Here is a 57,671-nt window from a genome sequence, read left to right on the forward strand (position 1 = left end):
GCCGATCCGATCCGACGCGCACGAAGATCCAGTTCTGCTCCGCTTAGCTCACTACCCTCGTAAACCACCGAACCCGTCGACGAAACCAAAACCTCGTGAAGATCCAGGGGTAATGCGGAACCCACGGCAACGTCGGGGCCGACGGTCGAGTTTGCGGATTCCGGTGGCGCCCACTGGTCCAGCGGCAACTCAGGCTGCTCGGATATCAGTATCAGCGATCGCTTCAGACCGTCGATCCAACCGCGAACCGTCGCCTCGTCGAAAAGGTCCGTGTTGAAAGTTGCCTCAAGGAGCACACCGTCTGGACCCGGCAGAAAGTTGAAAAAGACCTCAAAATTCTCTGCTACACGGGGCAGTGTCCTAAGCCGACAGGTCAAACCATCCAGCTCTATGCCCGCAAACTCTTGATCGATGTTGAAGACTACAGGAATAAGTGGAATCCGCGCAGCATCACGTGGGACGTTCAACTGTCTGACAAGTTCTGCAAACGTGAAGGACTGATGCTCGTAAGCATCCATCACTGCTTCCTTGACGCTCGGAACGAGCTCAGCAAACGATGCGTTCGCAGGGACCTGCTGTCGGACTGGCAGCATTTTTACGCAGTGCCCCACCAGCGACTGAAAGTCCCCATCCAGCTGACCGGCGACAGCCATGCCAAGAATCAGGTCATCCTGACCCGTTAGCTGCCGCAGCTGCAGGAACAGTGCACTGAGAAAAGAGGCGACCAGCGTCGCACCCTGCCGACCGCCGGCCCGGGTGAAAGGATCGATCAAATCCCGCGAAAACAGGACGTCGAGGCGGCGCGCACCGAAGGTCCGAAATTCCGGTCGACCGCGATCCAGAGGCAAATCAAGCGGCGCCGGTAGCGTTGCAAATTTTTCCAGCCAGTGAGACGCATCCGCATTTCCGTGACCTCGAGACTCATGAAGCGCATAGTCAACGAACGATTTGGGTGGCTCCAGCTGCGCTTCAACCTCGTTGAGGGACGCGTTGTAAAGCGCTTCGAGCTCTTCAAGCAGCACCGCCATCGACCAACCGTCGACCACGATATGGTGAAACAGAAGAAAAACCGTATGTTGGTCGTCCGACTGCTGCACCAGCACGACACGCCAAAGTACGTCTTGCTGCAAATCAAACACGTGTCGAACCAGCGCGGCGCGCTGCTCTTCCACCGAATACTGATCTGCGTCTGTGACTACGTCAAAATCAAGCCGGGGACTCCCGGCGATACAGGCAAACATGCCGCGACGGTCGAAATTGGCCCGCAGGGACTCGTGACGTTTCGCCAATTCGATGAGTGCGCGCTCCAGCGCAACTCTCTGCAGCGGGCCGCTGAACTCCAGTTCAATTCCCTCGTTGAACGCCAGCGCTGCCTGCGGATCCGCAAGACAAGAGGAGAAGATCTCCTTTTGCGAAGCGGTTGTGGGAACCGCGGCGTCCAGCTCTCCATCGCGAAAGGGATTGAAACTCGTCTTCACTTCAGGGAAACCGCCACATAGTTGCCGTCGTCGCCTTTGACATACCAGACAGGATTACCCTGCTCGTCGCGGCCAAGTTTTGCGTCTGTTGCCGGTCGATTCTCTGGCAGGAACTGCTCCTCGGGGGGCATAACCCTGGCGTCCAGGAGATCATTAGCGACCATTTCGGCGGCAGCCGTTTCAAAAGCCGCCAGCAACTGCTCGAGCATCTCTGGCGTATGAGCCTGCGTCAAAAAGCAGGGCCGATGGCTCCAGATATGCACCCCATGTTCGCGAAGCAGACTGAAGAACACTTCAGCGAAGGGAACCTCCAGGTCGAAATAGAATACGGAACTGAATACCTGCGCCCTGATTTCTACCCCCAGTCTTCGCATCCGCAGGTTCAGTTCTGCACAGAAGTCCGCCGTCGTCTGGTTTAGATTTTGTTGCAGTTCGCCGCCTTGTTCCTTCAGGTGGCGCAGGACGGCCCTGCTCGCCGCCATAGCAAGAGGGTGCCGAACAAAAGTCCCTGCAAAGAAGGTCACGCCGACCTCAGGCGAGGATTCGTCACCAAAACGCCATTGACCACCGTCCATGGCGTCCATGTATTTGGCTTTGCCCGCCACAACACCGATCGGATACCCGCCACCGAGAATTTTGCCGTAGGTCGCCAGGTCGGCTCGAATACCAAAATACTCCTGCGCTCCACCCGGCGCACAGCGGAACCCGGTAACCACTTCGTCAAAGATGAGCGCAATACCGTTTTCTTCGGTTACGGCGCGAAGCTGTTTTAGGAATTCAGCCGGCTGGATATCCGGCGCGCGGCTCTGGACCGGCTCCACCATTACCGCCGCAATCTCGCTGGCCTGAGATCTGATCACGTCGATCATATCCATATCGGCCCAGGGCAAAACCATCACGTTATCGGAAACAGAACGAGGAATTCCAGGCGCGCCGGGGAGCGCCTGACCGGTCTTTCCGCCTCGCACGATCACCTCATCGAAGATTCCATGATAGGCCTGCTCGAAGGAAACGACACGCGTGCGGTTGGTCACGGTCCGAGCCAGCCTGATTGCCGCCAGCACCGCCTCGGATCCGGTGTTGGCGAATGTCATTCGTTCATTGCCGGTCATTTCGCACAGAAGCTGAGCGACCTCTCCAGCCAGCTCGGTTTGCGGACCAATTTCAACGCCGAGGTCTATCTGCGCTTTGACTGCTTCCGTTATGAATGCCGGCGAGTGACCAAAGAGAATCTGACCGAAGCCATTGGTCAAATCGATGTACTCGTTACCGTCAATATCCCAAAGCTTTGCCCCACTTGAGCGACGGGTCACAATCGGATACACCATCTCTTTCCACAGGGGACTGAACCCCGATACGGTCCGAGGATCGGCAAAGTGTGTCCGGTGCTCCTGGGCAAAGGCCTTCGACGCCGGAGTGCGGGCCACGTAACGGTCCTGGATTGCCATCAGGGCACTTTGCTGTCGTTCCGTCAGTTCACCCGCTTTACTGGAGATACGCGTGCCCGGGCCCCGGCGCCTCGCCTGATCCAGCTTTTGCTGCACCTCAGGGGGTAAGTCGATTGCCTTGCTCGCGGTGTTTGACTGCAACGCTAACTTTTTCTCGCCCACGGCAGTAGGAAGCTCGCCAGTGCCTCCCAGCGCCTGCAGCTGCAGCCTCATGATTTCCAGCTGGTTTTGGATAAGCGCATTCAGTGCCGCGCCGGGCTCACCGCTCGTTTGCAGGCCAGTCATCTGCCCCATCACCTGCATGTTCTGATCGGACTGAATAGGCGTAGCCGGCGCTGACACCGCAAGCGCCGGGTTCTTCTCGGCCAGGTATGCGGCCAGCGAACTGACCGAGTTGTACTCCTCAGATAAGTCTCGGAAGCTGATCGATACCTCAAACTCAGAGCTTACGGTCCGGCTCACCTGAGTCAGCAAGAGTGAATCCAGGCCGAGTTCCAGAAACGACAGGTCGTCCTGATCCGGCGCTACGCTGATGCCCGAATACTCTTCAAGCATCTCCCGAAGCTGCTCCCGCAATGGGCTGGTGACATTCTGCGGTGGTTCGCCAGCCTCAGGCTCTGAGATCTTCGCTTCGGAGGTTTCTTTGATCTGGTTGATTGTCATACCGGTTCCTTCCGGTTCATCGACACAATAGGTCGTCGGTTCAAACTCGTAGCCAGGCAGCGGGATTCGTCGGCGTTTCTCGTCTGCGTAAATTCTGTCGGCGTCCAAAGGCAACCCGCTGGTCCACAGTGCCCCCCAAGCACCCGCGAGGGAATCGACCGCAGCCAACTTCAACATAAGGCTAGCAGTGACAGCATGACGCTGTTCGAGGGGCAGCCCCCTTGCGAGCGATGCGAGGGTTGATCCCGGGCCGGCTTCCAGAAAGACCAGACCGCGGGCGTCATCGTTAAGCGTTGTAAGCGCGGCCAGGAAGTCTACCGGCTGCGCCAGCTGCCGCGCCCAGTAGGACGGACTGACCGCATCAGTATCGCTTAGACGCTCACCAGTTACCGTCGAAATGATCGGCACCACCGGGGGCGCTGTTCGCACGCCGCAGAGGTATTCCTCCAGCTCATCAGAAGCCGCTTTCATCATCGTAGAATGAAAGGCATGAGAGGTATTGAGTATCTGGCATGCCGTCCCGCGCTGCTTCAAAGACGTGGCAAACCCCTCAACGTCAGGCGTCTTGCCGGCCACCACAATGCTGCGAGGTCCGTTTACGGCCGCCAGCGAGAGTTCGGGCGGCAGTTGCTCGGAAAGGTCCGAGAAACTGGATCGAACAGCCAACATCGACCCAGGTTCCTGCGCTTGCATGAGCTCCCCGCGACGGCAGACGATCTCCATTGCGACTTCGGGAGACCACATGCCGCTGACACATCCGGCGGCAAACTCCCCGATGCTGTGCCCGATCAGTGCTGCCGGCTCCAGTCCGTGATTGACCCAGTAGTTTCCCAGGGCCCAGGAGACAGCAAATAGCGCGGGCTGGGCGAGTTCGGTCTGACGAAGCTTATCCTGAGCCAGATGATCTTCAGGGTCGGCATGAAACAACAGCTCTGTCAGGATTGCTTCTCGTTCACCAGCTGCAGCGAGCACCCGTCTGACGTCCTCTCCCACCGATTCCAGCTGGCCGACGAACCCTGCTGCCATGCCGGGTTGCTGGGCACCCTGTCCCGGAAACATGAACACACAATCCGTCGCGGCTCCCCCCTCGGCGGCAATCCACGCTGATCCGGGATTGCTCTTGAGAGCTCTTTCAGCGGCAACATCCGGCCAGCCTTCGGGAGAGCCGAGCAGCGCGCCACGAAAAGCGTGAGGCTCGCGTGTCTTCAGCACCGTGTAGGCGGCGTCGGCCGTTTCTGCAGCATCCGCTTTGGTCAGGCGGCCTATCATCGCTTTTGCCAGGCGATCGAGGGCTCCCTCGGTTCGTGCGCTGAGGAGCAGCGCAGGAATGCGGGAAAGCCTGTCCGACTCCCGGTATTCGGGCCACTCCTGGAGCAGAACATGGGCGTTGGTACCACCTACGCCAAACGAACTGACGGCACCTCTCCTGGCCATCCCGTTAGGTAAATCCCACGCCTGAGACTGACTGTTCACGGCGAATCGCGTTCCTTCGAGACCAAGGTTTGGATTCGGTTTAACGTAGTTTTGGACACCCGGGATTGTCGCGTGCCGAAGCGAGAGCGCCATTTTGATCAGGCTGGCTGTACCCGCGGCATGAATCAGGTGGCCGATATTTCCCTTGATCGAACCCAAAAAGCACGGCACCTCGCCGCGGCCATAAACCTCTTTCAGGGCAGCCACCTCGACCGGATCACCCAGGGGGGTTGCGGTGCCGTGAGCTTCGATATGGGTGACGGATTCCGGCTCAACATCCGCTACGCCCAGCGCGAGACGCAGCGCATCAGCCTGCCCACCGACGCTCGGTGCGGTGAAGCTGACTTTGCTGTTTCCGTCGTTGTTGATTCCCGCGCCCAGGATGACCCCATGAATCGTGTCGCCGCTGTTCTGTGCGTCTTCCAACCGCTTGAGCAAGACCACGGCGGCACCTTCGTTGAAGGTTGTTCCGCTCGCCTCGGCATCAAATGGCCTGGTTCGTCCATCCCTGGAAAGCATCCCACCTTCGTTGTAAAGGTAGCCGCGATTCGAGGGCGGATTTAGCGATACGCCTCCTGCAACCACACAGTCGCTTTCGAAGTTCAGTAGGCTGCTGACTCCCTGGCACACCCCGACGAGCCCCGTGGAGCAGGCGGTCAACAGATTGATACAGGGGCCTCGAAAATTGAAAAGATACGCCAACCGAGTCGCTGGGAAGTCATGTTCATTGGCTATCGAAGAATTCAGCTCACCGAATCGCTTAACGAGCTGCTGGCCTGAAGGAGAGCTGAGATAATCAGACTGGTAGCGATTCCAGTTCGAGCCCACAAACACACCGACGCGATCATCAACGCGTCGTATGTTGATACCCGCGTTTTCAAAGAGATGCCAGGTCAGTTGAATCAAAACCCGATGCTGCGGATCCATGATGCGGGCTTCCATCGGGGAAATTCCAAAGAACTCTGCATCGAATTCCATTGCGCCATCGACGATGCCACGGGCAGGAACGTAGTTACCGTCAGACGTTATCGCGCGATCTATCGGATGAATCTCGGACTCTGTAAATAGCCGCACCCCGTCGACTCCCTCGAGCAAATCTTGCCAGAGTTCTTCCACGCTGCTGGCACCCGGGAATCGTCCGGCCATACCGACAATTGCCACCGCATCTTCTACGGCGAACTGAGAGTCATTCATGAGGTAGTTGTCCTTCCGCGCCGCCGGCGTCGCGATGCTCGAGCTGCCGCCGCTCGCTGACCTGCATCCTCGGGTTGGGCCTGCCGCGTCTCACCAATGAACGCCGCCATCTGGCGGATCGTGGGAAACTCAAATACGCGAGTCACCGATACCTCCCTGCCCGCGAGCTTTGTAAGTTGCTGAGCGAGTTCAAGCGTCTGAAGGGATGTGCCACCAGCGTCAAAAAAGTTTCGATCTGGGTCCCCAAGCTCGCCGGCAGGCAGAAAGCGTGCCCAGGCGCTGCCCACCAATTTCTGAGCCTCATCGCCAAACGCAGGCCCGTTGTTCGTCTCGTTAATTTCGGATTCGTAGGGGTTTGGCAACCGATCCTCGTCCAGTTTTCCCGTCGCCCCCAGCGGAAAGCTGTTCATATGAATGAACTGAGCCGGCACGATAGGCTCGGGAAGTCGCTCCGCGAGAAAGCTCCTGAGGCCCTTTTGGGGGACTTCGGCAAGATAGTAGGCGACGAGCTGCTTTTCGTGCTGCCGATCAAGCTTGATTCGGACACGGGCATCCGAGACACCGGGATGCGCCAGCAGGTGACTCTCCAGGTCTCCCGGCTCCACGCGATGCCCCCGAACCTTCAATTGACCGTCATTGCGGCCCTCGAAGAAAAAACAGCCGTGGGCATCTTGCCTGGCGAGATCCCCGGTGCGGTAGTAAAGCCGGCCATCCATCTCAACAAATCGTTCTCCCGTCTCTTCGGGCCGATTCCAGTAACCAGCCGCAACACCCGACCCGCTGGCAAACAGCTCGCCGATTTCACCGTCCAAGACGTCGTTCCCGTCTCGCAGCAGCCTTACGCCTGTTTTCGGCAATGCCTGCCCGATAGCCATCGGCCCGGCGGGGTCGAGGTCCCGGGGCACCACATAAGCAGTAGTAAATACGGTGTTTTCGGTCGGCCCGTAACCGTTAATGATTCTGATACCGGCGTTTTGTGCATATACGTTGAGGCAATGCTGGGCGGCGAGTGCCTCTCCGCCGACGAAGAGCCGATCTAGACCCGCAAAGCACTCGGGCGCCAGCGCGGCAAACTGATGAAACAGCGATGTCGTCAGGAATACCGTTTCTACGCCATGAGTCATAATGATTCGGCCGAGTTCACCGGGTTGCGGGATATTTTCAGGCGGATACAGGACACAGGTTCCACCGCACGCGAGGGCGCCATACAGCTCGAACAATGAAGCATCGAAGGTCGGTGCTGAAATCTGGAGGGTTTTGGTGGAACCGTCGAAATCGCCGTAGTGTGATGGATCAAATAGCCGGCTGATTCCGGCGTGGGTTATCCGGACACCTTTCGGTCTGCCAGTGCTGCCCGAGGTAAACATCAGGCATGCGGTCGACTCGTCTGCCAAGCCGTGGTCAGGAGGAAAACCCTGGTTGTCGATAGTTGACTGTAAGGCCTCGGATAGCCTCACCAGCTTCTGATCCTGTGCAGGCAGGTCCAAGCCCTCGTCAACGAGGCAAACGGCATCCTTGCAATCATCGAGCATGACTCGAATCTTCGCCTCGGGATAGCGAGGGTCAATCGGCAGGTACGCTGCGCCGGTCGCGAGCACCCCCAACCACCCGGCAACGGCCCTAGGCGACCGGTGTGCGAGAACCGGAACGACGTTCCCGCCGGAAACCCCAAGATTTTGAAGTGCGGAACCGACGGCGCTTGCATCGCGGGCGAGTTCCGCGTACGACAGCTGCAGGCCTGTCGAGGCGTCCACCAACGCGATCCGATCCCCCTGTCGGGCGACAAGGTCGGAAAAGCGTCTCCAGAGATGGTTTGCGCCGGACTCCCCTGCAGCCACTGGCATTTCCTTGGACTTCATGGCCAATTACCCAAACTTAAATTTTAGCAACGGGCTCAGCAGCGGTCGCATAAACTTTTGTAACTTGGCCAAAAGAAAGGGACATCGCCTCTAGCTCCAGAAACGGCGACCGCCGTTACAAAAACGCAATACCGTTCGTTTTCCCTCGGTGGCAAATGCAAAAAAGTGTCGGAAAGCAGGGTGAGCGCCGCCCATAACGACTTGTTGTGTCATTATAGCGGGCTAGGGAGACTTCTGATTCCAGGAGTCAGGCTTACCATAAGAACTCATTTGCCGCATGGACCACGCATTCTTTGGCCAACGCCAACATTTGTTCGGCACATTCCATCCAGCAGCTGGCCAAACCCGAGATCGAGCCGTGCTGATTGTCGCGCCGCCCTTCGGAGACAATCTGCGGAGTCATTGGACCCTCAATAAAACGGCAAGCAAACTGGCAGAAGCGGGAATCGACGTACTTCGTGTCGACTTGTCGGCATGCGGGAACGCGCCTGGCGACCTGAGTGAAGTTACCTGCGAAACGTGGATCGCGGACTGCCAGGAAGCGCTCCGAGAACTAAACGACTTGTCTGGATCCACCAGAACACTCACCTTTGGGGTGCGATTTTCTGCCGCTTTGATGCTTGCCGCGCTGGACAGGGCTGGTAGCCGTTCCGAAAGCATTGCCTGGGACCCAGTCTGGGGCGGACAACAGTATTTGGAAGAGCTTCGGGCGACCGAATTCGGGCCACCGTCGGAAGGCGTACTCGCGGGTCACGCTGTTTCTGCAGAGTTGGTATCCAGCTTCGCCGACTTCACGATTGAACCTGCTGATGCCGAGAACACGTTCGTTATTGCTACAACCAACTCTTTCCTGGGCGCGAGCGTTGCTAAGGTCGACGTCGACTGTGAATGGGCCCTAGCGGATCTGAAGATGATCTACGGTCACGACGTTATTAGCACCGTCGTAGATTGGTGTGGGCGATCATGAAACCCGAAGTTCATCGGTTTGGCAAACACAGGGAATTACTAGGTTTTTCTCAAATCCCGGACAATCACAACGGCACAGCGCTGATTTTTCTCAATTCCGGGCTGCTCCCATCGATGGGCCCCTTTCGGCTTTTCCTCGAGTATGCGAATGAAATGGCCGAGAAAGGTTTTGTCACCGTGCGCTTCGATCAGTCTGGCAAAGGCGACAGCTACCGAAGAGACATGGACCGACCCGAGGCGAATTCGCTGGACTTTCAGGCCGTCCAAGAGCTGCTGAATTCTGCGAAAATCGAGCGTTTCGTATTGATCGGGTTGTGTTCGGGCGCCGACGACGCAACCCAGATCGCCGAGCAATTTCCCTGTATCGATGCTGTTGTACTGCTGGACGGGTTCGCCAAAAAGACCAGGGCATACCAATTGCGGTACTACCTACCCAGAGTTCTCCGAGTAGCCCCGCTAGTAAGAGGCCTATTGCGAAAATTCAGGCCCTCCGGATCAGGTGACGGGATGCTGACGCCCGTGTCGTTGCGCAATTGGGAGAGCGACGACCAAATGGTCACGCGGTACCAAAACCTTCTGGACCGAGGGGTTAAGATGCTAGCAATCTTCACGGGTGGCATCGAACGATACTACAACCATGAAGGGCAGTTGGGGGCGGTCCTTGGGACGCCTGATCATCTGACCGAGATTTTTCAGCCGGCTGTTGAACATATTTATCCGACACCCGACCAACGCAGCTGGCTGAAAAGGACCGTCACAGATTGGCTAGAGAAACTCACCCTCTAAAGCCGGGATGATTCAATCCCTTTCGGCGGCGAAAAAAGCGGCATAGCTTATACGCCGTCGCTATCGCCGAGACTGACAAACCAGCCATCTGGCTGCTCAAGAGTCTGGTAGTCAGGATTGCCGACCTTGACAAAGAATCGACTGTCCTCACCCCGGCGCAAAAAGCCGAGACTGCGCAAAACGTGAGCTGAGCGTGGATCGTTGACAGTGGTTTGCACCATGTGGACTGGCGTCCGCACCATCTCTTGGATAACCACACGCAAGATTGCAGCAAAAGTGGACTGTCCCTGGTCGTCATTGCTGTAGTCCCAATCCATGATCAGCCCTCGTTTTGAAGCGTTTCCGGTACCAGCAACCTTTGCAACGACGTAGGCGTCCAACACCCCTCTCGTCTCGACACCAAAAAACCTGTAGCTGCGGCCTGATGACGGACTATAACGCCATTCCAAATATGGACCCGATCGGACAAGGGCTTTTTTGCCCAGGCGGTTGCGTGCTGCCGGCGGCATTTTTGACACCAACTCATCAATTTGACCGTAGCGCGACACCCTTGGGTCATCGCTTGCTGATCGCAGGCGAAACGCCTGCCAGGATCGAAACAGCCAATCAGCGAACGGGGCGAGCGGCCAAAGAGGCGCCGCAACGGAGTGTTTTTTCAACAGCAGGTGCATTGGACCAAGCGGCAACTTGTAGTCCTGGCGGATAGGTAAACCCGTAAACAGCTTTTTCAGCATTGACAGGGAGTTGGTGTTCCCGCCGATGCATATGACGACATCATGTCGATCCATTTGCACCATATTCATCCAGGCGCCGATACCGCCACCATCAAATCGGGGTTTGACAATCGCGTCCGCGCATTTCACACCCTCGGCAATGTGTTCACCGACTCTGACGCTGCAGGGTTCGGTACCCAGCGCCGCAATGATCTCCCCTTCGTGACGAAGGCACAGCAGGGTGGACTTGTCTGCGTCTTTCGAGAAATACCGCCAGTACAGGTAATCCTCGTCACCAGGAGAAATGTCTGCTCCAAATACCTCGGTGCGCAGAGCGGAAACTTCCGCGATCTCCTTTTTCTGGCATGGGCCAAACGCAGCATCCAGATCATCGATCGAAACCCCAAGGCTTCGCGCCAGGACACGCGTAAATGCAGGTAAGCGATTGCTCAAGCGGAGGGTTCGGAGATCAGGTTGTTGGATTTCAGCAGGTCGATGAAATCTGCGCCCGTCTTCATGGCGCTTAAGTCTTCTTCGGTCACGGTCAATCCGAACCTTTCATCCATTTCCGCCATGATCATGAGTGCCCCCATGGAGTCCCAACCTTCGAGCGACTCCAGAGGAGTATCAGGCTGCAACGACGACGGCTCTTCCGCCAGCAAATCTGCAATTAAATCAAGTGTTTGACGAACCGATAGCTGCTCATTTTCCGTCAAGGCTTGTCCCTCGTAGCCATATTCTCTAACTCGGTTTTCCCGTTTCTAGTTCGCAATGGTGGAACTGGGTGTTTTTTTCAATCGTCAGACAGGCCGATCCCCACGATAACCCGACACCATACCCCAGCATCATAATCCGCTGCCCCACGACCCCATCTTGAGCCCCTGCTGCATGATGGGTGAGCGCCAACGGCACCGAAGGCCCACCGCTGTTGCCGTACTTATCCAGCACTACGGGAATTCGATCGGCCGGTAGCCCGCACTTTTTCGCGATGTGGCGCATGATAAACCGATTGGACTGGTGGAATACGTAGGCATCCACATCGTCGACTTCCAGTGACAGCAACGCCAGGGTTGCCTCGATCAGCGCGGGCACTTCCTTCACGGTAAAGTTGAAGAGATTTCCCCCATTCATGTGCACGTAGTTGTCTCGATCATCCGCCGCCTTGCGTTCCCTGAAGCCACCGGCCGGAATGATGAGGTCATCGTAGCCGGAGCCATCAGAGAAAAGACAAAATCCCCACGGTGTGTCAGCTTCACTGCGCTCGAGGGCTGTTGCTGAGCCAGCGTCCCCAAACAGGAGAAACGTTGATCGGTCTTCCGGGTGTGTAAAGCGACTCGGCGTTTCGCCGTGCAGCACCAGCACACGTTTCGCACTACCGCTGGATATCATCATTGAACCCAACCACAGTCCGTAAGGGTAACCAGAGCACCCGAGACCTACGTCAAAAGCCGCGCAGCCTGGCCGCAGTTTGAGGTCGCGGTGGAGCAAAGAACTGGTACTGGGTAGAAAGTAGTCTGGCGTTTGCGTGACAAAAATTAGACCGTCAATCGAGTCGGATGACCAGCCCAAGCCCCCAAGGAGCTCGTTTGCAGCCGCTAGGCATAGGTCGGACGAACAGACGTCGTCGGTGGCAACTCGACGCTGTTCGACTCCGGCCATGGCCACCACTTTCTTGACTTCCTTGGGGTCGATACTTTGTGTGTCCTCACGGTTGTCAAAGACACTTGCTGGAACACATGAAGAAACACCTGCCAGATTAATTCCCTGTAATACTGCTTCAGCCAATGCCTTCTCCCTGACAAGACTTCAACGGGTCCAATCGCCAACGCGAAGTCTTTCCGTTAACCAGTTTCCACATCTTCAATGAGCCTTGCACCTAGATGAAGATATCGCGTGGTGCGACGCTTGTTTCTGATATCAGCATAGACCAAGTCAGTCTGCTGCGAGGTCAAACCGATTGCCGCACCCAGTTCCGCAGCCGGAACGCCGTGATTTATGCCCCAAAGTGCGAGGTCCATCTTTTGGTAGGGCAGCGCAAAGTAAAACTCATCCTGACCCTGAGACAAGCTGTAGGTGTCGGTGGTTGGGACAGCACCACAGATATCTTGTGGCAAGCCAAGATGTTTCGCCAGACCATACACCTGAGTCTTATAGAGATGAGCAATCGGCTTAAGGTCAGCAAGGCCATCGCCGCCTTTAACGAAAAACCCCTGATCGTACTCAAGCCGATTAGGCGTCCCAACAACCGCGTAGTTCAAGCGGTCTGCATGAAAGTACTCGAGCGTCTTGCGAATACGCTGTTTGAAGTTTGTCGCCGCGACGATGGTCAGGTACTGCTTCAGAGGCAGCCTAACCTCGTGTCGCTGTTGCTGCACGTCCTCAACGACGAGCACAAAGTGGTTCACCTTTCCTTCAATGCCGCCGGCAATCACAATCTTGGACTTCCAGCCCTCATTGTAGTTCGGAAAAAGTTCCTTGATGGCCTGATCGCGGCTCTCGTAGCAGCCGATAGACTCCAGCGTTGGCGCAATGTCCTTTACGGTAAATTCGATGCCGAGATGATCGGCCAGCATTCGACCCCGACGCGTACTCTCAGAGGAAGAGTCGCGTTCAGGCATCAGCAGTCCAAAGACACGCTTCGCTCCGATGGCGTGAACCGCCAGCGCGGCGCTCACGGAACTGTCAATGCCTCCCGAAATTGCCACAACCAGCCCCCGCCGATGGAGGTCGGACCGCAACGTCTGACGAATTCGTTCGCGGCACCTTTGGAGCTCAGCGTCAAAATCCAGATCCATGGCATCGGCGAGCGTTAAGGTCTCAGAGGTCACGGGCAAGATCCTGCGTTAACTGGTGATAACGGATTTTTCCGGACTCGGTTTTCGGCAGCGCTTCCATCCAGCTAACGCTCCGTGGAACCTTGAACGGGCTGAGTTTGTCGGCACAGTGGCGCATGAGCCGTCGGGTCAGGGCCGGCTCTGACTCATCTGCGCAGGTAGACTTGACGCAGCACGCGAGGAGTCGGCTGCCAAGAAGGTCATCCGGGGTCCCCACTATCGCCGCCTCAGCGACGAACGGCAAATCCGACAACACTTCTTCAATTTCTTCTGGATGGATTCGATAGGAGCCTGACTTGAGCTGGCGCCCCAGGCGCCCAACAATATAGACGAAGCCCCCAGCGTCAATCCGCGCAAGATCTCCGGTGTGAAGCCAGCCATCACGAAGCGCGTGCGCCGTCGCGGCCGGATTGCGCCAGTAGCCCTGCATGATGTTGGGGCCTCGGGCCAGCAGCTCTCCGACGCCGTCTTCCTCGGTCGGGGACGAAATGCTCAGTTCGACTCCGGGCAAAGCGCGACCGACAGAGTCTGGGCGCTGCGAGACGAGCCTGGGGTCCAGATATGTTAACCGGGCAGCAGCTTCAGTCTGACCGTACATCAAAAACAGTTGACTTTGCGGACAGGATTTCGCGACGGCCTGGGTGAGAGCAACGGGCATCGGGCCACCCGCCTGAGTCAGATACCGAAGATGCCCCGCCGCCTCCGCGAAGGGTGTCTTCTCAAGCAGCGTCTGAAACAGCGAAGGGACGCCGGAGAGCCCGGTGATTGACGGATCAGAGAACTCCTCCGCCATGAGCGCAGGAAACGCGACCGAATGCGCAATATGAACGCTGGCGCCAGCGACAATGTGAGACTGAAGCACCGAGTTACCATAGCTGTATTGAAACGGCAGAGCACAGTATGCGCGATCCGCTGGGCTCAATTCGAGGTATTCGGCAATCGCCCTCGCGTTAAAATATAGAGCGCGATGAGAAAGCATAACGCCCTTGGGATCAGCGGTGGTCCCCGAAGTAAACAGCATCATTGCCGTCGCTTCGGCAGCCGGAGCGGGTGTCTGCCGCGTCAATGCCGGTAAATCCCCTCCGAACTCTCTCGGTGCGGCGACGACCGAGTGAACATTGCCGCCTGCGGACGCTGCCGAGCCATCCTCAACAACCACGAGGCGAGCGTCCGTATGCGCAACCACGTGGCTCGTTTCGCTCGCGGTAGACCGAGGATTCAGCGGCACGGCAATAGCGCTCGCGGCCCAGATGCCGTAAAGCGAGGCGATATAGTCAACCGAGTTTGACAGGAGCAGAACAACCCGGTCCCCCGGAACGACCCCGCGCTGCACCAAACCCTGCGCGAAACTCAGTGCCCGGTCCGCGAGCTGTCGGTAGCTGATGACATCCTCACCGTCCCTGGCAGCGGTCGCCGCAGGCCTTTGATTCGCGTGTTCCAGCAGTTGAATTACGAGCGTGCCCATCAGGCGTCAGAGGACTTTTGCTCCAGGTATTTCAGCAGGTTTCCGATGGAGTCCAAATTGTCCGGTGTCATCTCGTCATCCTCGACCTTGACGCCAAACTGATCCTTTAGAAATTCTGTCAGCTCCAGTATTCCCATACTGTCGAGGATGCCGCGATCAAGAAAGGAATCGTCGTCCGCAAGTTCGGCGTCATCGTCGGTAAACAGATAGTTTTCCAGAATAAAGGTTCGCAACGCTGTGCGAGTGTCAGCGGTCGTAAGGCTATCTTGAACGGACATTGACGTCTTGCTCTCTTCCGATTTCCACAAAATTCTGGTGTGCTGCATGGGTCGACATTATGCCCATCAACGACTGAGAGTCGTTAACGGTCAGTTTTCTGCCAGATTGAGCCTTTGCGCGTAAAAAGCCAACCTTTCTGGGGTCGAACACGCCACATCGGCTGACGGCCTCGGGCCCGAGAAGCTCCTCCACGACCTCACCCAAACCCGTTTCCGCAGACACATCGATGTCAGGCGCTCGATAGGGCTGCTTCGGTCTCGAGAGAATCTCCCCTGGCAGATGTTCGGCCATACACTTTTTGAGCAGGTATTTCTCATTCATGACCTTCATTTTCAGGTTCGGGTGGACGCGGTTGCTGAATTCAATCAGGCGATGATCCAGGAACGGGAAACGGCCCTCGACGGAATTCATCATCAGCATGCGGTCGCCCTGTGAACTCAAAAGGTAGCCTGACATCAGCATTTTTGCTTCGACGTACTGCGCCTGGTTGAACGGGTGCAAGCGGTTCAAGGCATTGTGATATTTGTCCAACAGTCGGTTTGATGCTGGCGCTGCTGCTTGTGTCGCTGCCGCAAACTCGTCGCTGTAGAACTGTTTGATTCTCGACGTTGTAGCCCAGCGCGGCAAATGCGAGTAGCGTGGATCGTCGACGGCGGTGAGCCCCCCACCAAAGAACCGTTTCAGGTAGTCGGCAGCGCCTGACTTGGGCAGGTCGAGATATGGGTAAAGTCGCTTGAGGATCAAAGGACGAAATGACGATTCGGGAAATTTGGCCCAAAACCGACGAGCCTTGCCCTCCTTGAAAATGTCGTACCCACCCAGGGTCTCATCGGCCCCCTCACCCGTCAGCACAACCTTAAACCCCTGCTCCCGAACAAATTTCGACAGCAGACCCATGGCTATTGGCGCGGTGCGTAGTACCGGCATTTCGATATGCCGCATTGATGCCATGAATGCACTTGCAATATCTCGTTGCGTCACTCGAATCTCATGGTGCGTGACTTTCAACGCACGAACGAGCCGCTGTTGATAAACCGATTCGTCGAAGGTTTGGTCTGAAAAACTGAGGGAAAAGGTACTCAGCCGCTCCCCGGCGTGGCGCCCCGCAAGCTGTACCAGGGCCGACGAGTCCAGCCCGCCGGATAGATACGCGCCCACGGGAACATCGGATCGCAGTCTTAAGGCTGTTGCATCACTGAGCAGGGCCTCCAGTTCCTGGAGGAGCATGGGTTCATCGCGTTCAAAGTCTTCGTTGTGTTCAGGAAACGTCCAGTCCCAGTACTTTCGCACCGACAGCCCTTTCTCATCGGCGACAGCAATGTGACCCGGCTCCAACTCCACCACACCCTCCAGCAGTGTGCGGGGGGCAATGGCGGTCCAGAAGGTAAAAACTTCGTCCAAGGCTTCGGGGCAAATCGATGGCGAGGACTCCATCGCGGGCAACAATGCCTTCAGTTCGCTGGCAAAGATCAGCCGGTCGGATTCCTCCCGATAGTACAGTGGACAGATTCCAACCCGGTCGCGCGCCATAACAAGGCGCTTTTCCCTGTGATCCCACAGGACAATCGAAAATTGACCGTTCAGATGCTCTACGAAACTCGTGCCGTGACGAGCGTACATTTGCGCCACAACCTCTGTGTCCGATTGCGTCCTGAATTCGTAGCCTCGTTTCAGGAGATCAGCCCGCAGCTCAAGGTAGTTGAAGATTTCGCCGTTAAAAACCAATGAAACCGTGTGTTCCGCGTTGGTCATCGGCTGTGATCCCCCCGCAATATCCAGAATACTCAGGCGCCGGTGACCGAGCCCCACCTGATGATTACGATATGATCCGCCGGCGTCCGGGCCGCGATGGACCAGAGAATCCATCATTACCTCGATGAGCTTGGAGTCAGGACCCAGACGCCTGGAACGATCTGCGTAAAAAACGCCTGCAAAGCCGCACATTGCGTGTCCGATTCCTCATAACATTTCGCTGCTACGAACTCCGCAGCACCGGCCAGGCGACAGGTCACGCGGACGCAGCAGGCCTTTCGCTTCCCGGCCAACTTCGCCCGGTACCGCGAGATTATCCCCACAATCTCCATCTTTGGACATAGAGCCTAACCGGATGGGCGCGGACTTCTTTCCAGCCTCATGGATTTTACGTCTCCCGCAGACCAAAGATGAAGACCGGGAATCAAAGGTTCACAAAGCGATTTGAGACGCTATGCTTCCCCTTTTGCCGGCGCGGCGGTCGAGCCGTGCAAGAGACCCGAGAGGCAAACGAACCGTTATGTACAAGCGCCCAGGAGGCCATGGCTCGAATCGCTTCAAAACTCAGGCTTCGGGGCACCTTGCTGCCGGGGCCGGTTGCCAGGCCGAAATGCACGTCAAGCCGTATCTGGCCTGGCAGCGATGATGGCCCGGCCTCGCGACATCATCTACGTAGGCAATCCATTCCAGGCCGACAACCGGACCAGCAGCCATCACATTGCAAGACACCTTTCTAAAAGCCATCGACTGATTTATCTGGAGGCCGGAGGGCTCCGGGCCCCCAGGGCAAGCAGGTCGGACCTCGCAAAAATCGTCCGACGGGTTCAGCTTTTATTCACGCCCATTCAGGAGGTCGAACCCAACATTTTTGTCAAATCGATTTTTGCACTTCCCTTCGGGAGCCATCCGCTCATCGGCGCGGTCAACCGGAAAATTCAGCGTTTGACAATACGCCGCTTGTTTCGAAGTTTCGCACTCCATAACCCGATAATCTGGTGTGTATCACCGGCGCTGATCAATGTCGTCAAAGACGTCGACCGAAGCCTGCTTGTTTACTATTGCGTCGATGATTTCAGCAGTTTCCCCGATGTGGACGTATCGCTGATCCTCGACCTCGACCAACAGCTCACGACACTCTCTGACATCGTGTTTACGCCTTCGAAGCCCCTCTTTGACGTGAAGAAAGGACAGGCAAAGAGGTGTCGGCTCAGCCCGCATGGGGTGGATCTCAAGCATTTTGGTCGCGCGCGGAGCGCCCCGGCTGTGTGTCCGGAGCCTATATCGGGTCTTCCTCAGCAACCCATTGTAGGATTCTGGGGATTGATCGAAGACTGGATTGACCTCGAACTGGTGTTCTTTCTGGCGCGAGAGCTAGCGGACGTCATATTTCTCATGATCGGTCGTGTAGCTGTAGAAATTCCCGAGGGCCAGATACCTGACAATGTGCGGTTTATCGGCCAGATACCGTACGAACAGTTGCCGGAATATGCGTATTACTTCACGGTCGCAATCATTCCCTACAAGCTCAACAAACAGGTTTACAACGCGAATCCGCTAAAGCTGCGTGAATACCTGGCAACCGGAAAGCCGCTGGTCTCCGTATCGACTCCGGAGACTGAACGATACCGGGATGTTGTAGCGCTCGCCGATGGGTATGAGGAGTTCCTGGAAATGCTCAACCGAGAACTGGACGGGGAATCGCACGCCACTCCTGAAGCACGACTCAGGTCTGTCGAGAATGAAAGCTGGTCAGCACGGTATGAAGTAATCTGGGAAACCGTGGAAACCCTGCTTGCAGACAAGGAAGTATCATGACTTCGTTTGGTTGGCCGTCGAAACGAGACGGCGTCTCACGCCACGCATTTGAAAGATTTCCAAGGAGAGCGACGTGTCGATAGCGCAATCCCAAGTCAACCAGCTTGTCGGGTTCCTGGAAAAGTATGGCCTGCTGCTCGTCCTTACCCTTTACCTGATTTTTCAGTTTTTCCATCTTGGCCATCGCTGGGTGGACGACGAGTCCTGGTATCTGATGCCGCTGCCAATGATCTTCGAGGAGGGCAGCTTCCGGATTCCGACGGTTCCGGGAGACGACGTGTTTTGGCCGCAGCCGCCGCTGCTTACCTACCTTGAAGCGGGATTCAGCAAGGTTGTTCCGCTTACTTCTTACTCTGCTCGACTGATTCCGTTGACATTCGGGGTGCTGCTGTTGATCGGCACGTACACACTATGTCGCCGGGAGTTTGGCTGGCTGGTCGCGGTAATCGGAACCTTTTTTGTTGCCGCCGACAATATTCTGTTTCTAACGGCGCGCACCGTGAGACCCGATATTATGGTCGCAGCCTTCCAGGTCTTCGCGATCATGGGATTTCTGCGCTACCGGGAAGGACAAGAAGGAAGGCTGGGCTGGCTCAGCTTTTCAGCGCTGATGGCGGGCCTCGCTGTTTGCAGCCACCCGAATGGCCTGCTGGTTCCGCTGTCCCTCCTGATTTGTACCTTTTTGTTGGTGACCCACTGGCCGGAGCGAATTCGTTGCGCGCTCATCTGGGGCACCGCTCTTGCGTTGTCCTTGCTTCCTTTTGCCATCTGGATGCTGGTGCTCGACTACGAAAACGAGTTTCAAAACGTGATCAGTCATTGGACCGGCAGGCACGGACGATTTGCCGATACGCCGGAGAGCGGAGGTCTCATCGCACAAGCCGGAGCGTTGATCAGCGCTGAGTTCCGAGGCCGCTATTCCGACTTCATCCAATGGCCCTACCGCATCCACATCGGCGTGGCGGCGCTGTTGGGCATCCTGGCCAGTCTGTTCAGCAAAAACCGTGTTGTGATGACAATTTCGGTCATCGCGATAGCTCACCTGCTGTTCTACATCTTCGTCAACAATTCGAACAACAGTATTCGCTACCTGGCATCGATGACGCCGCTGCTGGCGATCCTCTACGCGTACTGGATAGCAGGACTGTTCGGCACTGGCGCACCATTAAAAGCCATCGCAGGGCTGCTTCTGATCGTTGTGATCGGCGGCAGCCAATTCGGTGGAAATATGCTCTACCACTGGAAATACCGTCAGGCCGACTACACGGCGGTTGTCGACGAACTCCGTCGCCAGATTCCTCCAGGTTCCACGGTTTACGGCGGGATGTCGTTCTGGCTGGGCCTTCAGGAGTATGGTTTTGTGCCATACATGCGGACCGACTGGGACCAGGCAATGCAGCGGTATAGACCGACCCACGTCATCATGGACGACTGGGTGATGATGGGCGGTTGGGAAGACGGTGAGTGGAGGCCACTACGCACTCGATTGACTCAGTACCTCGAGCAACATGGTGAGCTGGTGACGAAGGTGGCAAACCCTTTCTACGGCGACCTCAAGCTCTATCGTGTTTCCTACCCTGAATAATCAGATTCCTGCTGGAGAGCGAAAAACGAAACGTTTGCTGAGGACAAATCCCCAGGCAAAAGCGACGACCGTAGCAAATAGTTTGCTGATCATAGGATTCAGGTATTGGCTGAGCAGCACAATGGTTACGTTGGAGAGCGCCAGCGCACCCATCTGAACCAGCAGGAATGCGCCAAGCTGTCTGTGGTGGCTCACTTTCCGCGGAACTGCTCCGAAGGTCCAGTAATTGTTGAGGATGTAGCTCTGTATGACCGCGACGCAGAACGCCAGGGTGTTGGCCAGGAGAAGGTGGATTTCGACGAGATAAAGCAAAACGATGAACACCAGAAAGTCGGTCAGCGTATTGACCACGCCAACAGCACCATAGGCGGCGCCTTGTCGCACCGTTTCGGACTTCATAAGCTCAGGAAACTGGCTCATCAAATCCCTGCACAAAATAGAGTGGGCGCTGTTTGGTCTCGTTGAACACGCGACCAAGGTACTCGCCGATTACGCCAATCGACAGGAGCTGCACGCCGCCCAGGAACAGTACAACGGTCATAAGAGACGGATAGCCGGCCACCGGGTCACCGAAAACGAGCGTCTTATAGATGATGAAAGCTGCGTAGGTGAACGCGCAGATTGCGATTACAAACCCGGCGTAAGTGGCGAGCCTCAGCGGCGCGGTGGTGAAAGACGTAATACCTTCGATCGACAAGTTGATCAGTTTTGGATAGTTCCACTTTGTGAGCCCCGCGAATCTGGGGTCGCGATTGTAGTAAACCGCCGTCTGTGGGAAACCGACAAGCGCAAAGAGACCCTTTAAGAAACGATGCTGTTCGCGCATGGAGCAAAATGCGGTGACGGCCCTTCGGCTCATAAGGCGAAAATCACCGGTGTTGCGGGGGATAGACACCTTATCACCGATGTTTTGCATCAGCTTGTAAAAGGTCGAGGCGGTTGCCTTCTTGATCCACGTTTCCCCTTCGCGCTCGAGGCGGGTTGCGTAAACCACGTCATTACCGGCTTCCCACTGCGCAAGCAGCTCGGGTATCAGCTCAGGCGGATCCTGGAGATCAGCGTCAATCGGAATGACCGCTTCTCCCTTCGCATGGTCGATCCCGGCGGTCAACGCAATCTCCTTGCCAAAATTCCGACTGAGCTCGACGATGCCAACTCGCCCGTCCTGCTTCTTCAACGCTCGAAGTTTTTTGATGGTGTCGTCGGTGCTCCCGTCGTTGACGAAAACAAGCTCGGAACGGTACGACAAACCGTCAAGAACCTTCGCAATTCGCCGATAAAACTCGTCGATAACCTCCTGTTCGTTGTAGGCGGGGATGACGATACTGATCAGATTGGTGTCCAACATCGGGTTTTGTGATTGAGTCATCGAAATAGTTGTGTGAAGGATGTTAAGTATGGAACGTTAAAAGTTAACTTTTTGCTCATGCTGGCGGTCTATCGTTTGAAAACTGTAGATCCTTATCGCCAAATAAGCCACAGGACTGTCTGTTAACCATGTTTTCCGATTTGAAAGGTGTTTCAGCGGCGATCTTTGCCGTCGCGTTAGCCATTACTGGTAGCGTAAGCGGGGCAACGCAGGTTCAGCTGGTGCCCAATCCGAATTTTTCCATGGGCAGCGACGAGCTGGTAACGCTCGGACTGCCTGTGGCACCGTGCGAGGCTCCCAACGCCAGCCAAATCAGGCTCCTTCGTCCGAACGGCAGCGAGGTCCCGGTCTTCGCCAATGCGCTGCTCAGCTGGCACTTCAAAACAGATGAGTGCGCCGGCAGCGTAAGGGCAGCTAAGATTCAGTTCCGAGCGGATATGACCTCGGGACCTCTGACCTATCGGTTCGAGTTCTCGGGTCGGAATACGGCTCAGGACCTGTCTGAAACGCCCATCTCCATCGGCACCGATCCGTCCACCGTAGCGGGAAAGGCCGGGGTCGATGAACCTCGCGTCATTGCGGTCATCGACCGCGACTATCTGTCCGCGAGCGGTCTAATCCCGCCGTACGTTGCGGCCAAAGGCGATCAGTACGACGGCTACACCAATGCGCAATTCGATAACTACTGGCGGGACTTCAGTTTCGACTCCGGGTCAGCGGCCAACTGGCTTTTTGATCGCACCACGACACTCTACAAGTACGCGATGCGAACCGGCCGTGCGGACGCTTACCTGGAAGCCTATCGGAGCTTCCGGTGGTGGTACGCACGTCTCAACCCCAATGGATCGACCAGCAATCCCGATTGCCGGGGGGGCTTCGATTTTGGCGGGAAAAAGTGCGACCAGAAATACACGTACGCGGAACCCATCAAAATGCACCTCGCTTTGACCGGTGACGACAGCCAGTTAGATCTCGACTTCGTCAACGATATCGCCGAAACCGCATGGAATACGTCGGGATTTGGTGCGCAAGGACTTAAATCGCCCTACGTTACGCTGAATCGGAATCTGTCGGAACGGGGAGTGGGGCTCACTTTGCTGACTCAGGTCACAGCCTTTGAGATCACGGGCAACGCTGAAATCCTCGGGCGGATCGGTACCGGAATCGACAACATCTTCGACCATCAGAACACCTTTAACCCCGACGGCTTACCCGTTGACGGGTCGCTTCGGCACTCATGGAGGGGACACGAGGGCGACGACCCGTATCTGGGCCTGCTGAGCAGTCCTGCTGGTTCAGGAAGCACCAGCATCGTGTTGGAAGACGTCGCCGATATTGGTCTTGTCGACACGGGCGCGCCACTGCGATTTTTCCGGGGAGGAGTGATCAATCAAAACATAAACGCAGTTGGACCGGCTACAGACAATGGAAACGGCACCTGGACAATCAACCTGTCGGAGTCGCTGAGCGCTTCCCTGTCGGAAGGATTCAAGGTCCGGTGGTTCCGCGCCGACTTTGACGTGATACCCAGTGATCGGGCATTTTCCCCGTGGATGATCGAAAACGTCACAGACGCCATGTGGCATTCCTATGCGGTCATTCAGGACCCGGCACGCCTCAACAAGATCGAGACCTTTTTTCGCGGTGCCGGCCAGGCCATTGCTTTGTGGGGCATAACGCCACAGTCGCTGAACAGCGGTACCCGGTCGGATCTCGAAATGGCCTATGACCATACCTTCGTGAACACCAGCAGCAACCCCAGAGCCTGGCAGGACGGGTGTAGCTCGACATCGCCGGTGCTTATGTACTTTGGTTCTTCGGTCGCGCCTCCGGTAGCGATTGCCGACATTGCCGGGAGCCATTCCGGCACCGACCAGCACCTTCCAGAGACTATTCTCAGCCTCGCGCTCGCCCGCCACTTCGAAACCGACCCGGAGAAATCCGAGGCGCTGCTGTCACTGATAGAAGATGTCGACAACTGGTTCAGCAGCGGTTGTGTCAACAAGATCGCTGGGAGAAACATTCCCTGGCGAGCCTTTGCCTGGCAGCACCGTTCCAACGCCTGGGGTACGTTCCTGTGGACCCAGGAGGAATCGACCATTGTTTTTAGATCGGGCTTTGAGAATTAGCTGACCCTCGAAGCCCCTGCCCAGCGCAGACTCCTACAGCCATCCAGTTGATCGTCGGCCAGCTACGCTACCTGGCCTATGCCCAGCATGCATGTCCTATCGATTCGGGGAGCCCGCTTGCGATAAAATTTTGCGATCTAAAGCAACCACCGATGCACGTCTGCCGAGATCAGGTCGAGCCAGGTGATTGCGGATTTACGGTCAGGAGCAGGGACAACCGGTGTTTAGCATTATCCGAGCCGACTTTCGTCGTAAACAGAAGATTTTCCAGGGCGACGGCGCACCTTCAGGCCTGCTGCGCATGCTCGTGTCGGATGGCGCCAGCGCAATCATCCTGTTTCGTGCCACTCATGCATGCGGACGCCATGCCGTGACCAAGCCACTGGCGCTTGTCCTGCGCTGGTTCAACAAATTCTTGAATGGCTGTTTCATTGGGGTCGGTGCAGACTTCGGTCCGGGTTTCGTCATCATGCATCCCGAAGGCGTGATCATTAATTCCAAGGTTCGGGCGGGTCGAAACATCACGCTGGAGAGCGGTGTTGTCATCGGCGATGACAAAGGTAGATCGCCGGTGCTTGGCAGCGATATCTACGTTGGCGCCGGCGCAAAAATCATCGGTGAACTTGAGGTTGGGGACAATGTCAAGATTGGCGCGAATGCGGTGGTCACAAAATCTGCTCCCGACGGTTCTACGATGTTGGGAATACCGGCCCGACCCTACGGCGACACCTCAGCATGATGACGGTGGTGTTCTGGCTATCCGCCGGACTGATCATTTACACGTATTTCGGCTATCCGGTCCTCCTGACAATTGCCAGCGCTTTCGTTCAGATGGCGCGCGATCTACGGTTTTTGCTGACCCGTCGAGAGCGTCGGGTCAGCAGAGCCGGCGAACTGCCCTCAGTAACCGTTTTGGTCGCGGCCTACAACGAAGAATCGTGTATCAGCGAACGCGTTGAGAACCTTCTGGCACTGGACTATCCAGAAGACAGGCTCGAAGTGCTGGTCGGGTCAGACGGCAGCACCGATCGCACCGCCGAAATCCTGTCTTCGATTGAAGATCCGCGGTTCAAAAGCCACTGTTTTGATGAAAACCGGGGAAAAATCAGTGTCTTGAATGACCTGATGCTCAAAGCGAGCGGTGACGTTGTCGTCATGACTGACGCTAATACCGTCTATCAACCGGACACGGTAAGAATGCTGGTACGGCATTTTTCCGATGAAGCGATTGGCGCCGTTTGTGGGGAACTGCAGTTGATCGACAAAGCGTCGGGCCAGAACAGAGACGGCGCCTACTGGCGCTACGAACAGGTGCTCAAATTCCATGAATCGCGACTGGGCGCTCTGCTCGGTGCCAATGGCGCGATCTACGCGATTCGACGCATGCTGTACGAGCCGTTGCCCGCCGATACCATAGTGGATGACTTTCAAATCGCGATGAACATCGCCAGGAAAGGACTGACCGTGGTTTACGACCCAGAGTCGGTTGCCAGCGAGCCCGTCGCGCCAGACTTACGCGCGGAGCACGGTCGCCGTGTGCGGATCGGTGCCGGCAACTATCAGTCAATCTCGAGGGTCAGGTGGGCCCTGAACCCGAGAGCGGGCTGGCGTTGGTTTACTTTCGTCAGCCACAAGCTCCTTCGCTGGTTTGTACCGCACCTGATGGTGCTGGCATTGGTGACGAATCTACTGCTCATCGAACTGCCGCGTTACCGTGTCCTTCTCGCTGGCCAGCTTCTTTTTTACGCTCTCGCAATTTATGGGCTCCTGCGTCTTCGCGCAGAAAGGCCGAATGGCTTCCTGGTGTCGCTGGCGTCTTTCTTTCTCGCTATGAATGCGGCCTTACTACAGGGGTTCGTGCGCTTCCTTCGTGCCGACCTCGGTGGCGCGTGGAGCCGAACGCGCCGGTAGTCGGCTCCAGCAACCGAGGTTGAACCCATTTAACACCAGCGGGCAGAGCGGCTTTTGCGCGCGCTAGCCGCCGCAGCCAAGACCTTCGACGCCAGCTAGGCGGGTCAGAGCAAGTTGCTCAGTGCCCTCGGACCCCAGTAGTGACCCGGAGGCTGATTCGCAGTCGAAAAACGTCAGTTCCAGCGTACCCCAGGAATCCAAGGTGACCGCGTCGGGATCGAAATTGTTGAAAACACCACCGGTGGCCTCCAACATGTTTACCGTGACCGCGGTTCCGGGTGCAACTTCGCCCTGGTAGTCGCCTACCAGCCACAGCCGCTCTCCCGAATCACTAAAGCCATAGAAATAGATCAGAAATCGGTCTCTGGCGATAAACTGGATATTGAACCCGCGACCTGAACTGGCCGGGTCGAACCAGGAACCGGTTGCGCCGACCAGGCCCTCGGGGCCGGCTGTGGCTTCGAAAGCGCCCAGATCTATTGGCCCCTCCGCCAGCCTGAACTCAGCGTTTGCGTTGGGGAGACCCGAAGGCTTGGCAGGTGGGTGAAATACGGGCTGCGATTTTGGCGCCTGGATAGCAAATTCCGGTTCGCTTGTGTTGGTCGCAACACCGCTGTTGATCAATGGGCTGTCGGCGGCGGGCCTTAAGTCAAGTCGGGAAAAATTAGAGAATTTCGGATCTGCGGCAATAATTGAGTCGGTGAAGCCATCGGGAATGGAGACGGAACCAGACTCCATCCAATTGTTTTTACCGGCGATTGTTGTGCTCCCGGTGAACCAGTTGGCCTCGGTCTCTCTCACTATTCGAAGCGCACTGGATCCCGCGTTAAAGAACACGTTGTTGCTGGCCTCAAGAGACTCAAGGCCATCAAACAAACGAAAAACGGTAGCCTGCCCACCGCCGGTCCGGATCACCGTGTTGTTCACAAAGCGATAGCGCCCGAAACTCTGACCGGTGGCATCGCCCCCGAGCCGCAGGATCGATCCAAAGTCGCTGGTATGCAGGATCACGTTGCCTACGATGTCCGAGTCCTCACGAGCAAGCGACTCGGTCCATCCATCGGCGACGCCTGCCGGATCCGGGCCGATCAACTCCAGTTCGTGGTAGAAGCCGCTCTCGAGCCAGTTGTAGTAGATTTCGTTTCGCTCCGCCCGACTCTTGATCAGGTTGCCGCCCTCACCGGTCCCAAACTGGCTGTCTGAGACGTAACTGAATTGCAGTCGGAAGACGCTATCGGGGTATCTCACCTGATCGGTAGACATATAGATCGCGTGGCGGCCCCCATTTGCGCCAGCGTTGACTACGGCCGAGTATTCGATTGTTAGCGATCCGGAATCCTGATCCGCGCCGAGAATCCCGTTGCCGGGGCAGTCGTGGACAAAGACACGCCGCAATACAACACCGGTTCCCTGGTGAAAAAAACATCGAAAGCTGCCGCCGGTGATATCGAGGTTTTCAAATTCGATATAGCTTGCCTGGTTGTGAACCGTGTTGACGCCGCCCTCGAATCGCGGGGGTAGCCCGTTGACGTTCACGCCAATAATGCGGGTGGGATGGCCCGGCTCACCACCATGTTGCGACCTGATGCGGGCGCTGCCATAGGTAGTGTTGCCGCGAAGCAACACCGTATCGTCAGGTCCCAGCGTCTCGGCAGCAAGTAACTCGTTCAGGTCTCGAAATGTCGCCCCCGGACCGACCTCATACGTGGCTGCATGACCGATCTCAAGGATTGACGCGCCAAGTAGCAAAACGCAGGCGAACCCTCTTACCATTCCTTGGCCTCTAACTGTCCACAACCCAATGAACCGTTTCATATCCTTTGTGAATTCGTAGTGAACTCAGCCGCCACAATGCCGGCTGAATCAGGTGCGCGAACCCTTTGCGGGTCCCGCGCGAGCACATAACGCAGGTGTCACCTATACCGGCAAATCTGCTGTCGGTAAGAATGCAAACTTTGATGTTTAAGGTTGATCAACTGTGCCACCAATTGGCGAATCCGATATTATTGGTTCGTACAGCCGTCCCAGATGCCCTGAAAGTATGACCGCCACCCGTCGCTCCCCCAGTCGGCGCCACTCCCAGACCGAGACCCAATGAGGAAATCACGACTACTAAGCCGGATTTTCTACTATTCTGGCATGGCAGCGCTAAGTCAGGGCTTTTCACGCCTGGGGCCAAGGCCGCTGAACGTTCTGGCTTATCACAGGATCCTTCCGACCTGGGACGAGCAGTATCCGGGAGATCTGGAGCTGGTGAGCGCTTCGCTGGAAGACTTTCGCTGGCAAATGAAATTCGTAAAAAAGCACTTTGACCCAATTACCCTGGACGAATTGCTGAAAGCGGTTGGCGACGAGTCCAGGCTGCCTGAACGACCTGTAATGATCACCTTTGATGATGGCTTTCAGGACAACTTTCGCTACGCACTTCCTGTGCTGAAGGAGTTTGATCTCTCGGCAGTTTTTTTTGTCTCCACCGGCTTAATTGGAGGAAGCACGCCATTTTGGTTCAACTGGATCTGTTCTGCGCTGCTTGCAACATCTGCGACGGACATCTCGTCCAGAATCCTGGGTGAACCGGTGCCGATCCCGCAGGATCAGGACGGTCGCCGATCATTGGCCGGAGAAATATTAAAGACGCTCAAGCGGATACCCAATGACGGTCGACTCAAAGCTATCGAGCAGCTTACTGAAGAGCTCAACGTCCCGATTCAGGTCGAGGACTCGGACGATATGCCAATGACCTGGGCTCAGCTGACCGAGATCGTAAAAGCGGGAAGCTACGTGGAGAGTCACGCCCACGATCATGCAATTCTTTCAATGATGAGTCCCGAGGAGATTCGTTCCGAAATTGAGACGTCCAAGGCCGAAATTGAGCGTAATCTGAATCGACCATGCAGGGCTATTTCGTATCCGGTAGGCGGACCCGGTGCGATCAACGAGCATGTGCTTCACTCGGTCCGGGAGGCCGGATTGAAGGTAGGATTCACCTATGTTTCGGGAACCAACAAACGCAACATCAGCGAGCCGTTAATGCTACGCCGGACCCATGTTGAGCGCTACATCGATCGCGCCGAATTTGCAACCCGCATGTTGATGCAGCACCGAATTTTCGTACAGCAATGATTCGTCTAATTAAACGACCTGTTCAGTATGCGCTGTCACTTGGCTGCGTGCGCTGGGGATTGACGGACAGTAACGCTCGTTTTGGCCTGACCTTTGACGACGGGCCGAGCCCGGCATATACGCCCGCGCTACTTGATACGCTTGATCGCCACGGGGCAAAAGCGACTTTTTACGCGATCGGTCGAAATCTTGAGCTGTTTCCTGAGGTCGCTCGCGAAATCATTTCCCGTGGCCACCAGCTGGGTAATCATTCGCACATGCATCGGGGCTTCGCCAAGCTGACGGTAGCCCAGCAGCTCGAAGAGCTTGAACGAACTAACGAGTTACTCTGCGCTTTAACAGGCAACACCCATTTTAAGTTTCGCCCCCCGAGGGGACAGCTACCGCCCCAGCTTTTGCTGGCTCTCGGCAAGCGGCGCCAGCCTATTCAGATGTGGACATTCGACAGCCGGGACTACCTGAAAGATGCGAACCTGGTTTTTGACCGGTTCCGGCAGCGGCATCCACGCGCTGGAGACGTACTTCTGTTCCACGATGATGGCCCGGTAGCGGCCCAGGTGCTGGATGAACTTCTCCCGGTTTGGAATCTATCAGGGCTATCGCCCGTACCAGCCTAGTCAAACCATTCGAGTGAACATCCTCCACACGACGCTTTCATTCGAGCCAGGCGGGCGCAGACAAGCAATTGAAAACCTGGCTGATGGCGGAAACGGAACAGGTTTCAATTCCTACCTGTGTTGCCTCAACCAGACAGGCTGTCCACGCGAGAAAATAGCCGCGCGATTCGAGGATCACTTGGAGCTAAACAGAAGATCGCTGTTTGGCAGACGCGAGCGAGGAGTCTTTCGCTCCTTCGTCCGTGACAACAACATCGATCTCATTCATTCACACGACGGTGCCGCGCTGTTTTTTTCCAGCCTTTTCTTGCTTGGCGATCACAGGGTCAAACAAATCACGACCTTTCATCGATCGCTTGGAATCGAGACCGCGACCTTCAAGGGAAAAGTCAGAAATGCGCTGGCCCTGCTGCGCTGCAACCTTGTATTGACCGCTAGCGAAGAGCGCCGAAATCACTACATTCAGGAAAACTGGGTTTCCCCACGGAAGGTTAGGACCATTCCTCTGGGAATCGATTTGTCCCAGTTTGCCTACTCCGCTGCCGGCAGGAACACAATCCGGATAGAGCTGGGGATTCCCGATTCGGCTTTAGTCTTTGGCGCTATCGGGCACTTCGGTGGAGAAAAAGGCATCGACATCGTCATTCGAGCGTTTCTGCGCTACAGTCGCCAAGAACCTGGTGCTCATCTATTGGTGGTCGGCACGGGATCGGATTCGCAAATCGACCTGATCCGCAGCCTTGTGCCTGCGGAGGGCGAAGACCACAGCAAGACGAAAGTCCACTTTCTTGGATTCAGGTCCGACATTGGGGATGTGCTCTCTGCCTGCGATGTGTTTGTACATGGCGCAAGGCAGGAAGCGTTTGGCCTGGTTTTAGCAGAAGCGCTTTCAAACGGGAAACCTGTCGTGGCAACCGCAACAGGCGGCGCCGCACAAATTCTTAATCCGGACGTTGGCGTTATCGTCCCGGTTGACGACGTAGAGTCAATGGCTGACACCCTGTCCGATATTGCCTCCCAGCCAGAGATTCGCGCACAGATGGGCGCATCAGCGGTAGAGCGAGCGCAAAAGGAATTTAGTGTCCAGAGCTACGCCAAGGTGATGACCGCGGTCTATAGCGAGGTACTCGAGAATTAGTCGAATCTGCTTGGACCGGGTACTTTCGACGCTCCTCTGCGACTACTCAACCGAGGTTCGGAGCGGTATCGGACTTCGATGACATTCCCGGGTCTTGATCTGCGCCGCCGCTACTAAAAGCCAGCACCGCGTCCGACTCGATGAGGTGGCTATAAAGATGGTGCGATTTGCCAATTGGGTCTGGAAGCGGGTCCCAATCGCGGCGGAAGATCTTTTTCGCAACGCCGCCAATCCTGTTAGAAAGATTGACTGGAAGAAAAAAGAAACGACAGATGAGAAATGCTTTTCTTCTGAAAGCCCAGTTATACATGCCCTGCTCGGAGTAGAACCCATAGCCCCAGCGCCGCTCAAACTCGCGGTGTGACTCTCTCGAAAGTCGCTCGCTCCAGCGGAAAAAGAAATACCGCATATCGGCAAGCTCCATACGCGTTCCCAGGTTGTCGAACAGCACGACTGACTGCGGCACAATTACCACAGCCTCTCCTTTGTGTTCGAGCTGCATACAGATATCAATGTGTTCTCGAACGACCATCTGAGGAATATCCAAAGCCCTCAGCTTATCCGTGTCGAACACAACGCCATGAAGTTCAAAAGTCTCCGATCGGGAAACACTCTCCGGCAAATTTTCGGGCAACTCCCGCCGAAACAGTTTGTGCTCAATCAGCAGTTCACGCCCCTGGTATTCAACGACTCTGATTTCGCTCTGGTGCAGGTGATTTCGGATTTTTGCGCCGATGTCTACTCCGTCTTTTTCCAAAATCAATGGCGAGGCAATTGCTGCGCCTTCGTCGACAGCTCGCTTCAGCGGTTCATACCATTCAGCAGTGACTCTAGAATCGTTGTCTATCCAAGCGGTCTTCTTACCTTTTACTTTGGGCAGTATCCGTTGAAGGGCAGCCATCGGGGTGATCAGGCCGTACTCCACAACGCGTGCAAGTTTTTTCGTCGCGATAGATTCATCAATCTGCTGTCGCAGGCGCTTCGGGTATCCGAGGTCCAGTACCAGGAGCTCAAAAGGCTCGGAAGTGTGCCTGTAGATTTCTTCAATGCATTCAACGACACCAGAGTATCGGTCTCGGGGACCAACAATAACCGTCAAATCGAGATTTTCATGCATGAAACAAATTCCTTTGGCTGGTGGCCCGTTCTACAGGTAGTGCGACTACAATTATATTTGATTTTGTGCTGCGGCCGAGATTATGCAAGCCCATCCCGACAAATACCGTACCGTGACAATACCTTCGACACTTGGCCGCCTGAGTGGCTATGGCATACGAGTCGCAACTCGATTGCGACGCCTTCTTGCGGTGTCTTTGATACTCATGGCCAGCGGCCCGACGTTTGCGGAATCCGCCGAACGGGAATTTGAACTCCTGCCGTTTCCGGACGGTGACTACAGCGACCGAATAACAATCGGCATCCCCTTCCCCCCCGGAGACCTGTCAAGCGTAGCTGACTTTCAGCTGTTCGTGGACGGCAAGTCCGTAGAGATTGCCGCGCGCCCGATTCTCCGATGGCACTGGCTCGACAACAGCATAAGAGCTCTGAGAGTTCAGTTCGATCTGTCAGTCGGCACTGACAAGAAGTTTCACTTTTTGACAGGTTCAGCAGCAGGCCCACCCATGAATACCCTCGCGGAGGACACTCAAGCCGGGATGAGTTTTCTCGCCGTTATGAGCCCGCATTGGCTCACGCGGTCGAGAGTCGCCGGTCCGCAGGTGCCGTGGTCGAGACACGAACCCTATGATCGGTTCGTGGACACCGGCTACCAGTGGGCGAGGGACCTGCCGCTCGATGGCAAGGGGGCAGCGTGGCTGTTTGACCGGACTACCACGATTCTGCGGCACTATGTCCGCACCGGGGACCCCATGGTACTGCGCCACGGGGTACGCGCGGCGCGGTTTTATGTTTCGCACATCAAAAAGGATGGCGCTCCCGGAAGGCCAGACTGTCGCGGGGGCTGGCAATATGCGGGCATAAGTCCTTGTGACCCGAAATACGTCTACCTTGAGCCCCTGTTGATCTACTCGGCGTTGACCGGTGATGACTCGTTTCTAGAAGCAGCGCTGATTGAAAAAATGGTATCTGCCTGGGGAACCATACCCGGCCCCTACCGGACCACTAGCAAGATGTTTACGGAGCGATTTGCGGGGCTCGGGTTACTCGCAATCACCGCCGCCTGGGAGATCACCGGCAACAAAAAATATCTCGACGCCGTAGGCTCCCGAATCGGATGGCTGCACAGCCACCAGAACGGGAATCCCGATGCCCAACCGCCAGATGGATCTTGGCGTCACAGCTGGCAAAAGCACGAGTTTGAGCGCTACGACCCGGTCACGGACACTCGCGGCGCATCACCCTGGATGAGCGAAAACATCATTTCGGGGCTTTGGAGCGCCTGGTGGGCAACCCAGGATCCTCGCATTCCTCAGATGATCGCGTCTTTTGGCGAATACCTAGAAAACCACGGCTGGATTCGTGATGATGTTTTTGTTGTGTCGGGCAACACCTGGAAAAGTGACTGCGGCGGAAAAGATGCACCCATTTCATGGTACTGGTCCTCATCGGTCGAACCGTTGAATAAACTGATCGCCATCCAAAACGATCACGGCTGGAACTCCGACGCACATTCGCCTGAACTGGCATTTGTCTCAGCGGCCGCTGCCTACTTCACGGATGACGCGGAACTCAGGTATCGCCTGCTATCAAGAATAGCACTCTTGGAGCAGACGACATTTAATCCAAGGTGCGCTAGGAACAGTCGTCCGCCCCGGCGGTTTAACTGGAGCAACCGTTCGACCCCAGGTTATCGGTGGATCATCAATGAGCTCCGAGACCCTTGATCTTTTTGAAGTCTCGGCCTCAATCAAATCTGTCGCCTAGGGCCCATGCGTGAGCCTCTTCGGAGAACGGCTGCAATTGCGCCGCTAGCCAAAGCGCGCATCGGCAATCGTCATGCCTACTGCATCGAAGCGGCTTTTTCGATCAATCGATCAATCGATGGGCTATTGCAGATCTCCTTCAGGCTGTTTAACAACGGCGTCGCGGACCAATTTGGGGTATAAATTTCCGCTTTTTCTACCAACGCACGCAAGTCACCTTCACCAGCGTTATGGAGTGTGTGGATTCTAAAACGTTCCATGCCTACTCCCAAGCAAAAGTCGTCAAACTTAATGTTGTCGCCACCAATATTCTGAGACTCAAGTTTGAAAACAGCGACAGGTACACCGTAAGCAACGGAGAAAATAAAGGCATGGAGAGAGCTTGTGAGTACACAACGAGCCGAGGCGATATGGTCGATTACGCTTTCGATTTTTTGTTTGCTGCGAACATGCAGATCTATGAATTCAAAATCGGGGATTCTGTCGAGCAGATTAGTATGTTTAAAATGCGGGACAACCAGACCAATGGAATTAGTAACATGCAACGTCGGTCGGTAGATTAGTGGGAAGAGCATGGCAGGATCGCCAAACACTTTTGGGCACGGAATTCCGTGCTTTTTCAGGTTGTTTCTGGTCAGGGGGCCTCGTACAGCCAGGCATTTAGGAGATGCTACGATCGCCTCATTGTCTCTGATAATTCCGCTGCCCCATACATAAGAATGGTCTTGGGCCAAGCGCACCGTACTGCCGATTCCCAACAGATGTTTCTTCCGGTCGAACAAACAGTCTGCGCCGGCAATGCGGGCCAGGAGATACGGCATTAGCTCATCACCAAAATTTCCTAAGTGTCTTGACCACCAAACCTTCAACCGTTCCGGGTTTTTGATTCCCGACTCCCGCAACATGTCGAGGATCTCGAGACGCTGTACTTTTTGATTAAGCACGTGGTGGCAGGGAACCCAGGTAGGTACACTGAAATGCTTCAGCCTTGTCCTAGACAGCAGTGAATGGGGCATAGCCCAATCGATGAGTATGTCTAACGCGGTTTCAATCGCCGATTTGACAATTCCCTTTAGCCAGAGGAAGCGCTGCATAAACGAAACTCATATTGAAACCCACGACGATTGTAGTGTTTTTCGGTGGCTTTATGGACAGGTGGGTTCGTTCGCGGTTGGTCGACGCACTTTCAAGGCGTTCGCTGCCCGTTTGACTCGTGCTAACGCTCTTAGCCTGAAAGCCACAACAGCGGCGTTTTCGCTCCGTTGACGGTTCTACGAATCGGGAGACGTGCAGGATACTTCTTGCGAGGAAACAGGGATCGGAGAACCTGCCACGTATCCTTCGGCCATACACCCATCATGGAAAAGGATAATGTGCTGATTTGAAGAGACTCCGTTATACCTGTACGTGGGGCCGTCATGCGGGTAACTCACAACTATGTCAACCGAGTTGTTTCGATCAAGCCCAATGTGATGACCATTGGTCGAGTAGTCGGTAACATTTGCTAGTTTTCGGTAGTTCGCAACGATCTCATCTGTACCTTCTTTGAATACCGTCACCGTCGTGTGAATACCGTCAGTGTTCCCCCCAAGCCCACGAACAGACAGATTGAACCAGCGATTTCCGTTCGTTGAGCGGTTTTCCCAGACCGAGATCGTGCCCCCGGAACTTGGCTTGACTATGTCCAAATCGCCATCATTGTCATAATCGGCGACTCCGGGAACAACGCCCAACCCCCCTTGGCCACCGCCAAAATCTGGCGTCGTATCGTTGAGGAAGAACTGGCCTCCAAAATTCATGAAGAAATAGTAGTTCTGAATTGAAGCGGAAACACCGGTGCTGGCTCGGTTGTACATAATGTCTACATAGCCGTTATTGTCGAAATCCGCTGCAACAGACTTTCCATAGGGTACTGTCTGATTTTTGGCGACCGACATCAGGCAGCCAAGGGCCTGTTCATCTTTCGTGTAGGTTCCGTCGCCGTTGTTGATTTGAATCGTGATGCAAAACATATCGGGGGACGCATCTCGCGCCGCTTCACCGATGAAAATGTCAAAATCTCCGTCCAGATCATAGTCGAACACGAAGGTCAACCCTCCCGACGTGCCTTCGGACTGACCGGGGGTGAAGGACTGAATCCCGTCCCAAGCAGTAAAGGAACCAGTTGCCCACGAAAAAGTACCATCCTTGTCATTGCGCCAGTAGCCAGGCGAACCGACTATCGTAGTTCGGTTGGAGATTGGGTAGAGATCCGGCCAGGAATCGTCGTCCAGATCGAACACAATGTAGGGATGGGAATATTCGGTGTTGGATTGCCACATTACGTCTCCGGTTTGGGCCGTGGAAACTCGAACGTCACCCGTATTGCGACGCCAGCTAAGCACGTCCATGGCACCGTCGCCGTTTGCATCGAAAACCATTGTGATAGGCTTTCCGTCCAGCGATCCAGGCAAGGAGATTTTGTCAGACCACCTTGGGTTGCCGCCTACGCTGCGGTCAAATGGGTACAGGGCGGGCGCGTTCCCATCGGAGTCGTCTCCACCAAGATCTGGCTGTCCTCCGGGGTTTCCCAATACGTTGAAATACCAGTTGTTGGAGGTAATCCGAGGGATCTGCGGCGACGACTGAACGTAGCCTGCTACCGAGTTATCCAGCAGTGAAAACCGACCTAGACACCCGAATACTGCCGTATCCTGAAGGTATGCGGGCCGGAATTGTGCGTCAGAGTGGGAGCCGTACGCAATGTCGAAGCAGCCGTCTTGGTTGAGATCTACGAAGGACGCGCGCCAGGTGACAAGTGCGTCAGCAAAATTGCCGGCAGTACCCGTCACGTTAGCAAAATCCAATTCGACCTCTGGATCGAAGCCGTTCTTGAATATCGTTTGCGCCCCAGTTGGCCCCATTCCGCAGAGGAGATTCACCGCCACTGCTATGAAAATTGTTCTTATAATCATCGATACTAGGTGCGTTACGTGTTGGCGTATGGTACTGAAAACTTTTGAAACGAAAGTGAACGAGATCACAATCCGCCTTTAGAGTTTGTTAACCTGTGAAGTTGGTAACACTCTTTCCCCTTTTGCTGTAGCTCAGCGCCCCTGGGTTGTTCTGTTTCAAGTCCCCTGTCGCGAGCGCTTCGTCCTGAGGTGGTGGTGCAAGAAGGGACCTCGGTACTTTTGGTTGAGCAGTGTAATGCGCTCCGCCGCCCGCTGGGTATTGCGGCGAAAGCGGTCAGACCGTCACGGCGCGCAGGTTGACAGAAATCAGCCGACTGTGCCCTAGCCAAGGAGGGGTAAACTGCTGTGTCCCAAACACGCACGCAGCTGTTATCACGAATAACAGCGTTTGCATCGGGCGTTTATACCGAATACGCCCTCGGTTTGATCGCAGGAATCATGGTCGCTCGTACTCTCGGGCCCGAGATGTTTGGCGTCTTCTCGCTCGTCATTTGGTATGCCAGGTTTGCTCGCGGCCTGATTAACAGCGGCGTTGCAATTGGGGCGACAAGGTTTGTTGCGCAATGCCGGGCCAGGAACGAAATCGGTCAGGCGCGCGCAGTCGTAGCAAAGCTGGCAAAAGTGCAGTGGCTTAAGATACTTGCCGTGGTCTTGATTTTTGGGGCTGTATTGGCGTTTCGGCCAGAGACGTTACCAGACCCAGTCTTAACTCATGTCTCGAGCGTTGTTTTGTGGGCAATGCTGGTAGCGATCGCTGCTCGCACAAACTATATGTTCAAAGTCGCCGTCGCAAAAGGCGACAATGATTTCCGCTCAGTATCGATTATCGCCATCATAGGGGCACCGTTAAATCTAATTCTGGTGGCCTTCGGTGCGCTGACCCAGCAGGGAGTTAACTATTTCATCGCAACGTTTGTTGCTTCCGGCCTGGTGTTTTTCATTGCAAGTACCTGGCGAACGTGGAACCTGACCTACGGACCGAGGGACGCACAAATTGCGCCCGAGACTTCTTCCGCGCTCAGTAAACATCTGCGCTATCTGACATGGTCCGGCATGATTGGGTTCTTGGTTTCCGCGGGCGTAGAAGTGGCCTTTCTGGCCTACTACGCAACGCCACAAGAGGTCGGCTTTTTCCGTCTGGCTATGCAGACCGCCGCCGCCGTTACACTGCTGATCCCTGGAATATTCGGCGGCATCCTGTTGCCTCTGGTGGCGCAGGCCGCCGCCAATTCAACAAAAGACGCCGCAGAGCAGTTTGCCAAATCCACCTGTTATTCGTGGATCCTGGTAGCACCACTGCTGGTTTATGTTGCCGTCTATGCCGTACCAGTCATCGAGTTGGTTTACGGATCTGAGTTTGGGACCGCCGGTTGGGTTTTGGGATTTACCATATTGGGTGCAGGCCTGAGGAATGTGGGTCCGGCTGCTCAAGCGTTTTTGCTTTCGATTAACGTTCAGCGGCTATTGCTGGTGGCGACCGTCGTCGGCGTCGTTTTAAAACTTACGCTGGCCTGGCTGCTGGTCAAACGCTGGGGACTAAGCGGCGCCATCGCCAGTTACCTGACACTGGAAATCGGATTCGTAGTCTTCAAGATTTCTTTAGCCATCCATTTTGGAGGCGTCAGTCCACCCTGGTCGCGAATGTTTCGAACCTTGGTGGCAACCGTGCCAGGGTTGCTCCTGGGGCTCATCTGGTTCGCTACTGGCTTGCCGAACTGGACAGCAATCATCTTTGGTTGCTTGTCAATGACCGCTTACGTGCTTACGACCCTGTGGTGCGGAACTTGGACCCGTGAAGACATTTCCTACATGAATCAGCTATCGGAACGAATTCCGCTCGCCGGATCGTGGATGCAGCGTCTCTTCCACACAGCTAGAACGGCGTGACGGTACAAGCCGCGATCCCGGTTATGCCTTCGCAACCGGCAAAATTGAGAATATTGCGTTAATCCCGAGTTTTTCCGTGTCTACCTGCCAGTTCACGACGCCGGAACCTACATCAATGCTAACCACTCTGGTCGGAAAACTGCCGTACCACGACGCAGCGTCGGTGAGTCTTCTCTTCATCCATTCCAATGATTCCTCGTATTTTGTGGGTCGAATTCGGGTAAAGCCGACTAGCAAGGTCGCCATATCCGAGGTCCAAAGACCTCTACACCACCCGAGACTCTCTTTGCCCGTATGGGACTGGTTCGCGTCATGCAAAACGCTGGACTCCCTGGTGGGCATATGCACCCTGGACATGAGTCCATTTACATGGGTGAACAAAACATCCTCGCCGAGCACAAACCCGTCGTGAGGCCGCTCATAAGGAATCGAGATAGACTCGCCAGTATTAAGATTCGTGAAATCTCTCTGCTCGAGTCGCGTCACCCAAAGCTCTCCATCGATCTCCACACAATGGTTAGGATGAGACATGTGGGGTTTTGTTGTGAGCACTTTGCGCCAGTCAGTATCCTTGTCGAAATGATCCCAGGTGCTTCCACCAAGAACATGCCATTCGTTGACGAGGTGACCATCGAAATCGACTTCCATCACGGAATCTAACCCGGTGGAGGTTACGACGAAGTTTTCGGCGCTGTTGACAAACGCATGATGCACATCGTTAAAGCCAGGTAAGGACACCCGGCAACTAATGGATTGGTTCGAGATGGAAATCAGCATAACCTCAGTTTGGGTTGCCGCTACCACTTGATCGTTCCAAAGCGAGCAGGATTTGAAGGTGATCGAGCTTCTGTTTCCTTCCGGCACACAATCGGGCGGGGACTCATATTCCAGCACTGGCTTGAGCGAGAGGTTTGAAGAATCCAACTCAAGCAGGACGCCTCGATCGTACCCCTCCCATTCTTTTATTTTGCTGCCACGCAGACGCTGCCGCCCCCCCGTCAGGAGATATTTCATAGTATAACTTTAAGCCTGTGATCCTGGTTTCGAGAGTCTATGACTGCCTGAAGGCAGCTCAGTTGCGCAGATCATTATAAGTAATCCGCCGCCATATTGGACCGTTCGTCGGGATTAGGAGTGAAGAACATGGAGCCCCGCCTCGTCGGCCGGAAAGACTCAACAATGCGCTGATTTGAGAGCGACCGTCGGATACAATCAACTTACGGTTAAACGCGCCTGGCGCAGGAGATCCAGCGACAATCATCTCCTATTTGAGGTATCACAGTTTCTATGGACTCTTCCATTTCAGTGGTCATCCCCTTCTTCCGCCGACAACATACGTTTGCCGAGACGCTGGAAACGGCGCTCGCGCAAACCCACAAGGCGGACGAAATAATCGTAGTTGATGATGCATCTGGTGGTGATGCGCTTGAATTCCTCAAAGGATTCGAGCCTGACATTCGAGTTGTTGCTCTCGAAGAAAACGTGGGCGTATCCGGAGCTCGAAACATCGGTGTTAGAGAAGCAACAGGCCATTGGATCGCTTTTCTGGACAGCGATGATCTCTGGCACCAAAAAAAACTTGAAAATCAACTTGCCTACCTTCGAGCTAAACCGGACTGTGATGTAATTCACACTGGCACGGTCAACTTTTATCCAGACGGTCGGGAAATTGAGTATGTCGGCAAGCCTTCAAGGCTCTCTAAAGCTGACCTTGCGCAATCAAGCCACGTCATGTTTCAAAGCGTGATGATGAGAAGAAAGGACTTTCTATCACTAGACGGATTCGATCAAAGCTTTCGACAAACCGAGGACTACGAGTTTTCAATGCGAATGGTACGTCGAGGACTGAAGATCGATTTTCTTCCGGAGCCGCTAGTGAGAATCAGACACGGCCACGCCGACAAACTGTCGACTAACTGGAAAGGATTTATCTCGGGACACATTCGAGTTGTTTTGCGGCACAAACAGCTTTTTCGCGAAGTTGATGGATGGCTAGGACCGGCAAAGCACTGCGCAAAATATCTGATTAAAGGGGGGTACAAAAAGGGGGGCCTGGCCGGTCGCCTGATCACCCTTACCGGTAGATTGCTCTATCCCGCTTACAAAGGCTAAGCGTTTCCGCCGGTGGGCGACGAATTCAGGGGTACGCCCTGCCCGACGTGCTTACTCATCAGGCGTGGTACAGGAAACCTGAGATGATTGTACGGGCAGCTTGCCGCCGGGCGCGTAGCCTTCACCCATGCAGCCATCGCGAAAAAGTATGACGTGTTGATTGGCATTCACATTGCGATACCAGTAGTTCGGGCCGCCATGAGGATACGTGACCCTGAGGTCGACCATGTCGTTTTCGCCAAGCCCTAGGTGATGACCCGAAGTTGAATACGCGGTGGCGATAGTCAGCTTCTGATAGCTAGCCACAATCTGTGTCGTGCTTGGACGATAGGCTGTGACGATCGTATGGATGCCATCGGTGTTACCACCAAAACCACGGATTGTCATATTTAACCAACGGTTGCCGGTGGAGGTCCGATTCTCCCACACGGATATCGTGCCACGCGAACTCGGCTTGGTGATGTCCAGATCCCCATCGTTATCGAAGTCCGCCACCCCCGGGGCGACTCCAAGTCCTCCCTCTCCGCCACCGAAGTTGGGGGTGGTCTCGCTGAGATAAAACTGACCCCCAAAGTTCATGTAGAAAAAATAATTCTGGACCGACAACGAGATCGCCGTACTCGCCTGATTGAACATGATATCCACATAGCCGTTGTTATCGAAATCAGCGGCCACCGACTTGCCGTAGGGAACCGTCTGATTTCGCCTGACCTCCTGTAGACAGCCCAGGATCTGCTCGTCGCTGGTGTAAGTGCCGTCGCCGTTGTTGATCTGAACCGTCACGCAAAACTGGCTTGGCGTCGTGTCTCGGGCGCCTTCCCCAATGAAAATGTCAAAATCCCCATCCAGATCATAGTCGAAGACAAAGCTGAGACCGCCCGCCGCCCCCTCTGACTGTCCCGGGGTAAATGACTGCACGCCGTCCCATGCCGAAAACGCCCCTGTCGTCCAGGTAAAGGTGCCGTCAGTATCACTTTTCCAGTAGCCAGGCGACCCTGCTTTGCTCTTCCCATTCATCACTGGGTACATATCCGGCCACCCGTCTCCGTCGATATCAAAAACCAGGTATGGGTGCGCATAGGTCGATTTGCCTGTCCAGAGGATCTGACCGGTTGACGCGTTAGAGACCCTTAAGTCTCCCGTATTGCGGCGCCAGCTCAGCACATCCATTACCCCATTTCCGTCGGCATCAAAGACTAGGGTCAAGGGCTTGCCATCCAGCGAGCCAGGAAGGGAGATCTTGTCACCCCACCGGGGCAAGCCATTGACGATGGCATCAAACGGGTAAAGTGCCGGCGCGCTGCCGTCGGAGTCGTCACCGCCGAGATCCGGCTCTCCGCCCGGGTTGTTTCGCACGTTGTAGTACCAATTGTTGGACGTGATCCGCGGAATCTGGGGAGAGGACTGAACGTAACGAGCAATCGAATTGTCTAGCAGCACAAATGTTGCAAGACAGCCGGAAGCCGCACGGTTTTGCAGGTAGACGGGTCTATACTGACTGTCCGAATGTGATCCGTAGACGATGTCGAAACAGCCGTCCTGATTCAGGTCAACGAATGAGGAGCGCCAGGTCACCAATGACTGCTGGAAGTCCCCCGATTGCTCTGTAACCTCTGAAAAGTGCAGGCGAGCCCCGGGATACGTAATGCTTTCACGGTCAACGCGCTCTTGACCATGAAGATACTGAATGACCAGGGTTCCGGCGAGAGTTAGTGCGATCAGCCGGCGTGCGGCCCCCCTGTGCTTCTCGGACTTCTTCACCTACTTCAATCCCGGTAGTGACTGGACCTACTCGCCGCCAGTGGAGCACCACTAACGCACGCAAACAAAGTGCCAACTGCGGACGCTCGAGTTTTGTTGCAACGCAGCAGGTGTAGGGGCAAGTAGGTGTATGCTTTCGACGGCACTGGACTGATGACACGACTCCGGAGCGGTAAGTGATTCGATGAAAGAGACAGCAAGGAATTCATGCTAGCTCACGTGGGTTGGAAAGACTATTTACGAGATTGGTTCGTAAAAAAAGGCAGTGGGGTCCACCCCAGCGCGGCTCTGAGCTTCTTGCCACTGATATGCACCGGCAGTTGGGAAGCCAGCAATCGATATCTTGTCAACGGCGGCGTCCGCCCGAGCAGCGGGAAAAGCGTTTCGCAAATGAAAGCAGCCACCATGATGACGATAATCGGCACATAGACCACAATCGCGCTCGGATGCGCCGGCCGAATGATCCGATCCATAAACATCCGCTTGGTGATACGTTGCGGATCTACGACATTGAATACTCCGCTCACCTGCGGCGCTGCGATCAGTCTCGTTGCAGCATCTGCGACATCATCAACGTGGACCAGAGGCAACTCCGTCGAGCCAGGACCAATAATCAGGAAGAGCCTGGCGCCGACTCTAAAACCCAGCGAGGGTGAAAAAACCTTTGCTGCGCGGCCAAAGATGATTCCTGGCCTTAGTACTACAACCCGTTTCTCGCTTCCCGCCAGCTCCCGGCGCAACAGCACCTCCGCGGAGTGTTTCGCATGAGAGTAAGCACCTCTCAGTTCGGGTCTTTTCTCCAGCGCGGATTCTTCATCAATCACATCTCCGGCAGCCAGATCCGAAATTCCATACACGGAGCAACTGCTGATATATACAAGTCTTAGCTTCGGCCGCCTGGTGCAAAGCTGCGCCACGTTCAGCGTACCGTTGATCGTCACTGATTTACCTCCGGAGACTGTTCCGCTGGTATCGGCGGCAGCGTGAACGATAACGTCGACATCTCGGCTCGCCTGCTCCATGCTCTCTACGCACGTGACGTCACCGGTCACTGTTTCAGCACCAATTTCAACCAGCTCTTTTGCGTCAGACGATGTCCTCACGAGCCCAACAGCATCGTAGCCCGCACCTGTCAGGTGACGAATCAAGTGAGTGCCCAGGTATCCAGTTGCTCCAGTGACCAACACCTTCATAATCGTGGACCTTTCATCGGGCTACCCGTGTTGGAGATGGCCGCTAAGGCGCAGCGCCAGCTGCGCAATTGTCAGACCAGTGTTTGTGTATGAGTGTTCGGGCAGTACCGAAGCGTCACAGACAAATACGTTGTTCAGCGCTTTGAGTCTCAAGTTCCGATCAAGCAGGTCATGCTCTCCGTCTCCGAATGCAACGGTCCCGGAATGATGGGCCGCCGACCAGAGCCAATCCCCAGACAATTCAGTTTTGAGCGCAATCCGCTGCACATTCGGCGCGAGTATCTCTTTTAGCTTTTCGAGCATCTCCCGGTACTTGCCGAATTCGAGAGAATTGATTTGCCAGTCAATCGCTACCTCATTTTCATCCGCCTGCACTTCGTTAGCTGAAGCACGCTGTTCAGTGATGAACAGGATTGCGAAGGTCCGCGATTTGGACTGCCTGCCCGTAAGATGCTGGTGGATTTCTGTTACGACGTCAGGATGAAAGATCCGCGGCGAGAACGCGTTTCTGATCCGCCTGATCCCTTTCGAAGCTCCGAGCGCAGACTTGAAGCGGTACAGCTTCGGATCATTGGTCATGGTAGACGATGGCCGTAGAAACGCGGCACCACTGTAAGCGCCACAAGCACTCTTTACCCTGATCATGTGTCGCGCATAGAACGAGCCATAGTCAGCCCTAGCGAAGTGGTGAAGCTTTGTGGCGAAATCAGCAGATACCCGGATTTTGCCGACAAAACCCATCGGGTGATCAATCAAACCTCTCCCGGCTAACGGCACAGAAGCGCCGACGGTTCGCAGGCATGTGTTGACAACCTGCGGGCTGCCCATTGTGCCAGCGCTGATCACCAGCTGATCGCAGGGCAGACGCCTCGATTCTCCGTCCACAACAAAGCCAACTTCGGTGACGGCGTTTCCTGAACACTTGACCGTAAGATTCTGTACAGCGAAATAGCGGTCCACATCCTCTGACAATGACTGAGGCTTATGTCCTTTCGGGTAAAGCAGACAGTCAATGTCGTTCGCAAGACCCCCTACTCCTCTCATCAGTTGGTTCACTTTTTTCTGCACCGCAAGAAACTGGTCTCGGAAAGAGCCCGCTTTGAAATGAAGTTGGAACGCAGCTTCATCAGTGTAGGCTTCGGCATCCGCCAGGACTGCCCTTGCTGCTGGCTCGGTGATATCTGATGCGCGCATCGGAATTAGGCCGTTATCCCAAAGGTTCGTGGTTCCACCCGCCCCGTAGCAAAAGGTGTTGGTCGTGCCGATTCGCGACCTGATGAATCGAAGCGTCGGATACCGGATTCCAGTCCGTGGACCCTTTTCCAACACCGTCACTTCACCATGTGCCTTGGCAGAGTTGGCAAAAACCGACCCACCAAGTCCGGATCCAACGACAACGATTTTCTTGGCCATCTCCGATCTCGCTCCTGCTGAATGCTCAGGACGTAGTGTTCACGGGTCAAGATCCCCCCGACAATATCCAGAAATTGCTGAATCGAGCACCGATACCGTCTCCGCGGCATTCCGATCCCACGTCAGGCCGCGTACCGAGTCTCGTACTTTTGCCGCGTCCCAACGCCGCCGCAGGATGTCGTTGATTGCGGCAGCAACGTGGTCAGGAGACGATGCGTCAACCAGCAACCCGTTCTTCCCTTCCTGCACAACCTCCGGAATTCCTCCAACCTGGGAAGCGAGGACCGGTGTGCCCGTCGCCATGGCTTCAAGCAGCACATTGGGGACGCCTTCATTGCGACTCAGCAAACACACCAGATCAGCTGCGGACATCAGCATCGGAATCTCGTGGTGAGGCCGGCGGCCGGCAAACCAAACACGATCGGCGACGCCAGCAGACCGCGCCTGTTCTTTCAGCGTTGCTAGTTCGCTCCCGTCACCTACGATGAAAAGTCGGCAGTCACGCACAGCCGCCTGAGTGAACCCCGCAATCAGACGGTCCACACCCTTCACCTGCTTTAGATTCCCAACATAAAGCAGCATCTTTTCGGTCTTGGCTATACCCAGTTTCTCGCGGCATTGCGCTTGGCCCAGACGCTGAAATCGCTCCAGATCGACGCCGTTGTAGATCGTCACCGTACGTATTGCTTCGGCGCCTAGACCTATCATGCTTTTGCGAAGATCCTGGCTTACGGCAATACTGAAATCGGCCAACCTCAAAGCAGCCCTGGCGCCTTCCATCCTAGCCCCTGGATCCAGGCTGTGGATGTCGGAGCCGTGTGCTTTGATCACCACAGGCAGCCCTGCCTGCCGGGCGAGCTGCGCCGCCGCCAGCGCATCCGGATAAATCCAGGTGGCGTAAACAACATCAGGGGCAAACTCGGCGAGCTGACGACGAAAATCCGCGGCGATTGAGCGCCTGAAGCAATAGGGGTAGGAAGCGCGGGCAATTCTCGGAGGATAGAAAAATGTCGGGTGCACCAATCCCGCGAGCTGCCGCTCCAGGGGCTGGAGACTACGATCAGCACGCCGTTTTCGACCGGCTGGCGACGTCCACGCAACTGGCGCGATTACAGATAGCGATACCCGCTGAGCAAGATGCAGCAGGTGCTGCTCATTGAACGTTGACCTCCCCGGCTCAAGCAGGTTCGGAAACAAATTTGTGATCGCCAGTACTCTCAATCCTGAAGCACTGGTGGGGGTTGAAGATAGAAATCTCGATAGTCGCCTGGATTGCCAGTCTTCCCGGATTCTGCGGCTTTCGCAATGTTGACCATCTCTCTGGCCGTGACATAGTGTAGGCAGTAGCTGGATCCGTCGTTGTACCTGCGCTCCAGGTCAGTAAACATCGCATCCATCTTCTCACCCAGCAACGTATCCATATCGTGATCCTGGGTGCCATGCGTGTGGATTTTTACGAAGACCCATTCCGGCCTGCCTTGAACGTGGATGTGTTCCCTGATCCAAAGGTCAGTCCGCTCTGGTGAAGGCGGCTGACCCGAACGGATATCGGAGTTTTCTGTGCGGGGGATGACACCCCATTTGCGATCACGCCAGTTCAACGTGAGCGGCCCCTGTATCAGAAGCAAGTCCCCGACGGGTTTTCCACCGACGCTCATCAGTACCCCGCGGTCATGAGATTTCGGACGTAACGGGTCGTCCGTGGCGTAGTAGATACTGTTAATCGTTCGGGTTTGGGAGGGGTCTGGCGCAGCGGGCAGGGTGAAATCTGCGTAGCAGCCGGTGTCCGCAAGGATCGATATTTCATTGTTGACACCACACCATCGCCCGTCGGGGCGGGCGTTGTCGAGGCACCAATTGCCGTGTATGAATGCGTACACGGGTTTTCCGGTGTCCGGAGATCGACTCAACAGACCGTGAGTGTCAGAGAGGGTTTTACAGAAGCGGTTGAGCTTTAGACGAAGCTTTTCTTCGGTATCGTTATCATGATGCAAATGCACCTCGACTTCTCCGAAACCTGCCCTGCAAAGGTCCGTCAGCGCATCGAGGTGCTCTTCGCGATATTCTTCCTCCGGATAAAAGAACGTGTGCTGTGGCGGCTTGCCGTCAGCATCAAGGTGACCTTTCGCCATTTCAGGATATTCCTTCGACCAGCGGCTAACCCTTTCCCGCTCCTTTGCTAAGGTCGCATTCCTCCACATGGGTTCGTAGTGGTCAACGAAGCAGAAAATTACGTGTATAGGCCCGCTGGTTTCGGGCGCTTTTTTGAGTTTCCGAAGCACATAGGGACGCAACCACAGGTGCATATTGCGCTTTCTGACCAATGCGGCGACCAAGCAGAGAGAAGCCACTAGAAACGCTAAGCCTACGTAGAAAACTACAGCCATACTTCGTCAACCTCACACGCACGACAGGCGAAGTGCCGGGTCGCTACGCTGTGCAGATAAAGTTGTTTACCCACCTAAACACCTTTCGTAAAGCTTTGCGTATCGCTCAGCCATCCTTGAGAAAGACCCATGTTCCATTGACCAATTCCGACCACTTGCGCCGAGCTTGCTACAGAGCGTTAGGTCACCAGACAGCCGCACCATCGCCTCGGTCATCGCGCTTTCGTCCCCGCTAGAGACAAGTAGACCCGTTGTTTCATGATTCACTATTTCTCCGTTCCCACCGACAGCCGTGGCAATAATCGGCAATCCAGCTGCGCTCGCCTCTACCAGCGCAACAGAGTAGCCCTCCGACTTCGAGCTGAGCACAAAAACGTCCATAGAGGGCAGTAAATCCGGGACGTCCGCCCGTTCGCCCAGCAGCAGCACCTGACGTCCTATGTCCAACTCATCGACCAGCGTTTCGACGGCGGCCCGCTTGGAGCCTTCCCCTACAATCAGCAGATATACGTGCCGCTTCCCAGCAAACGCCCGCGAAAAAGATCTCAGCATCAGCTCGTGGTTCTTCGCCCAGTTGAGTCGGCCAACGGTCCCGAAGACTATGGCTGATTCGGAAATTCCAAGCTCTCTGCGCAGCGTAAGCCCGGTTGGATCCACCGGCTTCAGAAACGGCTCGAGGTAAGTGCCGTTCGGGATTACGTGAATCTTTGAAGGCTTTCTGCGACGCAAAGTCTCGAGCTGCCTCGCCTCAGCGGCCGCCTGGCACACGCAGACAACAGCACTGGAAAAGGGGAGTGCCAGACGAAACAGTCGCTCCCGCCGCAAGCTCGGATCGCCCCCCATGCCATGTCGAGTAGTAATCATGGGGATCCCGTTCAACCCTGCAGGAATAGCTGAATAGTAGTGAGGAATATGATTGTGGGCATGCACGACATCAGTCCGCTTCAACCGACGGGTCAAGCGCAACAGGAGCCCAAGATCGATACCGGGGCTTTTATTGAGTTCCATCACCTCGATGTTCAACGCCTTTAACTCGTCTGCCAGCGCGCCGCCATGGTAGATACATGCAACTGCGGGTTGTTCACCGCTAGCCTGCTGAGACCGCGCAAGATTGACGACCACTCGCTCAAGCCCACCAGTCTCCAGCGACTCAACAACGTGGACAATTTTCATTGAGAGCTGAGTTGATTAACGGTAACCCGATGCTTTCCGCTGGGACCACGGTCTATACGATCCAGGATTTCTACTCGCAGCTCCATTTCAGGTCCGAAAACCTTGGCTACTTCCTGCCTGACCAATTCGACGGCTGAGAGATCTTCGCGGCCGCCCCAGACCAGCTTCAAAGTCAATTGATCACTACGGGATTGAACAACCTGGAAATTCCTGATTTCTTCAAAGTCTTTTAACAGGTGCGGGAAAAATTCTCCGGGTACCGGACGACCTTCGGGCGTTCTGAGAACATCGAGAATCCGACCTTCAACGTATTTGAGGAGCGGAAATGGCCGGCCGCATGGGCAGGACTCCTTCTCTATCATGCCAATGTCTCCAATCTCGTAGCGAACAAACGGCATGCGGGTATTGTGGAGATCCGTGACGAGAATCCGGCCTGGTCCGTCCGTTGGTAACCCATGGTCATCCACAATTTCAACAACCACCTGATCGATGTTTATATGTAAACCGGCGTGGCGCTCACACTCGGCCGCGATCAGCATGAACTCTCTGGAACCATAGGTGTTGAAAACCGGGCATCTGAAAACCTGCTGCAAGAACTCGCGGCTGGCCTCTGGTAGTGGTTCGGCGCCTGTGATGATGCTATCCGGTGAAAATGGCGTTACCTTTTTAGCGCGGCAATACCGCGCTACTTCAACCAGCGGCGCTACATAGGCGACGATAGTTTTTGGTTTGTATCTTTGAATTTCATCGATATATTGGTCAACGTTTGAATCGGACAGTTCAAATGCATTTAGCATTCGGCGACCGTTTAGCGCGTGATACATCGCTTCCTTAGCCCTCCCGAACGCACTCATTTCACCAGTTGGCGCCCCCCAAAGGTAAATTGTTGGATCACCAAGCCTAGCTCCAGCCCAGCCATACCCGCGCCACATCACAGCGACCCTCCGGTAATAGCTGTCACGATCATGTTCGAACGTCAGCGGGACGCCAGTTGACCCACCGGTCGCCTTTCTTACTGGAGAAGGCGAAGATTCCTTGGAAATTAGAGATTGATAATTTTGACGAATCGACTTCTTATCGAGGATTGGCAAAATCGACAACTCGTCTATCGTAGGGATGTCAGCTGGCGTAATGCCCCGCTGATTGAATACTTGTTGGTAGTAAGGTACCTGCTGGTAGCAGTGACGGAGCAGCGCGCCGAGTTTCCGAGCCTGTAGATCCAATAGGTTACTCTCGCTGAGGAACTCATTTTCCTGGTAGTCCCGGAAATAACGGACCGTAGGTCGCCCCCGTAGTCCCTTTTCATACAGCGGAAACACAACCCGTCTGATCAAATGTCCGTATAAGCTCACCTTGCCTCCTGCAGGTGGTGGACGCCTCTAACACTCATGGCTTGTAAAACTCCATAGCGTATAGAGCCCGGCTTGCCTGATGAAGCTTTGGTCATGATCAGGCGCGCGACTATTGCTACAGCAATACCCTTACGACCACATAACAGCCGAGGATGCAACACAGCGAAATCACAACCCAGGTCAAAAAATCCTGGCTCATTCTGAAGGACTTCAGTGCGGGATAAACTGTGCGCAAGTAACCGTAGTAGCCCGTTATCATACCGAGAATGATGTACGGAAAGACGACATAGCTTCTCGACAAAAAACATGCCGCGACCAGGAAACCCACGAAGGAAAGAAATAGTGCGTAAGAAACGGAAACTTCCAGCTTCTGCGTTTCGGTCTGAGGTTCCGGGTCCCGTCGAAATGCAGCCTGCCTTGCCATAAGGAATCCGTAGCCGAACATCGCGATAAAAATCAGCGTTCCGACAAAACCCAGCTCTCCAATTACAAGCACCAGCGTGTTGTGTGCCGTGCGGATGTGGTGGTCGGTAAAGGTACCGGCCCCCACCCCGAAAATCGGGTTGGACTCAAACATCTGCAGACCTGCATACCACGCGTCAACACGCCCGCCGGCGGATGATTCAGCGACCGAGAGGCGCTGCATTCTTCCTGGCAGCAGGCTTATTGCAGCGACGCCAGCCGTTACCAGACCGCCTGCAGTGACGACGCCGATACGCTTGTAGACGTGTACAAGCAAGACGGCAAACGCAGCCAGCATCGTGCCCCTGGACTGCGTTAGATAGGCACCGTAAAGATAGCTGCCCGCTGCGCTAAGCCAGAAAAGCTTGACCATAAAGTTTCGGGAATTCGACGAGAAGTGGAGCGCAAATGGGAGCGCCATTACCAAAAACATCCCTAGATCGTTCGGGTCATTGAGAAGCCCGATATAGCGCACTCGATCGTATACCGTAGTTTCGCCGGTCCAACCAACTCCGTTGAAGTGTTGTTGAAGACTGTGAACGACCAATGCGATGCCGCAAAGCGCGAATACGCGCATCAGCATCCTGACAGAATTCAACCCAAAACTGGCTGCATTGATTAGAAAAAAAACGATGCATGTCGGTAGAAAATTGAAAAACCAGTCGTAAGCGCCAGAAAACCAGCCTCCGGCAAGCCTCGATGCACAAGTCGCAAAAAGGAATACTGCCACGAGCTTGCTGACTGGCCCCGCGAGATTCTTGTTGCCAACGATAACCGCTAGCATGCTAAGCCCGAACGACAAGGGAACGATCGGGAAATCGTACAGAGCTGGAACGAACTCTTGCGGTCGTATGACAATTATCGTCAAGTTGGCTGCCACAAGCAGCAGCAGCGCGGTACTCTGCTGATTTTCCCTGGATACGGGAAACCTGACTGCGGATTGGGCGACGCTCACTTTACTTTCGTTGCCGTTTGAGAAGCGACTTTAATCGCCGGCCAAATCCCGGAGACTCACCACCAGACCTTGACACAAGCACGTCGATTGTCTCACGGCTTTGGGGAGCAAGCATTTTGGATACGGAATTTGAAGCGAGAAAGTCGCACCGGCTGGCGCCATGCTTAATAACATGACGTATAGCCTCACCACACAGGGCTAGGTGTTCGTCTAGGTTGGGCTTGTCCCTGGTCGTCCTAATAGAATCAACATAAGTTGTCCCGCCCCAACGGTAGGTGAGCAATACGCTTGCGTGCTTTCGGTCAACCACACAACTTACTGCTGAGACGCGGTCGCTGCGAATGAGGTCAGCACATAGCCTTTTCACGAACGTACCATCTTGAGAAGTCAGGACCGAATTCGGCCGGCCCAGTCCGAGTTTGATATACCGCTCAACCCATGCAGCGACGTCCTGCTTCTCGGTATGAACCTCAATTTTTGTTCGGGCATCAAAACCGGCTTTCTCGCAGGCAACTTGCACAAGCTTTTGTGTGTCTGGTCCAAGAGTATTGAGATAAAGCGGAAAGCTGGGCGGCAGCTCAATGATTTCATGCTTCACGCGACTGAAGGAGGACTCGCTCACGCCGAGATCCCTCATCAGCCTTCTGGCAAAAGGACTATCCGTTGGCACTCCTTTAAGGTTTGCAGTCCGCCAGACCGCGCCTTCGCCCAGCATCGCAGGCACGATCATTCCGGTCACACGAGTCCGATCGCGCGGTCGCGCTAAAAGATCAAAATACCCGCCTTGGAGACCGCCATGAGAGCCCAAGAAACGAAGTTCGTAATAGTCACCTTGCGTAAACTTTCGCCGCCGGATTAAAAATGCTGGGAGCAAACCAAGAAGTTTTGCGGCCCGGTCCCGGACGGCATAGACACGCAGATCATGGTCGCGCGCGAAAACCATCCACCAGTTCAGTACGTACTCCGCGGACTGAAACAAATCAGATTCCGGGCATTCAAGGCATAATTCGTTCCACTCCCTCGCCAGGGACGATACCTCCGCTTCCTCGCTTATTACCCTGAGCGACAAGCCCAAATGAGCCTGATGCTGGCCAGCAGCGCTAATTTGGTCCGGCTCCATAATCAGACCTTAGCGCCGATAGGTTACCGAAGCCCTTGCGGCCAGGGTGTCAAACTCGAGATTTTGAATATTATTTGACTCATCCGTGTAGTGAAAGCCGAAGGACAGGAATATATTTCTTGTGCGCTGAACCGTCACGGCAAAGGTCCAATCCAGGTTATCGCTCTCTTGCCCTGCCTCAGCAAACGTTTGATTTGCCCACTGTACCGCCGTGCTCAATGAAACAAGCGGGCTGATCTGCCATTGAAGTCCAACCGAGGCCCGAATCAACTCCTGATCCAGCAGAGACGTGTCGTAGTCCTGCTCGTCGTAGACCAAAAGCGCAGTCAGATTGTGCCGATCTGTAATGTCCTTAGTCCAATTCACTCCAAGCGAGCTACGCACAAATGGGTCTCGGGTGACCACCGTTTCCTGAACCTGCGGAATAACTACCGCGTTGCCAAAGCTTAGCGTGTCCGCAAACACATCCCCGATTTCTCGGGTCAGGACAACACCAAGATCTTCCCCACCTGTGAGTTGACGGCTCCACCGCATGCTGAAGTAAGGTGAGGTTACGTCCTCTGCGCCATCGAGGGCAGCTTCCGCATAGCCTACATCAATGGCAATTGATGAACTCTGCCCGGCACCTCCTTCAATTTCTTTAATATAGTTGGCGGTAACCTGCCGTCGTTCATAATCTGGCTGAAGGTCAATTTCCTGGTCGAAGCCTATCGTGCTTGTCTGTAGGGAAAGTCCCAAGGTACTTGTGGGCGTAAGAGATCGAGACCACTGACCAAAGACTCCAACTCCGTCCGAGTCTGTCGTTGCAGCATCATCGTCCGCATCAAAAAAATTGTAACGAGCACCCAAAACCAACGTGTCGGCAGCAGATAGATTCAGCGTCAGATCCGGACCGGTCGCAAATGCGTAAGTCTGCTGCACATTGTCAGGTGTCTGCACACCCAGGACGTTGATGTTCGAACGCGTCAGGCCATTCTGAACAACCCAATTGAGGCGACTCTCGACAACCCGGTAAGTGGCATTGGCCGATACAGTTCCGCGAAATTCGCTGTCGAAGGTATCGTCAACATAACTGGCGTGTTCAACCAAACCGAAGGCCTCGATATCGAGTCTTGAGCCTTGGCGATTGATTCCGAAGTCCAGTGACGGAAGAAGCATTATGTCGTCAATCTGCCCATCGGCTATTCGCGCAGTATTGTTGTCATATTCGATCAACATACCGATTCCGTAGTCCAGGTTTGCCCCGTACTGGCGGAGCAGCTGGGCAGACGCGTTGTCTGAACAGATTAATATCAGGCATATCGGAAGGAAAAGTCTTGCTCGATTCATCCTTTCATCCCCCAAACGAAGGAAGGCGGTTGAAAATCACGCCAGCAAACTTTTCTGGCGTGAACGTGTTGGTTGCGTCGACAATTTTTGACGACGTAGCCTTTCCGTACGGCACGACCATGCATACGAAGTCAGCATAGTTTTCGAGCAGGCGCGTATCAGCGGCAGCTCGCATATCCGGCGCATCAATGATGATAAAGCGATCAGGATACCGCTGCTGGAGCATATGTATCAGAAGACGCATATTCATCGTGCTCAAGCACTCGGTTTCGCGAGCGACCGGACCGCCAGCGGGGATCACTCGTATTCGCGGAATCGCAGCTGGCTTTATGATGTCGGAGATCGAGACCCCGTCGGGGTCATTCAAAAAATCCGTCAGGCCCGGCTCGGCGCGGACGCCTAGCAACGAATGAACGGCGGGCCGATAGAGATTGCAGTCTACGATCAAAGCGGTTTTGGAGCGGTCCAATGCAATTGCTGACGCTAGGTTCAGCGCAACGTGAGTCGCTCCGCCCCGTGGATATAGTGAGGTGATAACACATACATAGTTCCGCCCTTTGGAACGTTGAAGCAGGTCAGCGCGAAGTTCTCGGAAAGCGTTGAACGCCTCAAGGTGAGGCGTTCGCGCATGGATGATGAGATTTTCATCAAGTGCTTTCGGGACGAGCGGATTTGGCTCCTCCATCAATGCGATCAGTTCACGACCGGCCCCTTTTTCGGGATCGTTACTTTCTACGCTTTGGATTGGGACTGCGTCACTCATGATTCGATGCCAGTGAATTTCAACCAAGCGGCCGCACCGTACATCGCAGCCAGAGCCAAGACGCCGAGAATAAAGGCAACGCTGGACGCGTTTGCCGCGGCACCAGCCGTTTTCATATCAGATATGACGGACAGCACCGGCACTTGCAACTGCTCAATTTGTTCTTTCATTCGCACCCTTGGGTCGAACTGGACGAGTAGGGTGGTAATGCCCAAGGGCAACAAGAAGCTCAATACAAGCCCCGCTCCCGCAATGTGAAGAAACCGCAAGCCAACAGGAGTGTATGGAACCGCAGGCGGTTCCTGCACGGACATGATTAGACCCTGTTGTTCCTGGTCCATTGTCATAGAAACTCGTGCTTTTTCGCGCCGGCGCAGCAGATCTTGATAGATATCTTGATTGACCTGATAGTCTCGATTGAGTTCTGTGAGGGCCTGCTCTGACTCGCCGATTTTCTGACTGCGGTCGATCTCCAGACTCAGAAGACTCTCAAGTTCACGCAATCTGACCGCAACACTACTTTGACGCGTACGAATATCTGCCAGCCGTGAGCGAAGGTCACCATACAAATCCTGACCTGTGCCTTCGGCACCGGTGCCACTCGTACCGGCAACGCCGGCGACGCTCTCAAGCTCACTGAGTTCGGCACGGAGCTGATCGATTTGGCCCTTGATTTGAACAATGTCGGGGTAGGTGTCGTGGTAGCTCAATCGCAGCGTCGCCAGCTGGGTCTCGAATTCAGCCAGACGTGTTCGAATCTGAGTCTGTTTGCCCGCTGCGTTCGTGACTTGGGTCTCACTGCTAAGCTGCTGGACCAATGACATTTCCTGGGCATTGAGCTCAGAGATTTCGAGGCGTAGGGATTCAGACTCTCTGCGCAGGCCCATGGCGCGTTCACCGACCTGTCTGGACGACTCCGGTAGTGCATCCATATTAGCGTCTCTAAATTCGCGGAGCGCCATCTCAGATTCGACAAGCTTCCGCTGATACTCCTGCACCTGGCTGTCAATAAACCTGAATGCTGAGAGACTCTCTTCGCGCTGAGACTTCAAGCTTTCCCGAATGATCCAGTCAACGTACATATTGGCTACTTCGTATGCACGCTGCGGCTCCTGGTCCCGATAAGAAATAGTGATCAGGTTTCTACCGCGATTACGGACGTTTGTGCGACCCCTTAGGCTCGCCATGAGTCGCTCTTTTTCCTGGCCTGAAGTTGATTCGTCGATCAACTCCCCTACATCCAGGATTGTCTCCAGTATCCTGCGGCTGAAAGCGATTTCGCTGACAATCGAGGCCATGTAGGCGACCTCGGTCTGCTCAGCAACGCCGTCCATTAGCGGGCCGACGATGTTTCGGTTTTCCACCAGGATCGAGCCGGTGGATTCGTAAACCTTCGGCGTCGTGAAGGCAACGAAGAGAGCTGCAGCACTCACCAGCATCGCAACAACGATCCATAAGTTTCGGCGCGCAGAAAGCTCGCGAAAAATCGCTTTTATTAAACGTTCGGTTTGGGGATCCAACATGAGACTTCGTTCCCGTTAAAGCACCCGCTCTGGCACCGTGATGACGTCGCCAGGACGCAAGTTGTAGTTGGTTTGCAGATCCCCTTTGCTCAGAATCTGGTTGAGTAGAATATCGAATGAGCCTGGGTTGTCCCCAGATTTTCGAATCAGTTGGCTCCGATCAGAATTGGCAAATTCATTTGGGCCGCCGGCCGCCAGAACCGCGTCCAGAACAGTCATACCCTGACGATACGCAATTGTCACAGGCGATCTAACGGCACCAGTGACTCGGATTCTGGACAGGTATTCATGACTGTTCAGCGCGGTCATAATGACCGCGACGAGGGGGTTCTTTATGTAGGTCGATAGTTCTTGTTTGATGACCTCAGCGACCTGTTCCGGCGTGCGTCCTGCCGCCTGTACATCGCCGATAAGCGGGACGGAGATCTTGCCGTCGGGTCGAACTGGCACCGACGCATCGAGATCCGGGTTCCTCCAAACTGAAATTTGAACAACGTCATCCACCCCAATGAGATATTGGTCAACTAGAACCGCAGACTCGGCTTCCCCAACCGGCAGCCGATCGACGGCTCGCGGGGTGCCGCAACCAGAAAGGAGGAAACCGCAGGCCACTAGCATTCCCAGGACGAATATCCACTTTTTCATGTCAGCATCTCTCCTCAGAAAACCCGCCGGTTGCACCCAACCACTAATTCTTGTCAGTATATTATCGTAAGCAAGCGAGAATGCGTGCTAACGTGACACCAAACCCTGATTTCGACCAAATCTATAAAATGCTGGATGTGGACCCTGCCGACGGTTGGGCAGTTGTTCAGCAATCGTTTCGGCGAAAAGCTCAGCGCTACCATCCAGATCGTGCCAAAGGGAATCCCGTTATTGAGAAAATCGCCGCCCGGCGATTTGAAGAGCTCAATCAATCGTTTGAGGAACTCAAGCGTTTTTACCGAATTTTTGGCGACCTTCCACCGCTTGGCCTTAACGCAACAGCGGATTACACGCGCCCCAAGCGCAGTTCAGCTCGCACACCCCTAGTTCAACCTAAGACTGGCGTAATGAAAGACAGCAGCGCAAACAAGATCGCGTTTAACTGGGCTGTTCCCATCGGCACCGTCGTGCTTTTCATTGTGGCCGCAATCGTCGGGCTCTCTATCCTCTAACGCCGCTAGCGGCCTTTGCCAAACAGCACAACCTCTACGGTCGTCATCATCACGTAAAGGTCCAGCATGAGATTGTGGTTCTTAACGTAGTAAAGATCGTATTCAAGTTTGTTTTTTGAATCCTCAATGCTTGCGCCATAGGGATACTTGACCTGCGCCCAGCCGGTAATGCCCGGTTTCACGGTGTGGCGTTCGTCGTAGTACGGAATTTTCTCTCCAAGTTCGGCAACAAAAATCGGACGCTCAGGTCTCGGCCCGACAAAGCTCATCTCGCCGCCCAGGACGTTAAAGATCTGGGGTAACTCGTCGACCCGGCAGCGACGAATGATATTGCCGACACGGGTGATACGAGAATCAGACTTGTTGGCCCATCTGGCCTTGCCATCTTTTTCAGCATCGACGCTCATACTCCGGAATTTCAGAACGTCAAATAGCCTGCCCCGCTCACCGACCCTTTGCTGACGGTAAAAAACCGGAGCGCCCAGCCCGTCCTCAAGTTTGATCAGCAACGCGGTCAGCAGCATGACTGGCAGCGAGACCGCCAACAGACTTACGCTGGCGGCAACGTCAAAGGCGCGTTTCGTAATTGTACGAAACACATTTTTCGAACACCCATCACTGAAGACCAGCCAACCGGGGTTTAACATCTCC

45 protein-coding genes (1 of these 45 running past the window's edge) are annotated in these 57,671 nt (G+C 55.1%); 14 read left to right on the top strand and 31 right to left on the bottom strand.

The window, feature by feature from the left end:
* The 3 genes from AAF358_18885 to AAF358_18895 form a co-directional block, all read right to left on the bottom strand.
* Positions 1–1,478 (bottom strand): condensation domain-containing protein (locus AAF358_18885; protein ID MEM7707625.1); only part of this gene is annotated, 1,478 nt, incomplete at its 3' end.
* Positions 1,475–6,256 (bottom strand): aminotransferase class III-fold pyridoxal phosphate-dependent enzyme, encoded by a 4,782-nt coding sequence (locus AAF358_18890; GenBank protein ID MEM7707626.1) that lies wholly within the window; start codon positions 6,254–6,256, stop codon positions 1,475–1,477. The genes AAF358_18890 and AAF358_18885, both read right to left, overlap by 4 nt.
* A complete protein-coding gene (locus AAF358_18895; protein ID MEM7707627.1) occupies positions 6,253–8,115 on the bottom strand; it encodes an amino acid adenylation domain-containing protein in 1,863 nt (620 codons plus the stop codon). The genes AAF358_18890 and AAF358_18895 overlap by 4 nt, the downstream gene beginning before the upstream one ends.
* 277 nt (positions 8,116–8,392) lie before the next feature.
* On the opposite strand from AAF358_18895, the gene AAF358_18900 reads away from it, so the two are divergent.
* Positions 8,393–9,082 (top strand): hypothetical protein, encoded by a 690-nt coding sequence (locus AAF358_18900; GenBank protein MEM7707628.1) that lies wholly within the window; start codon positions 8,393–8,395, stop codon positions 9,080–9,082.
* Positions 9,079–9,867 (top strand): hypothetical protein, encoded by a 789-nt coding sequence (locus AAF358_18905; GenBank protein MEM7707629.1) that lies wholly within the window; start codon positions 9,079–9,081, stop codon positions 9,865–9,867. The genes AAF358_18900 and AAF358_18905 overlap by 4 nt, the downstream gene beginning before the upstream one ends.
* A gap of 47 nt (positions 9,868–9,914) precedes the next feature.
* On the opposite strand, the gene AAF358_18910 is transcribed toward AAF358_18905, so the two are convergent.
* From AAF358_18910 to asnB, 7 genes are read right to left on the bottom strand one after another with little or no spacing between them, the layout of a single operon-like run.
* On the bottom strand, positions 9,915–11,033 hold the full coding sequence (locus AAF358_18910) for a hypothetical protein (protein ID MEM7707630.1): 1,119 nt from the start codon (positions 11,031–11,033) through the stop codon (positions 9,915–9,917).
* Positions 11,030–11,296, bottom strand: coding sequence for an acyl carrier protein (locus AAF358_18915; GenBank protein MEM7707631.1), 267 nt, complete (start codon positions 11,294–11,296; stop codon positions 11,030–11,032). Before AAF358_18915 ends, AAF358_18910 begins: the two co-directional genes overlap by 4 nt.
* A gap of 25 nt (positions 11,297–11,321) precedes the next feature.
* Positions 11,322–12,365, bottom strand: a complete 1,044-nt coding sequence (locus AAF358_18920; GenBank protein MEM7707632.1) for a ketoacyl-ACP synthase III — start codon at positions 12,363–12,365, stop codon at positions 11,322–11,324.
* A gap of 56 nt (positions 12,366–12,421) precedes the next feature.
* Positions 12,422–13,408, bottom strand: a complete 987-nt coding sequence (nadE, locus tag AAF358_18925; GenBank protein MEM7707633.1) for an NAD(+) synthase — start codon at positions 13,406–13,408, stop codon at positions 12,422–12,424.
* The gene (locus tag AAF358_18930) at positions 13,398–14,879 is read right to left on the bottom strand and encodes a class I adenylate-forming enzyme family protein (GenBank protein ID MEM7707634.1); all 1,482 of its coding nucleotides are present in this window, start codon (positions 14,877–14,879) and stop codon (positions 13,398–13,400) included. Before AAF358_18930 ends, nadE begins: the two co-directional genes overlap by 11 nt.
* Complete coding sequence (locus AAF358_18935; protein ID MEM7707635.1) at positions 14,879–15,157, bottom strand: acyl carrier protein; 279 nt, start codon at positions 15,155–15,157, stop codon at positions 14,879–14,881. The genes AAF358_18930 and AAF358_18935 overlap by 1 nt, the downstream gene beginning before the upstream one ends.
* Positions 15,141–17,102, bottom strand: coding sequence for an asparagine synthase (glutamine-hydrolyzing) (gene asnB / locus AAF358_18940; protein MEM7707636.1), 1,962 nt, complete (start codon positions 17,100–17,102; stop codon positions 15,141–15,143). Before asnB ends, AAF358_18935 begins: the two co-directional genes overlap by 17 nt.
* A gap of 450 nt (positions 17,103–17,552) precedes the next feature.
* Here asnB and AAF358_18945 point away from each other — a divergent pair, with 450 nt between their 5' ends.
* Positions 17,553–18,725: a hypothetical protein gene (locus tag AAF358_18945; protein ID MEM7707637.1), complete on the top strand. Its 1,173-nt coding sequence runs from the start codon at positions 17,553–17,555 to the stop codon at positions 18,723–18,725.
* Between the two features lie 73 nt (positions 18,726–18,798).
* Positions 18,799–20,310 carry a glycosyltransferase family 39 protein gene (locus AAF358_18950; protein ID MEM7707638.1) on the top strand — a complete coding sequence of 504 codons (1,512 nt, stop codon included), beginning with the start codon at positions 18,799–18,801 and terminating at the stop codon, positions 20,308–20,310.
* Here the strand turns inward: AAF358_18950 and AAF358_18955 are convergent, their stop codons facing one another.
* Positions 20,311–20,730: a GtrA family protein gene (locus AAF358_18955; GenBank protein MEM7707639.1), complete on the bottom strand. Its 420-nt coding sequence runs from the start codon at positions 20,728–20,730 to the stop codon at positions 20,311–20,313.
* Positions 20,714–21,679: a glycosyltransferase family 2 protein gene (locus AAF358_18960; protein ID MEM7707640.1), complete on the bottom strand. Its 966-nt coding sequence runs from the start codon at positions 21,677–21,679 to the stop codon at positions 20,714–20,716. The genes AAF358_18955 and AAF358_18960 overlap by 17 nt, the downstream gene beginning before the upstream one ends.
* A gap of 128 nt (positions 21,680–21,807) precedes the next feature.
* Between AAF358_18960 and AAF358_18965 the strand changes: the two genes are divergently transcribed.
* The 3 genes from AAF358_18965 (at position 21,808) to AAF358_18975 (ending at position 25,719) form a co-directional block, all read left to right on the top strand.
* On the top strand, positions 21,808–23,808 hold the full coding sequence (locus AAF358_18965) for a hypothetical protein (GenBank protein MEM7707641.1): 2,001 nt from the start codon (positions 21,808–21,810) through the stop codon (positions 23,806–23,808).
* Positions 23,809–24,028: 220 nt separating this feature from the next.
* On the top strand, positions 24,029–24,547 hold the full coding sequence (locus tag AAF358_18970) for a serine acetyltransferase (GenBank protein MEM7707642.1): 519 nt from the start codon (positions 24,029–24,031) through the stop codon (positions 24,545–24,547).
* A complete protein-coding gene (locus AAF358_18975; protein ID MEM7707643.1) occupies positions 24,544–25,719 on the top strand; it encodes a glycosyltransferase family 2 protein in 1,176 nt (391 codons plus the stop codon). The genes AAF358_18970 and AAF358_18975 overlap by 4 nt, the downstream gene beginning before the upstream one ends.
* Before the next feature lie 63 nt (positions 25,720–25,782).
* Here the strand turns inward: AAF358_18975 and AAF358_18980 are convergent, their stop codons facing one another.
* On the bottom strand, positions 25,783–27,492 hold the full coding sequence (locus AAF358_18980) for a hypothetical protein (GenBank protein ID MEM7707644.1): 1,710 nt from the start codon (positions 27,490–27,492) through the stop codon (positions 25,783–25,785).
* 321 nt (positions 27,493–27,813) lie between these two features.
* Here AAF358_18980 and AAF358_18985 point away from each other — a divergent pair, with 321 nt between their 5' ends.
* Genes AAF358_18985 through AAF358_18995 form a run of 3 tightly spaced genes read left to right on the top strand, consistent with a single transcriptional unit; the run spans position 27,814 to position 30,597 of the window.
* Positions 27,814–28,842, top strand: a complete 1,029-nt coding sequence (locus tag AAF358_18985) for a polysaccharide deacetylase family protein (protein MEM7707645.1) — start codon at positions 27,814–27,816, stop codon at positions 28,840–28,842.
* Between the two features lie 59 nt (positions 28,843–28,901).
* On the top strand, positions 28,902–29,459 hold the full coding sequence (locus AAF358_18990) for a polysaccharide deacetylase family protein (protein ID MEM7707646.1): 558 nt from the start codon (positions 28,902–28,904) through the stop codon (positions 29,457–29,459).
* On the top strand, positions 29,407–30,597 hold the full coding sequence (locus tag AAF358_18995; protein MEM7707647.1) for a glycosyltransferase family 4 protein: 1,191 nt from the start codon (positions 29,407–29,409) through the stop codon (positions 30,595–30,597). Before AAF358_18990 ends, AAF358_18995 begins: the two co-directional genes overlap by 53 nt.
* A 46-nt stretch (positions 30,598–30,643) precedes the next feature.
* Here AAF358_18995 and AAF358_19000 read toward each other — a convergent pair whose 3' ends face one another.
* Entirely contained in the window at positions 30,644–31,714 is a 1,071-nt protein-coding gene (locus AAF358_19000) for a glycosyltransferase (protein MEM7707648.1), read from the bottom strand.
* A gap of 172 nt (positions 31,715–31,886) precedes the next feature.
* Here AAF358_19000 and AAF358_19005 point away from each other — a divergent pair, with 172 nt between their 5' ends.
* The gene (locus AAF358_19005) at positions 31,887–33,440 is read left to right on the top strand and encodes a hypothetical protein (protein ID MEM7707649.1); all 1,554 of its coding nucleotides are present in this window, start codon (positions 31,887–31,889) and stop codon (positions 33,438–33,440) included.
* 116 nt (positions 33,441–33,556) lie between these two features.
* On the opposite strand, the gene AAF358_19010 is transcribed toward AAF358_19005, so the two are convergent.
* On the bottom strand, positions 33,557–34,573 hold the full coding sequence (locus tag AAF358_19010; GenBank protein ID MEM7707650.1) for a polysaccharide pyruvyl transferase family protein: 1,017 nt from the start codon (positions 34,571–34,573) through the stop codon (positions 33,557–33,559).
* 177 nt (positions 34,574–34,750) lie between these two features.
* Positions 34,751–36,433 (bottom strand): hypothetical protein, encoded by a 1,683-nt coding sequence (locus AAF358_19015; protein ID MEM7707651.1) that lies wholly within the window; start codon positions 36,431–36,433, stop codon positions 34,751–34,753.
* A gap of 345 nt (positions 36,434–36,778) precedes the next feature.
* On the opposite strand from AAF358_19015, the gene AAF358_19020 reads away from it, so the two are divergent.
* On the top strand, positions 36,779–38,320 hold the full coding sequence (locus tag AAF358_19020; GenBank protein ID MEM7707652.1) for an oligosaccharide flippase family protein: 1,542 nt from the start codon (positions 36,779–36,781) through the stop codon (positions 38,318–38,320).
* 21 nt (positions 38,321–38,341) lie between these two features.
* On the opposite strand, the gene AAF358_19025 is transcribed toward AAF358_19020, so the two are convergent.
* Positions 38,342–39,334, bottom strand: coding sequence for a hypothetical protein (locus AAF358_19025; protein MEM7707653.1), 993 nt, complete (start codon positions 39,332–39,334; stop codon positions 38,342–38,344).
* A 273-nt stretch (positions 39,335–39,607) separates the two neighbouring features.
* On the opposite strand from AAF358_19025, the gene AAF358_19030 reads away from it, so the two are divergent.
* Positions 39,608–40,432, top strand: coding sequence for a glycosyltransferase family 2 protein (locus AAF358_19030; protein MEM7707654.1), 825 nt, complete (start codon positions 39,608–39,610; stop codon positions 40,430–40,432).
* Between the two features lie 51 nt (positions 40,433–40,483).
* On the opposite strand, the gene AAF358_19035 is transcribed toward AAF358_19030, so the two are convergent.
* The 13 genes from AAF358_19035 to AAF358_19095 form a co-directional block, all read right to left on the bottom strand.
* Positions 40,484–42,193 carry a VCBS repeat-containing protein gene (locus AAF358_19035; protein MEM7707655.1) on the bottom strand — a complete coding sequence of 570 codons (1,710 nt, stop codon included), beginning with the start codon at positions 42,191–42,193 and terminating at the stop codon, positions 40,484–40,486.
* Positions 42,194–42,426: 233 nt separating this feature from the next.
* Positions 42,427–43,386 carry an NAD(P)-dependent oxidoreductase gene (locus AAF358_19040; protein ID MEM7707656.1) on the bottom strand — a complete coding sequence of 320 codons (960 nt, stop codon included), beginning with the start codon at positions 43,384–43,386 and terminating at the stop codon, positions 42,427–42,429.
* Between the two features lie 21 nt (positions 43,387–43,407).
* Positions 43,408–44,799: a GMC oxidoreductase gene (locus tag AAF358_19045; protein ID MEM7707657.1), complete on the bottom strand. Its 1,392-nt coding sequence runs from the start codon at positions 44,797–44,799 to the stop codon at positions 43,408–43,410.
* A gap of 39 nt (positions 44,800–44,838) precedes the next feature.
* Positions 44,839–46,020 carry a glycosyltransferase gene (locus tag AAF358_19050; GenBank protein MEM7707658.1) on the bottom strand — a complete coding sequence of 394 codons (1,182 nt, stop codon included), beginning with the start codon at positions 46,018–46,020 and terminating at the stop codon, positions 44,839–44,841.
* Entirely contained in the window at positions 46,017–47,105 is a 1,089-nt protein-coding gene (locus AAF358_19055; GenBank protein ID MEM7707659.1) for a hypothetical protein, read from the bottom strand. The genes AAF358_19050 and AAF358_19055 overlap by 4 nt, the downstream gene beginning before the upstream one ends.
* Before the next feature lie 147 nt (positions 47,106–47,252).
* Positions 47,253–48,359, bottom strand: a complete 1,107-nt coding sequence (locus AAF358_19060) for a glycosyltransferase (protein ID MEM7707660.1) — start codon at positions 48,357–48,359, stop codon at positions 47,253–47,255.
* Positions 48,356–49,711, bottom strand: coding sequence for an AMP-binding protein (locus tag AAF358_19065; GenBank protein MEM7707661.1), 1,356 nt, complete (start codon positions 49,709–49,711; stop codon positions 48,356–48,358). Before AAF358_19065 ends, AAF358_19060 begins: the two co-directional genes overlap by 4 nt.
* Positions 49,712–49,826: 115 nt before the next feature.
* Positions 49,827–51,128: an O-antigen ligase family protein gene (locus tag AAF358_19070; GenBank protein MEM7707662.1), complete on the bottom strand. Its 1,302-nt coding sequence runs from the start codon at positions 51,126–51,128 to the stop codon at positions 49,827–49,829.
* A gap of 1 nt (position 51,129) precedes the next feature.
* Positions 51,130–52,107 (bottom strand): GNAT family N-acetyltransferase, encoded by a 978-nt coding sequence (locus AAF358_19075; protein MEM7707663.1) that lies wholly within the window; start codon positions 52,105–52,107, stop codon positions 51,130–51,132.
* A 150-nt stretch (positions 52,108–52,257) separates the two neighbouring features.
* A complete protein-coding gene (locus AAF358_19080) occupies positions 52,258–53,466 on the bottom strand; it encodes a hypothetical protein (GenBank protein ID MEM7707664.1) in 1,209 nt (402 codons plus the stop codon).
* A gap of 115 nt (positions 53,467–53,581) precedes the next feature.
* Complete coding sequence (locus AAF358_19085) at positions 53,582–54,340, bottom strand: polysaccharide biosynthesis protein (GenBank protein MEM7707665.1); 759 nt, start codon at positions 54,338–54,340, stop codon at positions 53,582–53,584.
* Positions 54,337–55,863, bottom strand: coding sequence for an XrtA system polysaccharide chain length determinant (locus tag AAF358_19090; GenBank protein MEM7707666.1), 1,527 nt, complete (start codon positions 55,861–55,863; stop codon positions 54,337–54,339). The genes AAF358_19085 and AAF358_19090 overlap by 4 nt, the downstream gene beginning before the upstream one ends.
* Before the next feature lie 15 nt (positions 55,864–55,878).
* A complete protein-coding gene (locus AAF358_19095) occupies positions 55,879–56,508 on the bottom strand; it encodes an XrtA/PEP-CTERM system exopolysaccharide export protein (GenBank protein MEM7707667.1) in 630 nt (209 codons plus the stop codon).
* A gap of 80 nt (positions 56,509–56,588) precedes the next feature.
* Here AAF358_19095 and AAF358_19100 point away from each other — a divergent pair, with 80 nt between their 5' ends.
* Positions 56,589–57,020, top strand: coding sequence for a J domain-containing protein (locus tag AAF358_19100; protein MEM7707668.1), 432 nt, complete (start codon positions 56,589–56,591; stop codon positions 57,018–57,020).
* Between the two features lie 5 nt (positions 57,021–57,025).
* Here AAF358_19100 and AAF358_19105 read toward each other — a convergent pair whose 3' ends face one another.
* Positions 57,026–57,671, bottom strand: partial view of a TIGR03013 family XrtA/PEP-CTERM system glycosyltransferase gene (locus AAF358_19105; protein ID MEM7707669.1) — the 3' portion only. The gene runs 686 nt beyond the window's last position; the window shows 646 of its 1,332 coding nt (coding positions 687–1,332); its start codon lies beyond the right edge, outside the window; it ends in the stop codon at positions 57,026–57,028.

The organism is Pseudomonadota bacterium (assembly GCA_039033415.1).
GTDB lineage: Bacteria > Pseudomonadota > Gammaproteobacteria > Xanthomonadales > SZUA-38 > JANQOZ01.

Coding starts and splice junctions, on each gene's coding strand:
- AAF358_18890 (MEM7707626.1), bottom strand. CDS start 6,256: ATGAATGACTCTCAGTTCGCCGTAGAAGATGCGGTGGCAATTGTCGGT.
- AAF358_18895 (MEM7707627.1), bottom strand. CDS start 8,115: ATGAAGTCCAAGGAAATGCCAGTGGCTGCAGGGGAGTCCGGCGCAAAC.
- AAF358_18900 (MEM7707628.1), top strand. CDS start 8,393: ATGGACCACGCATTCTTTGGCCAACGCCAACATTTGTTCGGCACATTC.
- AAF358_18905 (MEM7707629.1), top strand. CDS start 9,079: ATGAAACCCGAAGTTCATCGGTTTGGCAAACACAGGGAATTACTAGGT.
- AAF358_18930 (MEM7707634.1), bottom strand. CDS start 14,879: ATGGGCACGCTCGTAATTCAACTGCTGGAACACGCGAATCAAAGGCCT.
- AAF358_18935 (MEM7707635.1), bottom strand. CDS start 15,157: ATGTCCGTTCAAGATAGCCTTACGACCGCTGACACTCGCACAGCGTTG.
- asnB (MEM7707636.1), bottom strand. CDS start 17,102: ATGTGCGGCTTTGCAGGCGTTTTTTACGCAGATCGTTCCAGGCGTCTG.
- AAF358_18945 (MEM7707637.1), top strand. CDS start 17,553: ATGATGGCCCGGCCTCGCGACATCATCTACGTAGGCAATCCATTCCAG.
- AAF358_18955 (MEM7707639.1), bottom strand. CDS start 20,730: ATGAGCCAGTTTCCTGAGCTTATGAAGTCCGAAACGGTGCGACAAGGC.
- AAF358_18960 (MEM7707640.1), bottom strand. CDS start 21,679: ATGACTCAATCACAAAACCCGATGTTGGACACCAATCTGATCAGTATC.
- AAF358_18965 (MEM7707641.1), top strand. CDS start 21,808: ATGTTTTCCGATTTGAAAGGTGTTTCAGCGGCGATCTTTGCCGTCGCG.
- AAF358_18975 (MEM7707643.1), top strand. CDS start 24,544: ATGATGACGGTGGTGTTCTGGCTATCCGCCGGACTGATCATTTACACG.
- AAF358_18980 (MEM7707644.1), bottom strand. CDS start 27,492: ATGGTAAGAGGGTTCGCCTGCGTTTTGCTACTTGGCGCGTCAATCCTT.
- AAF358_18985 (MEM7707645.1), top strand. CDS start 27,814: ATGAGGAAATCACGACTACTAAGCCGGATTTTCTACTATTCTGGCATG.
- AAF358_18995 (MEM7707647.1), top strand. CDS start 29,407: ATGAACTTCTCCCGGTTTGGAATCTATCAGGGCTATCGCCCGTACCAG.
- AAF358_19000 (MEM7707648.1), bottom strand. CDS start 31,714: ATGCATGAAAATCTCGATTTGACGGTTATTGTTGGTCCCCGAGACCGA.
- AAF358_19010 (MEM7707650.1), bottom strand. CDS start 34,573: ATGCAGCGCTTCCTCTGGCTAAAGGGAATTGTCAAATCGGCGATTGAA.
- AAF358_19015 (MEM7707651.1), bottom strand. CDS start 36,433: ATGATTATAAGAACAATTTTCATAGCAGTGGCGGTGAATCTCCTCTGC.
- AAF358_19025 (MEM7707653.1), bottom strand. CDS start 39,334: ATGAAATATCTCCTGACGGGGGGGCGGCAGCGTCTGCGTGGCAGCAAA.
- AAF358_19030 (MEM7707654.1), top strand. CDS start 39,608: ATGGACTCTTCCATTTCAGTGGTCATCCCCTTCTTCCGCCGACAACAT.
- AAF358_19040 (MEM7707656.1), bottom strand. CDS start 43,386: ATGAAGGTGTTGGTCACTGGAGCAACTGGATACCTGGGCACTCACTTG.
- AAF358_19045 (MEM7707657.1), bottom strand. CDS start 44,799: ATGGCCAAGAAAATCGTTGTCGTTGGATCCGGACTTGGTGGGTCGGTT.
- AAF358_19055 (MEM7707659.1), bottom strand. CDS start 47,105: ATGCACCTGTGGTTGCGTCCCTATGTGCTTCGGAAACTCAAAAAAGCG.
- AAF358_19060 (MEM7707660.1), bottom strand. CDS start 48,359: ATGAAAATTGTCCACGTTGTTGAGTCGCTGGAGACTGGTGGGCTTGAG.
- AAF358_19080 (MEM7707664.1), bottom strand. CDS start 53,466: ATGTTGATCGAATATGACAACAATACTGCGCGAATAGCCGATGGGCAG.
- AAF358_19085 (MEM7707665.1), bottom strand. CDS start 54,340: ATGAGTGACGCAGTCCCAATCCAAAGCGTAGAAAGTAACGATCCCGAA.
- AAF358_19090 (MEM7707666.1), bottom strand. CDS start 55,863: ATGTTGGATCCCCAAACCGAACGTTTAATAAAAGCGATTTTTCGCGAG.
- AAF358_19095 (MEM7707667.1), bottom strand. CDS start 56,508: ATGAAAAAGTGGATATTCGTCCTGGGAATGCTAGTGGCCTGCGGTTTC.
- AAF358_19100 (MEM7707668.1), top strand. CDS start 56,589: ATGCGTGCTAACGTGACACCAAACCCTGATTTCGACCAAATCTATAAA.